The 48,341-nt window shown below is 70.9% G+C and carries 44 protein-coding genes, 1 tRNA gene and 3 pseudogenes; 22 read left to right on the top strand and 26 right to left on the bottom strand.

Annotated features, from left to right (window positions below):
• Nucleotides 1–96: 96 nt before the first annotated feature.
• Together ACIF9R_RS09595 and ACIF9R_RS09590 are read left to right on the top strand one after the other, a co-directional pair.
• Nucleotides 97–901: pseudogene (locus tag ACIF9R_RS09595) on the top strand (protein spdB); the annotation flags it as partial.
• A 355-nt stretch (nucleotides 902–1,256) separates the two neighbouring features.
• On the top strand, nucleotides 1,257–1,805 hold the full coding sequence (locus ACIF9R_RS09590; RefSeq protein WP_399976623.1) for a site-specific integrase: 549 nt from the start codon (nucleotides 1,257–1,259) through the stop codon (nucleotides 1,803–1,805).
• Between the two features lie 51 nt (nucleotides 1,806–1,856).
• Here ACIF9R_RS09590 and ACIF9R_RS09585 read toward each other — a convergent pair whose 3' ends face one another.
• Nucleotides 1,857–2,597 (bottom strand): Type 1 glutamine amidotransferase-like domain-containing protein, encoded by a 741-nt coding sequence (locus ACIF9R_RS09585; protein ID WP_399976620.1) that lies wholly within the window; start codon nucleotides 2,595–2,597, stop codon nucleotides 1,857–1,859.
• A gap of 59 nt (nucleotides 2,598–2,656) precedes the next feature.
• On the opposite strand from ACIF9R_RS09585, the pseudogene ACIF9R_RS09580 reads away from it, so the two are divergent.
• The 4 genes and pseudogenes from ACIF9R_RS09580 to ACIF9R_RS09565 all read left to right on the top strand — a co-directional run.
• A pseudogene (locus ACIF9R_RS09580) lies at nucleotides 2,657–3,112 on the top strand (diguanylate cyclase domain-containing protein); the annotation flags it as partial.
• Between the two features lie 57 nt (nucleotides 3,113–3,169).
• Nucleotides 3,170–3,736: pseudogene (locus ACIF9R_RS09575) on the top strand (tyrosine-type recombinase/integrase); the annotation flags it as partial.
• A 311-nt stretch (nucleotides 3,737–4,047) separates the two neighbouring features.
• Nucleotides 4,048–5,688, top strand: coding sequence for a penicillin-binding transpeptidase domain-containing protein (locus ACIF9R_RS09570; RefSeq protein ID WP_399976617.1), 1,641 nt, complete (start codon nucleotides 4,048–4,050; stop codon nucleotides 5,686–5,688).
• Between the two features lie 126 nt (nucleotides 5,689–5,814).
• On the top strand, nucleotides 5,815–7,479 hold the full coding sequence (locus tag ACIF9R_RS09565) for a penicillin-binding transpeptidase domain-containing protein (protein ID WP_399976615.1): 1,665 nt from the start codon (nucleotides 5,815–5,817) through the stop codon (nucleotides 7,477–7,479).
• Nucleotides 7,480–7,671: 192 nt separating this feature from the next.
• Here the strand turns inward: ACIF9R_RS09565 and ACIF9R_RS09560 are convergent, their stop codons facing one another.
• Nucleotides 7,672–8,034 carry an SsgA family sporulation/cell division regulator gene (locus tag ACIF9R_RS09560; protein ID WP_399976612.1) on the bottom strand — a complete coding sequence of 121 codons (363 nt, stop codon included), beginning with the start codon at nucleotides 8,032–8,034 and terminating at the stop codon, nucleotides 7,672–7,674.
• Nucleotides 8,035–8,235: 201 nt separating this feature from the next.
• On the opposite strand from ACIF9R_RS09560, the gene ACIF9R_RS09555 reads away from it, so the two are divergent.
• Nucleotides 8,236–9,294 carry an energy-coupling factor ABC transporter permease gene (locus ACIF9R_RS09555; RefSeq protein ID WP_399976610.1) on the top strand — a complete coding sequence of 353 codons (1,059 nt, stop codon included), beginning with the start codon at nucleotides 8,236–8,238 and terminating at the stop codon, nucleotides 9,292–9,294.
• A 1-nt stretch (nucleotide 9,295) separates the two neighbouring features.
• The gene (gene cbiQ, locus ACIF9R_RS09550; protein ID WP_399976607.1) at nucleotides 9,296–10,048 is read left to right on the top strand and encodes a cobalt ECF transporter T component CbiQ; all 753 of its coding nucleotides are present in this window, start codon (nucleotides 9,296–9,298) and stop codon (nucleotides 10,046–10,048) included.
• On the opposite strand, the gene ACIF9R_RS09545 is transcribed toward cbiQ, so the two are convergent.
• On the bottom strand, nucleotides 9,940–11,298 hold the full coding sequence (locus ACIF9R_RS09545) for an RNA-guided endonuclease InsQ/TnpB family protein (protein ID WP_399976604.1): 1,359 nt from the start codon (nucleotides 11,296–11,298) through the stop codon (nucleotides 9,940–9,942). The two genes, cbiQ and ACIF9R_RS09545, sit on opposite strands and share 109 nt — an antisense overlap.
• 163 nt (nucleotides 11,299–11,461) lie before the next feature.
• Here ACIF9R_RS09545 and ACIF9R_RS09540 point away from each other — a divergent pair, with 163 nt between their 5' ends.
• Together ACIF9R_RS09540 and ACIF9R_RS09535 are read left to right on the top strand one after the other, a co-directional pair.
• A complete protein-coding gene (locus ACIF9R_RS09540; RefSeq protein WP_399976601.1) occupies nucleotides 11,462–12,232 on the top strand; it encodes an energy-coupling factor ABC transporter ATP-binding protein in 771 nt (256 codons plus the stop codon).
• Between the two features lie 96 nt (nucleotides 12,233–12,328).
• The gene (locus ACIF9R_RS09535) at nucleotides 12,329–13,492 is read left to right on the top strand and encodes a serine hydrolase domain-containing protein (RefSeq protein WP_399976684.1); all 1,164 of its coding nucleotides are present in this window, start codon (nucleotides 12,329–12,331) and stop codon (nucleotides 13,490–13,492) included.
• Between the two features lie 189 nt (nucleotides 13,493–13,681).
• On the opposite strand, the gene ACIF9R_RS09530 is transcribed toward ACIF9R_RS09535, so the two are convergent.
• Entirely contained in the window at nucleotides 13,682–13,957 is a 276-nt protein-coding gene (locus ACIF9R_RS09530; protein WP_399976598.1) for a DUF1876 domain-containing protein, read from the bottom strand.
• A 429-nt stretch (nucleotides 13,958–14,386) separates the two neighbouring features.
• Here ACIF9R_RS09530 and ACIF9R_RS09525 point away from each other — a divergent pair, with 429 nt between their 5' ends.
• Together ACIF9R_RS09525 and ACIF9R_RS09520 are read left to right on the top strand one after the other, a co-directional pair.
• Entirely contained in the window at nucleotides 14,387–15,031 is a 645-nt protein-coding gene (locus ACIF9R_RS09525; protein WP_399976596.1) for a hypothetical protein, read from the top strand.
• Nucleotides 15,032–15,318: 287 nt separating this feature from the next.
• The gene (locus ACIF9R_RS09520) at nucleotides 15,319–15,558 is read left to right on the top strand and encodes a hypothetical protein (RefSeq protein ID WP_399976593.1); all 240 of its coding nucleotides are present in this window, start codon (nucleotides 15,319–15,321) and stop codon (nucleotides 15,556–15,558) included.
• A 235-nt stretch (nucleotides 15,559–15,793) separates the two neighbouring features.
• Here ACIF9R_RS09520 and ACIF9R_RS09515 read toward each other — a convergent pair whose 3' ends face one another.
• On the bottom strand, nucleotides 15,794–18,007 hold the full coding sequence (locus ACIF9R_RS09515) for an MMPL family transporter (protein WP_399976590.1): 2,214 nt from the start codon (nucleotides 18,005–18,007) through the stop codon (nucleotides 15,794–15,796).
• A 133-nt stretch (nucleotides 18,008–18,140) separates the two neighbouring features.
• On the bottom strand, nucleotides 18,141–18,743 hold the full coding sequence (locus ACIF9R_RS09510; RefSeq protein ID WP_399976587.1) for a TetR/AcrR family transcriptional regulator: 603 nt from the start codon (nucleotides 18,741–18,743) through the stop codon (nucleotides 18,141–18,143).
• A 174-nt stretch (nucleotides 18,744–18,917) separates the two neighbouring features.
• On the opposite strand from ACIF9R_RS09510, the gene ACIF9R_RS09505 reads away from it, so the two are divergent.
• Nucleotides 18,918–22,235 (top strand): S41 family peptidase, encoded by a 3,318-nt coding sequence (locus ACIF9R_RS09505; RefSeq protein WP_399976584.1) that lies wholly within the window; start codon nucleotides 18,918–18,920, stop codon nucleotides 22,233–22,235.
• A gap of 180 nt (nucleotides 22,236–22,415) precedes the next feature.
• Here ACIF9R_RS09505 and ACIF9R_RS09500 read toward each other — a convergent pair whose 3' ends face one another.
• The 4 genes from ACIF9R_RS09500 to ACIF9R_RS09485 all read right to left on the bottom strand — a co-directional run bounded on the left by ACIF9R_RS09500 (nucleotide 22,416) and on the right by ACIF9R_RS09485 (nucleotide 26,005).
• On the bottom strand, nucleotides 22,416–22,595 hold the full coding sequence (locus ACIF9R_RS09500) for a hypothetical protein (protein ID WP_399976581.1): 180 nt from the start codon (nucleotides 22,593–22,595) through the stop codon (nucleotides 22,416–22,418).
• A 76-nt stretch (nucleotides 22,596–22,671) separates the two neighbouring features.
• A complete protein-coding gene (locus tag ACIF9R_RS09495; RefSeq protein ID WP_399976579.1) occupies nucleotides 22,672–23,556 on the bottom strand; it encodes an SDR family oxidoreductase in 885 nt (294 codons plus the stop codon).
• Nucleotides 23,553–24,491: an alpha/beta fold hydrolase gene (locus tag ACIF9R_RS09490; protein ID WP_399976576.1), complete on the bottom strand. Its 939-nt coding sequence runs from the start codon at nucleotides 24,489–24,491 to the stop codon at nucleotides 23,553–23,555. Before ACIF9R_RS09490 ends, ACIF9R_RS09495 begins: the two co-directional genes overlap by 4 nt.
• Nucleotides 24,488–26,005 (bottom strand): flavin-containing monooxygenase, encoded by a 1,518-nt coding sequence (locus ACIF9R_RS09485; RefSeq protein ID WP_399976573.1) that lies wholly within the window; start codon nucleotides 26,003–26,005, stop codon nucleotides 24,488–24,490. The genes ACIF9R_RS09490 and ACIF9R_RS09485 overlap by 4 nt, the downstream gene beginning before the upstream one ends.
• Nucleotides 26,006–26,181: 176 nt before the next feature.
• Between ACIF9R_RS09485 and ACIF9R_RS09480 the strand changes: the two genes are divergently transcribed.
• A complete protein-coding gene (locus ACIF9R_RS09480) occupies nucleotides 26,182–26,802 on the top strand; it encodes a MerR family transcriptional regulator (RefSeq protein WP_399976682.1) in 621 nt (206 codons plus the stop codon).
• A 141-nt stretch (nucleotides 26,803–26,943) separates the two neighbouring features.
• Here ACIF9R_RS09480 and ACIF9R_RS09475 read toward each other — a convergent pair whose 3' ends face one another.
• A complete protein-coding gene (locus tag ACIF9R_RS09475) occupies nucleotides 26,944–27,756 on the bottom strand; it encodes an exodeoxyribonuclease III (protein WP_399976570.1) in 813 nt (270 codons plus the stop codon).
• A 50-nt stretch (nucleotides 27,757–27,806) separates the two neighbouring features.
• On the opposite strand from ACIF9R_RS09475, the gene ACIF9R_RS09470 reads away from it, so the two are divergent.
• Complete coding sequence (locus ACIF9R_RS09470) at nucleotides 27,807–28,283, top strand: GNAT family N-acetyltransferase (RefSeq protein ID WP_399976567.1); 477 nt, start codon at nucleotides 27,807–27,809, stop codon at nucleotides 28,281–28,283.
• 160 nt (nucleotides 28,284–28,443) lie between these two features.
• Nucleotides 28,444–29,067, top strand: a complete 624-nt coding sequence (locus tag ACIF9R_RS09465) for a DUF6461 domain-containing protein (protein WP_399976564.1) — start codon at nucleotides 28,444–28,446, stop codon at nucleotides 29,065–29,067.
• Between the two features lie 315 nt (nucleotides 29,068–29,382).
• Here the strand turns inward: ACIF9R_RS09465 and ACIF9R_RS09460 are convergent, their stop codons facing one another.
• The 7 genes from ACIF9R_RS09460 to ACIF9R_RS09430 all read right to left on the bottom strand — a co-directional run bounded on the left by ACIF9R_RS09460 (nucleotide 29,383) and on the right by ACIF9R_RS09430 (nucleotide 33,409).
• A complete protein-coding gene (locus ACIF9R_RS09460) occupies nucleotides 29,383–30,156 on the bottom strand; it encodes a L,D-transpeptidase family protein (RefSeq protein WP_399976561.1) in 774 nt (257 codons plus the stop codon).
• Between the two features lie 56 nt (nucleotides 30,157–30,212).
• Complete coding sequence (locus ACIF9R_RS09455) at nucleotides 30,213–31,019, bottom strand: hypothetical protein (protein WP_399976558.1); 807 nt, start codon at nucleotides 31,017–31,019, stop codon at nucleotides 30,213–30,215.
• Entirely contained in the window at nucleotides 31,019–31,522 is a 504-nt protein-coding gene (locus ACIF9R_RS09450; RefSeq protein WP_399976555.1) for a SigE family RNA polymerase sigma factor, read from the bottom strand. Before ACIF9R_RS09450 ends, ACIF9R_RS09455 begins: the two co-directional genes overlap by 1 nt.
• Nucleotides 31,523–31,945: 423 nt before the next feature.
• On the bottom strand, nucleotides 31,946–32,269 hold the full coding sequence (locus ACIF9R_RS09445) for a hypothetical protein (protein ID WP_399976552.1): 324 nt from the start codon (nucleotides 32,267–32,269) through the stop codon (nucleotides 31,946–31,948).
• A complete protein-coding gene (locus ACIF9R_RS09440; RefSeq protein ID WP_399976550.1) occupies nucleotides 32,266–32,613 on the bottom strand; it encodes a DUF6247 family protein in 348 nt (115 codons plus the stop codon). Before ACIF9R_RS09440 ends, ACIF9R_RS09445 begins: the two co-directional genes overlap by 4 nt.
• A 125-nt stretch (nucleotides 32,614–32,738) precedes the next feature.
• On the bottom strand, nucleotides 32,739–33,074 hold the full coding sequence (locus tag ACIF9R_RS09435) for a hypothetical protein (protein ID WP_399976547.1): 336 nt from the start codon (nucleotides 33,072–33,074) through the stop codon (nucleotides 32,739–32,741).
• A complete protein-coding gene (locus tag ACIF9R_RS09430; RefSeq protein ID WP_399976544.1) occupies nucleotides 33,074–33,409 on the bottom strand; it encodes a hypothetical protein in 336 nt (111 codons plus the stop codon). Before ACIF9R_RS09430 ends, ACIF9R_RS09435 begins: the two co-directional genes overlap by 1 nt.
• Before the next feature lie 162 nt (nucleotides 33,410–33,571).
• Here ACIF9R_RS09430 and ACIF9R_RS09425 point away from each other — a divergent pair, with 162 nt between their 5' ends.
• Complete coding sequence (locus ACIF9R_RS09425; protein ID WP_399976541.1) at nucleotides 33,572–33,868, top strand: GntR family transcriptional regulator; 297 nt, start codon at nucleotides 33,572–33,574, stop codon at nucleotides 33,866–33,868.
• Nucleotides 33,869–34,186: 318 nt separating this feature from the next.
• On the opposite strand, the gene ACIF9R_RS09420 is transcribed toward ACIF9R_RS09425, so the two are convergent.
• From ACIF9R_RS09420 to galU, 7 genes are all read right to left on the bottom strand, one after another.
• Nucleotides 34,187–34,260, bottom strand: a tRNA-Ala gene (locus tag ACIF9R_RS09420).
• A gap of 70 nt (nucleotides 34,261–34,330) precedes the next feature.
• Entirely contained in the window at nucleotides 34,331–35,560 is a 1,230-nt protein-coding gene (gene glpR / locus ACIF9R_RS09415) for a gephyrin-like molybdotransferase receptor GlpR (protein WP_399976538.1), read from the bottom strand.
• A 172-nt stretch (nucleotides 35,561–35,732) separates the two neighbouring features.
• Nucleotides 35,733–36,440 (bottom strand): GNAT family N-acetyltransferase, encoded by a 708-nt coding sequence (locus ACIF9R_RS09410; protein ID WP_399976680.1) that lies wholly within the window; start codon nucleotides 36,438–36,440, stop codon nucleotides 35,733–35,735.
• Nucleotides 36,437–36,979: a molybdenum cofactor biosynthesis protein B gene (locus ACIF9R_RS09405; protein ID WP_399976535.1), complete on the bottom strand. Its 543-nt coding sequence runs from the start codon at nucleotides 36,977–36,979 to the stop codon at nucleotides 36,437–36,439. Before ACIF9R_RS09405 ends, ACIF9R_RS09410 begins: the two co-directional genes overlap by 4 nt.
• On the bottom strand, nucleotides 36,976–37,524 hold the full coding sequence (moaC, locus tag ACIF9R_RS09400; protein ID WP_399976532.1) for a cyclic pyranopterin monophosphate synthase MoaC: 549 nt from the start codon (nucleotides 37,522–37,524) through the stop codon (nucleotides 36,976–36,978). The genes ACIF9R_RS09405 and moaC overlap by 4 nt, the downstream gene beginning before the upstream one ends.
• Nucleotides 37,525–37,612: 88 nt before the next feature.
• A complete protein-coding gene (gene glp / locus ACIF9R_RS09395) occupies nucleotides 37,613–38,935 on the bottom strand; it encodes a gephyrin-like molybdotransferase Glp (RefSeq protein WP_399976530.1) in 1,323 nt (440 codons plus the stop codon).
• Complete coding sequence (gene galU, locus ACIF9R_RS09390; RefSeq protein WP_399976528.1) at nucleotides 38,932–39,843, bottom strand: UTP--glucose-1-phosphate uridylyltransferase GalU; 912 nt, start codon at nucleotides 39,841–39,843, stop codon at nucleotides 38,932–38,934. Before galU ends, glp begins: the two co-directional genes overlap by 4 nt.
• Before the next feature lie 92 nt (nucleotides 39,844–39,935).
• Here galU and ACIF9R_RS09385 point away from each other — a divergent pair, with 92 nt between their 5' ends.
• Nucleotides 39,936–40,583, top strand: coding sequence for a 5-formyltetrahydrofolate cyclo-ligase (locus ACIF9R_RS09385; RefSeq protein WP_399976526.1), 648 nt, complete (start codon nucleotides 39,936–39,938; stop codon nucleotides 40,581–40,583).
• A gap of 123 nt (nucleotides 40,584–40,706) precedes the next feature.
• On the opposite strand, the gene ACIF9R_RS09380 is transcribed toward ACIF9R_RS09385, so the two are convergent.
• Nucleotides 40,707–43,502: a penicillin acylase family protein gene (locus ACIF9R_RS09380; protein ID WP_399976523.1), complete on the bottom strand. Its 2,796-nt coding sequence runs from the start codon at nucleotides 43,500–43,502 to the stop codon at nucleotides 40,707–40,709.
• Nucleotides 43,503–43,757: 255 nt separating this feature from the next.
• Here ACIF9R_RS09380 and ACIF9R_RS09375 point away from each other — a divergent pair, with 255 nt between their 5' ends.
• The 4 genes from ACIF9R_RS09375 (at nucleotide 43,758) to ACIF9R_RS09360 (ending at nucleotide 48,149) form a co-directional block, all read left to right on the top strand.
• On the top strand, nucleotides 43,758–45,293 hold the full coding sequence (locus ACIF9R_RS09375; RefSeq protein ID WP_399976520.1) for a potassium/proton antiporter: 1,536 nt from the start codon (nucleotides 43,758–43,760) through the stop codon (nucleotides 45,291–45,293).
• Between the two features lie 236 nt (nucleotides 45,294–45,529).
• Entirely contained in the window at nucleotides 45,530–46,816 is a 1,287-nt protein-coding gene (locus ACIF9R_RS09370; protein WP_399976517.1) for an MFS transporter, read from the top strand.
• Nucleotides 46,817–46,883: 67 nt separating this feature from the next.
• Nucleotides 46,884–47,228 (top strand): FmdB family zinc ribbon protein, encoded by a 345-nt coding sequence (locus ACIF9R_RS09365; protein WP_399976514.1) that lies wholly within the window; start codon nucleotides 46,884–46,886, stop codon nucleotides 47,226–47,228.
• Between the two features lie 78 nt (nucleotides 47,229–47,306).
• Nucleotides 47,307–48,149 (top strand): S-methyl-5'-thioadenosine phosphorylase, encoded by an 843-nt coding sequence (locus ACIF9R_RS09360; protein ID WP_399976512.1) that lies wholly within the window; start codon nucleotides 47,307–47,309, stop codon nucleotides 48,147–48,149.
• The last annotated feature ends 192 nt before the right edge of the window (nucleotides 48,150–48,341 follow it).

The following is a 48,341-nucleotide window of genomic DNA, read 5'->3' as shown; positions in this document are numbered from 1 at the left end:
CGCCAGCCAGGCAGCAGCCGAACAAGTGAACCTGAAACCACGTCAATCCACCCTGACCTGCTAGTCAGCCACTCCCGCGCAGCGGGGGAACCTCAGGTCGTGATGTGGCTGGGGACGGCCGTGCCGTGGCCGGTCGCCATGGTCGTGGGTCTCGGGATCGACGGGGGATGGCTGGCCACCCTCGCCTACGAACGCCGATTGGCCGCCCAGGGCGACCACAACCGGGCCGTGACCGCCGTCGGCTGGTCCTTCGGCATCCTCGCCGCCGGTGTCCTGGTCGCCCACGCGCTGACCGCGGAGCACTCCGCCGGCGCGTGGCTGGCCGTGGCATGGCTGCCGATCGCGGCCAAAGCGCTGTGGCTCGTGCACGGCCTGTGGGAGCGCACCGCGCTGACCCCCCGTCGCTCTCGATGCGATCCGCGGGATTCAGCAGGAAGCGCGCGACGAGGCGGCCGTGGCCCGCGCCCGGCTGCGGGCAGAGGCCGCGACCGAGGAGACGCGGCTGACGGCCGTGACCGAGGCCGGTGCGCGCGTCGCACGCGTCCAGGCCAAGACCGCCGCCACCCTCGCCGGGGCGTGGTCGACGCTGGAGACGGCGCGCCAGGGTGACGGTACGAACCGTGCCCTGACGTGCGTCACAGAGCGCGTCACGCCCGCGTCACAGCCGATGTGGAAGCTGCCCGTCTGGGGTCCCAGTGAGCCGGTGCCCGCCATCGAGGCGGTCCCGTCGCTGAGCAATCCGGAGCTGGACGCCATCGTGGCCGACATCCTTCACACCGAGGGTGCGGAGATGACGTACCGCGAGCTGTCGGCCCGCTTCCGAGGCCGGGGACACAGCGCCGGGGAAACCCGGCTGCGTGCCTCCTTCGGGCGCGTGATCCGGAAGGGGACCGCGGCGTGAACACCCCGGCCCTGATCCTGATAGCCGCCTTATCGGCTGTGTGGGGCGTCCACACGGTATGGCTGTCGCGTCGTCTGCGGAGCGCTCGCCGGGACCCGCTCACCGGGTTGTGGACGCGGGAGGCGTTCACCCGCCGGGCCCGCCGCCTGCTGCGCGACCGGCAGGCGGTGGTGGTGCTGGCAGATGTGGACCATGTTGACCGGACTACCGCAGGCCAAGTCGGTGTGTCGGGGGACGCGGTGGGACGGCGACCGGTACGAGACATACAGCCAATTGGAGGAGAGGTTGTATGTCTTTGTCCCCTGACGTCCACCGCGATCTGCGGGCGATTCGGCTTCCACGGTGGGGCCGCGTCGTGCCGACTGGCGACGTGATCCCGTACATGGTCCTGGACCAGCACGGCCAGCCGGTGGAGCCGGTCCGTCGGTTCCTGCGCGACTTCCTGGCCCGCGGTCATTCCGCGGGCAGTGTTCGCAGCTACGCCTTTGACCTGCACCGATGGTGGCGCTTCCTCCAGGCCATCGACGTGCCCTGGGACAAGGTGACGTCCGCCGGGGTCCGCGACTTCGTGCTGTGGATGGGACAGGCGGAGAAACAGCGGCGCTCGCCGAGGACGAAGTCCGCGGCGACGGCGGGCCAGGTCAACGCGGTGACGCGGAAGCAGTATCTGGGAGACCGCTACAGTGCGCGGACGATCCGGCACAACACCGCGGTGCTGCGGTGCTTCTACGAGTTCGTCATCGACGCGGGTGACGGCCCGCTGGTCAACCCGGTCAGGCGTGACCGAAGCCGGGGCAGCGGAGTGCAGCAGTGGCTGCCGGCCATGGCTGCGCTGGACCAGACCCGGGCCCAGAGCAAGACCCGGGTCACTGACCTAGGTCTTCCCCAGATCAGACAACCTTGAAAACCACGCGAGGTACGTCGCAGCCACCGGCGGGGCCGCTCTCTCACCATTTCACGCGGGCGGAGTGGGCTGTTGTGCCGCGATGAGCAGGCGACACTGCAGAGCTCGTTCCTGGACTCCGCTACCCCCGTCTGGCTCTACCCGATACAAACAGGCCTGAGGCGTGCGAGTCACCGCGTCCGTCAACAGACCGTCCGTGAAGAGGGCACCGACGCCGTCCTCCACTGCCCAGCCGGCCGGTAGTGCGCGGGTTGCCACGGCTGCCTGATAGGACGATCGACGACCCGGCTCACTGTCGTAGTGCGGGCAGACCGAGCCGGGCAGCAGGCCCAACCCGTCAGAGAGGTGAGTCAGGGGCCCGAAAGAGTCGGTATGCGATCCCTCGGCCCAGCAGTTGGCACCAGCGCTGATGCCGCACAGCAAGGTCCCGCGGCCGAAGGCCTCGCGCAGCAGTCTGTCCACGCCGTGCGTGCGCCAGACCGCCAGCATGTTCGCGGTGTTGCCCCCACCCACATAGACGACGTCTTGAGAAAGCAGGAACGTGCGCAGGGCGTCGTCATCGAGATCCCGCCGAAACAGCTGCAAGACACTGGGCTCGCAGGAACGCGACTGGTACGCCTCGAAGAACTGCTCGATGTAGGCGGGGGCGTCGCCACTGGCCGTCGGAACGAAGCACACCTTGGGCCGATGAGCCTGCACCTGACCAAGCACCCAGTCATCCAGCAGACCATCGTCGTCGGTGGAGAAGCCGCCTCCAAGGAGAGCCAAACGACGTTCCGGAATGACAGCCACGAGGGTGCCTCCTCAGATCAAGATTCAGACGCGCACGATGCCCTGAACCGTGCCAAGCCATCGGCTATGTCCGCAATCGAATAGTCCCTCTGGCTGCTCGAGGCCCTGTCCATCCAGGGCAGGCCAAGGCCAACCGCAGACGGCGAACGGCGGCAATCAGGCCAGCCCGCGACCTACTCCTAGTCCGGAAAAACCGTTTCAAGCAGGTCAACGACACCCACGGCCACGCCGCAGGCGACGTCCTTCTTGCCGCCACGGCCGCCCGGCTCGCCCACGCGGTGGGCCGCTCCGGTGTGGCCGGCGGGTTGGGCGGGGATGAGTTCGCCGCCGTCCTGGTCGACCGGGACGGCACGGCCGCCGACCAGCTGGCCGTCCTGGGCCGCGTCCTGGCCCGCCCCATCGAGACCGCATCCGAGGTACACACCAGCGTCTCGCTGGGCTGGGTACGCCGCGCCGACAACCCCGACGAGGACCTGTCGGCGCTGCTGCGGCGCGCGGATGAGGCCATGTATGCGGTCAAGCGGACCCCCGCGGCGGTCCGTCGGGCCGCTCTGGGCCGCCTGCTCGCCTCCGAGGGCGGATGGCTGGCCGTGGGCCATCAACTCAAGCGAATCCGGGGCAAGTATGTCTTCGCCCTACCCAAGGGCGGCAAGGTCCGGGACGTGCCGCTTCCCAAGGCTGTGGCCTCCGTGCTCCGGGAACACTCGAAGCGATGCGAGCCGATCGACGTGACGCTTCCCTGGCGTACGCCGGACGGCCCTCTCGTGACCAAGCGGCTCATCTTCAGTGGAGTCGAGGGCAACCACGTGCGCGTGAGCGTCTTCAACGATCACCACTGGAAGCCCGCCCTGGCCGCCGCCGGCATCATCCCCGAGGCGAAGCCGGGCGAGCGCTACGCGTCGGCGCGCGAGCACGGGATGCACGCACTCAGGCACTTCTACGCGTCCGTGCTGCTGGACGCCGGCGAGAACATCCGGGCCCTGAGCCAGTACCTCGGGCACAGCGACCCGGGGTTCACGCTCCGGACCTACACGCACCTCATGCCGAGCAGCGAGGGGCGTACGCGGAAGGCTGTCGACAGCCTGTATCTGGCGTCGAACCCTCAAGATCACGGCCCAGGGACGGCCCAAGCCGCCTGATCCGGCCCCGACCAGAGGCAAAAGCCCTGGTCGGGTCCCTACGGGGCCGGATCCCGCGAACTTCATCTACTTCTGGCCCACCCTCACCGGCCAGCCCATCCCCATCGACGACTGGCGGGCACGGATGTGGCTGGATACGTGGGTCTAGGGGCGGGGTGTCGGCCGGATTTCGGTGGTTGCGGTCTCCGTTGGGACAACAAACGGAAACAGACGTCCCGGTCGTCACGTCCGCCGCATAGAGTGCTCACGGCGCCGGGCTTTCTGAACACGTTCAGAAAACGTGGGGGTCCGGCGGGTGAGGGGATCGCCCGATGGGCAAGGGGGTCAAGGCCGCCGTCATAGGCGGTGTGTTCGCGGTGATGGTGGGAGGTGCCGGGTACGGGGCCTACAACATCGTGTCGGCCGTGAACGGTGACGGGGGCGGCGGGTCGTCGGAGACGAAGAAGTCGGGGCCGCCGGACGAGGACGAGGTCAGGAAGACGACCGAGGCGTTCTTCGAGGCCTGGGAGAAGGGGCAGGCGGAGCAGGCGGCGTCGTACACGAACAACGCTCAGGAGGCCGGAGGGCTGCTGGGGGCGTACGGCGGGGAGGCGCACATCGGCGATGTCGAGATCACGCCCGGTACGGCCACCGGCACCACCGTCCCCTTCACCGTGAAGGGGACCGTCGCCTACGGGGGGAAGTCGAAGCCGCTGAGCTACCGGAGCACGCTCACGGTCGTCCGCGGGGAGACCACCGGGCGGGCGCTGGTCGACTGGAAGCCGTCCGTCGTGCACCCGGATCTGCGGGAGGGCGACACCCTGGTCACCGGGGAGGCCGCGCAGCCACCCATCGAGGCCGTGGACCGCGACGGCACGGTGCTGACGAAGGAGAAGTACCCCTCCCTCGGCCCGATCCTGGACACCCTGCGTCAGAAGTACGGCGCGCGGGCGGGCGGCACCCCCGGCGTCGAGCTGATGGTCAGGCACACCGAGCAGGCTTCGGGCGAGGCCGCCGCGGACACCTCGCTGCTGACCCTGGCCGAGGGGGAGCCCGGCAAGCTGCGCACCACCCTCAGCGCCGGGGTGCAGGCGGCGGCCGAGCAGGCGGTGAAGGGGTTCGCCGAGTCGTCGGTGGTGGCCGTGAAGCCGAGCACCGGTGAGGTGCTGGCGGTGGCCAACCATCGTGCGGACGGGTTCAACGCGGCCTTCCAGGGCCAGGTCGCCCCCGGTTCCACCATGAAGATCGTCACCGCCGCCATGCTCATCGACAACGGCGTGACCTCGATGAACGGTCCGGCGCCCTGTCCGCCGAGCGCGGTGTGGAAGAGCCAGACCTTCAAGAACCTCACCGGCATGGAGCCGAACGAGGGTGCCACCCTCGCCAACAGCTTCCTGCGCTCCTGCAACACGGCCTTCGTCAAGCTCATCGACGAGAAGCCGCTCACCACGGACTCCCTCACCCAGGAGGCGCAGGAGCGGTTCGGGCTCGGCCGGGACGACTGGAAGACGGGTATCGCCTCCTTCGACGGCAGCGTGCCCGCCGTGAGCGGCCCGGACCAGGCGGCGAACGCCATCGGGCAGGGCCAGGTGCAGATGAACCCGCTGAACATGGCCTCGGTGACGGCCACCGCCATCACCGGCACCTTCCGCCAGCCGTATCTCGTCTCCCCCGACCTCGACGACCGGCAGCTGGCGCAGGCCAAGGGCCTGCCGGCGGACACCGCCGCCCAGCTGAAGGAGATGATGCGGCTCACCGCCACCCAGGGCACCGGGCAGAAGGCCATGGCCGGCCTCGGCGGCGACATCGGGGCGAAGACCGGGTCGGCGGAGGTGGACGGCAACGACACCTCGGACAGCTGGTTCACCGGTTTCCGCAACGACGTCGCGGCGGCGGCCATGGCCCAGCAGGGCGGCCACGGCGGCGACGCGGCCGGCCCGATTGTCGCAGCCGTGCTACGAGCGGGCGGCTGATCGCGTCACAGAGTTGACGGGACTCTAGGGTGGTGGCCGTCGTGGGCGTAGAGGGAAGCGCCCTGAGGGCCATGAGCGCCACGCGGGTCACGGGGAGCCCGGCGGGCAGCGGAGGAACGGGAACCAGTGGGCAACAGAGGGCACGCGGCCGGTGGGCGGCGGAAGACGAGGCCCGCCGTGATCGGCGCGGTGATCGCCGTGGTCGTCGTCGGTGGTGGGGTCGGCGCCTACGCGCTGATCGGGGGCGGTGACGAGGACGGCACCCGCGCGAACGCCGCGCAGGCGGAGGTGAAGACCGGGCCGCTGTCCGCCGCCGAGGTCACCGCCGCCGCCGAGCGCTTCCTCACCGCCTGGGAGGCCGGCCAGGTGTCCGAGGCCGCCGCCGCCACGGACGACCCGGAGGCCGCCACCGCCCTACTCACCGCCTACGCCAAGGAGGCCGGGGTCAAGAACGTCACGCTCACCCCGGGCACCGCCACCGGCGGCGAGGTCCCGTTCTCCCTGAAGGGCACGGTGTCGTACGAGGACACGGCGAAGCCGCTGGCGTACGACAGCGCGCTGACCGTCGTCCGCCGGGCCGGGGACGGTGAACCGCGGGTCGGCTGGCGCCCCGAGGTCGTGCATCCCGACCTCAGGGACGGCGACCGGCTCGTCACCGGTGAGGCGGGCACCCCGCCGGTGAAGGCGGTGGACCGGGACGGCGGTGAGCTGACCACCGAGAAGTACCCGTCGCTGGGGTCGGTGCTGGACGGTCTGCGGGAGAAGTACGGGAAGAAGGCGGGCGGCGAGGCCGGCGTCGAGCTGCGGATCGTGCGCGGCGAGGCGTCGGAGCGGGCGAAGCTGTCCGACAGGACGGTGCTGGAGCTGAGCGAGGGCACGCCGGGCACGGTGCGGACCACACTGAACCCGTCCCTGCAGGCCGCTGCCGAGGCGGAGGTGGCGAAGCGGAAGCGGGCGTCGGTGGTGGTGCTGCGTCCGTCGACCGGCGAGATACTCGCGGTGGCGAACTCCTCGCACGGTTTCAACACCGCGTTCCAGGGTTCGCTGGCCCCGGGTTCCACGATGAAGGTGATCACCGCCTCGATGCTGATCGAGAAGGGCCTCGCCTCGATGGACGAGAAGCATCCGTGCCCGAAGTACTTCCGCTACGGCGGCTGGAAGTTCCAGAACCTCGACAAGTTCCAGATCAAGGACGGCACGTTCCGGGCGAGTTTCGCCCGCTCCTGCAACACGGCCTTCATCAGCCAGGCACCCGAACTGAAGAACGACGACCTGACCCGGCACGCCCAGGAGGTGTTCGGGCTCGGGATGAACGACTGGCAGGTCGGTGTGCCGACCTTCGACGGCGCGATACCGGTGCAGAAGGACGCCCCGATGGGGGCCTCCCTGATAGGCCAGGGCGGGGTGCGGATGAACCCGCTGAACATGGCGTCGGTGTCGGCGACGGTCAAGGCGGGCGTCTTCCACCAGCCGTATCTCGTCCCGCCGGAGGTCGACGGGCGCAAGCTGGCGACGGCCGCCCGCACCCTGTCGCCCGGCACACTGGCTCAGTTGCGGGAGCTGATGTCGTACACGGCCACCTCCGGCACGGCGGCGGAGGCGATGGCCGGCGTCGGCGGTGACCGGGGCGCGAAGACCGGGTCGGCCGAGGTCGACGGCCAGAAGAAGCCCAACGGCTGGTTCACGGCGTACCGGGGTGACCTTGCGGCCGCCGGTGTGGTGCAGGAGGGCGGCCACGGCGGTTCGACGGCCGGACCGATCGTGGCGGCGCTGCTGAAGAGCGGCGGCTGAGCGGGAGCCCCAGCGGAGGCTGAGCGGGAGCCCGACCGGCGGCTGAGCGGAAGCCCCAGCGGAGGCTGGGCGGAAGCCGAACGCCGCGCCGACGACAGCCGGAACGGTCAGCGCGGCACCCGGCGTACGCACCCATCAGCGCGGCCCGTCAGTACGCACCCCTCAGCGCGCCACCGGCCGGTCACGCATCCGTCAGTGCGGCACCGGCTCCGCGGCGGAGACGTAGGTACGGCGCAGGAACCGGGTCAGGGTCCTGGTCTCGAACTCCACCACCGAGACGCTCCGCGGGGTGTGGAACTCCACCACGGTCTGCACCCGGCCGCACGGCCACACCCGTATCCCGCCGCTGGTCACGGGGGCACGCAGGCCATGCTCCAGGAGATCCCGCCGCACGGCCCACTCGCGGGGCACGGCGCCGGGCAGCCCGAACCGTACGCACAGGGGGTCGTCCTCGGGGTCGTACCGCAGCACCACGGGGACGGTCCCGCGGTCCTCCAGGCGGGGTTCCGCATCCGTGACGATACGGACTCGCGCGTACTGCTCGACTACGGACATCGGTGGGCCCCTTACGCTGCGTCGCTCTGCATCGAAGGCGTGAATGCCGCGTGCAAGTCGTATACCCACCCCCCGCTCCATCGTGCACCCGATCCGGAATCCGCGCTTCCGAGCGGCGAACGTCACATATGAGGTCGGGGCGAAGTGAAACGAACGTCTCGCTCTTGCAAAGCATTCGCAACTAGCTGCATCATCGAATGCGTGCATGCACCTGACGGATTCATCAACGCCCCCGTGTCCGCCGTGGCCGCGGTCGTCGCCGGGGGCGCCATCGCCGTGAGCCTGCGCGGCGCGCGCCGGGAACTCGACGAGCGCGCCGCCCCCCTGGCCGGGCTGGTGGCGGCCTTCATCTTCGCCGTGCAGATGCTGAACTTCCCCGTCGCGGCGGGCACCAGCGGCCATCTGCTCGGCGGCGCCCTCGCCGCGATCCTCGTCGGCCCGTACACCGGGGTCCTGTGTGTCTCCGTCGTCCTGCTGATGCAGGCCGTCCTCTTCGCCGACGGCGGACTCACCGCGCTCGGTGTGAACATCACCACCATGGCGATCACCACGGCCCTGGTCGCGTACCCGCTCTTCCGCGGTCTGGTGAAGGTGCTGCCGCGCACCCGCCGCTCGGTGACCGCCGCGTCCTTCGTCGCCGCGCTGCTCTCCGTCCCCGCCTCCGCCGTCGCCTTCACCCTGCTCTACGCGGTCGGCGGCACCACCGACGTCTCGATCGGCAAGGTCGCCACCGCCATGGTGGGCGTGCATCTCGTGATCGGCCTGGGCGAGGCAGTGATCACCGCCCTGACCGTCGGCGCGGTCGTCGCGGTCCGCCCGGACCTGGTGCACGGGGCGCGCGGGCTGCGCCGGAAGCTCCGGCTGCGGGTGGGCGGCGAACTGGTCGACGCCCCGGACACCACCGAGCCGGAGCCGGCCGCCGCCCGCTCCCGGAAGGGGGTCTGGATCGGCGGACTGGTCACCTCGCTGATCCTCGCCGGTTTCGTCAGCTTCTACGCCTCCGCGAACCCCGACGGCCTGGAGAAGGTCGCCACCGACCACGGCATCGACGAGAAGGCCCGGGAGCACGCCAACGCCGACTCCCCGCTGGCCGACTACGGTGTCGAGGACGTCGACGACGAGCGTCTGTCCGGCGGCCTGGCGGGCGTGATCGGCGTCGGCGTGACGGTCGTGGCGGGCACCGGCGTCTTCTGGGTGGTCCGCAGGCGCGGTACGGACCAGAAGACCGACGCCGCCTCACCCACCACCACGAGCGTCTGACATGGGAGCGGGCCACGCGCACCGGCTCTACCGGCACGGGCACTCCCCCGTGCACGCCCTGCCGCCGCACACCAAACTCGCCGCGGTCCTCGCCTTCGTGGTCGTCGTCGTGTCGACCCCGCGCGAGGCGATATGGGCGTTCGCGGCGTACGCCGGACTGCTCGCCCTCGTCGCGTACGCCGCCCGCGTTCCAGCCGCCTTCCTGCTCAAACGGCTGCTGATCGAGGTCCCGTTCGTCGCCTTCGCCGTGCTGCTGCCGTTCGTCGCGGAGGGCAAGCGGATCGACGTCCTCGGTGCGTCGCTGAGCGTGAGCGGACTGTGGGGCGCCTGGAACGTGCTGGCCAAGGGCACCCTCGGCGTCGCCGCCTCGGTCCTGCTCGCCTCCACCACCGAACTGCGCGAGCTGCTGCTCGGTCTGCAGCGGCTGAGGCTCCCGCCACTGCTGGTGCAGATCGCCTCCTTCATGATCCGCTACGGCGATGTCGTCACCGACGAGATGCGGCGCATGCGGATCGCCCGCGAGTCCCGCGGTTTCGAGGCACGCGGGGTGCGGCACTGGGGCGTCCTCGCCAAGTCGGCCGGCGCGCTGTTCATCCGCTCCTACGAACGCGGGGAGCGGGTCCATCTGGCCATGGTGAGCCGCGGCTACTCCGGTTCCATGCCGGTGATCGACGAGGTGACCGCGTCCCGCGCCCAGTGGTCGTACGCCTTCGCCCTCCCCTCGGCCGCCCTCGTCATCCGTGTGCTGGGGTGACTCCACCCACCGCTGAAGCGGCGGGCTTCCTGCGTCGGTGGCTCAGCACCGTCGCAGAGGACCAGCCCGGCCCTGCTGAGCACATTGAGCGCGCCTACGTGGTCGGCGTTCGCGAGGAAGCCGCACGCGGTGCACTCGAACTTTGCCTGGGTGACGCGGTTCTCCTTGGCGATGTGCCCGCACTCGGGGCAGGTACGGGAGGTGTTGCGGGCGTCCACCGGGATCACGCGGCGAGCGGCACTCTCAGCCTTCTGCGCCAGGATTCCGAAGAACAGTCCCCAACCCGCGTCGAGGATGCTGCGGTTGAGCCCGGCCTTCGCGGCGGCCCCGTTCGGCAGGAAACCGCCGGGAGTCCCGGGATCGGGCCTGACTGTCGGCCTCTTGGTCATCCCGGCAGTGTTCAGCTTCTCGTGGACGATCACGTCATGCCCGGCGAGGAGCGTCTTTGCGGCCTTGTGGTGGTGGTCGAGCCGCTGCCTGCGAATCTTCGCGTGGATCGCGGCGACCTTCCGGGCCGCCGCGCGGTGGCGCTTGGTGCGCTGCCGGGTCCGCCTGGGGAACGTCGCAAGGTGCTGCTGGGCGGCGGCCAGCTCCTGCGCCATCACCTGGAGGAACCGCGGGTTCTCCACGTGCTCACCGTCGGACGTGGTGAAAAAGTGCCTCACGCCCATGTCGATACCGACGATGCCTCCCGTCGCGGGCAGCGGCTCAGCGGGCACGTCGTCGCAGGCCAGGATCACGTACCAACGGTTCCCTTCACGCTTCACCGAGACCGTTTTGACCCGGCCGCGCACGGGCCGGTGCCGGTGCACGCGGACATGCCCGACACCCTGCAGCCGCACCCGGGTCCGCCCATCGTGCGGGGTGGAGTCCCAGCGGCAGCCGTCCCCGTCCTTCGGAAAGGTCACCGTGTCGAAGTGCCCGACACCCCTGAACCGGGGGTAGCCCGGCGTGAGACCGGCCCTCACCCGGCGGAAGAACGCGGCGAACGCCCTGTCCAGACGGCGCAGCGTGGCCTGCTGGGAGGAGAACGACCAGCGGCCCTGCCGCTCCGGATCGAACGCCCGGATCTCCTTCAGCTGCGCGGACTGACCGCCGTAACGAACGGTGGTCTTCGAGACGTGCCGGTAGGCCTCCCGGCGCTCCTGCAACGCGCCGTTGTACAGCGAGCAGTGGTCCCGCAGTATCTCGGCAAGCGCCTGCTCCTGGCGCACCGTGGGCCGGAGAAGAAACCTGTAGGCACGCATCATCCCGGATCATCCCCCTGTCGCAATCGCACGGTCACAGCCAGTGCAGACAACCTAGCGGGCCCCACTGACAACCATGCGGATCCGTACAGAAAGACGAGGTCAGAGAAGTGAGAGAAGCCATTCCCCACCCCGCTGAAGCGGGGCGTCCCCCGGCTAGGTTCTGATGGATGCTGTGACTACCGCTTCCCTGGAGGTCTCCGGCCTCGCCTTCGCCTATCCCGACGGCCACCAGGCCCTGTTCGGCGTGGACTTCTCGATCGCGCGCGGCGAGCGGGTCGCGCTGCTCGGCCCGAACGGCGCCGGCAAGACGACCCTGGTCCTGCATCTCAACGGCATCCTGACCGGCGGTGCGGGCACGGTGACGGTGGCCGGCCTCGAGGTCGGCAAGCGGCACATGGCGGAGATCCGGCGCCGGGTCGGCATCGTCTTCCAGGACCCCGACGACCAGCTCTTCATGCCGACGGTGCGCGAGGACGTGGCGTTCGGTCCGGCGGCTGCCGGGCTCAGGGGGCCCGAGCTGGAGGAGCGCGTGGACCGCGCGCTGGGACTGGTCGGCATGGCGGAGTTCAAGGACCGCCCGCCGCACCACCTCTCCTTCGGGCAGCGGCGCCGGGTGGCCGTGGCGACCGTCCTGGCGATGGAGCCGGAGATCCTGGTGCTGGACGAGCCGTCCTCCAACCTGGACCCCGCCTCCCGCCGCGAACTCGCCGACATCCTGCGCTCCTTGGACGTCACCGTGCTGATGGTCACGCACGACCTGCCGTACGCGCTCGAACTGTGCCCGCGCTCCCTGATCCTCAGCGACGGGGTGATCGCGGCGGACGGCACCACGGCGGACCTGCTCGCCGACGACGCGCTGATGCGCGCCCACCGTCTGGAGCTGCCCTACGGCTTCGACCCGCTCTCGGTGCCGGCCGCGCCCGGCCGTTCATAACGATCGCGTCCCGGCGCCCGCACACAGGAATCGCAGGCGGGCAGGCACCGTTGCACCGGTGTCACAGGTGAGCGGAAGGATCAACGGGACGTGGGCGTGGACGTGCACGGCACAGTGGCCGAGGGGTTCGAGCCGGTCCGGGAGGCGTTCGCGCGGAACTTCGACCGGCTCGGCGAGCGGGGTGGGGCCGTCGCCGTGTACCGGGACGGGCGCAGGGTCGTCGACCTGTGGGCCGGGGCGAAGGACGTCGACGGCGGCGCCGCGCCCTGGCGGCGGAACACCGCCCAGGTCGTGCGCTCGGCGACCAAGGGGGTGGCCGCCGCCGTACTCCTGCTGCTGCACCAGCGCGGTGAACTGGACCTGGACGCGCCGGTCGCCGCGTACTGGCCGGAGTTCAAGGCGCACGACAAGGAACGGCTGCTGGTCCGGCACGTCCTGAGCCACCGCGCCGGCCTGCCGGTCCTCGACCACCCGCTCACCCTCGCGGAGGCCGCCGACCCGCGCCGGGCCGCCGAGGCCCTCGCCGCCCAGGCCCCCGCTTGGGAGCCGGGCAGGGACCACGGCTACCACGCGCTGACCTACGGCTGGCTGCTCGACGAACTGGTGCGCCGCCTCACCGGCCGGGGATCCGGCGAGTGGATCGCGTCGGAGATCGCCGGCCCGCTGGGGCTCGACCTGTGGGTCGGACTGCCGGACGCGCAGGCGCACCGCGTCGGCACGGTGGGGCGGATCGAGGGGCCCGAGCCGTCCGGCGCGCTCCGCGCCCGCCCCAAGCGCTCGGTCAGCGACGCCTACGCGGACCGGTCCTCCCTGACCCGGCGCGCCTTCGCCGCGATCAGCCCGTACCCCGACCAGAACGACCCGGCCTTCCACGCGGCGGCCCTGCCCGCCGCGGGCGGGATCGCGACGGCGGACGGACTGGCCCGCTTCTACGCCTCACTCATCGGCCAGGTCGACGGCATCCGCCTCTTCGACCCGGCCACCGTCGAGCGCGCCCGCGCCGAGGAGTCGGCGGGCCCCGACCGTGTCCTGGTCGTCGGCACCCGCTTCGGGCTCGGCTACATGTTGCACGGCAGCGCCTGCCCGTTCCTGGCCCCGGGGTCCTTCGGCCACCCCGGCCGCGGCGGCTCCCTCGGCTTCGCCGACCCGGAGTCAGGCATCGCCTTCGGCTATGTCACCAACGGCTTCCGCAGAACGGTGACGGCGGACCCCAGGGCCCAGGCACTGATACGGGCGGTACGGCAGACCCTGCCGGCCTAGGGGTTTCCGGCTTTCCGGCGGATCGGGCCGGGGACGGTGGGGTCCGGCACGCTCCTCCACGGCGTTGTCGTCGGTCGCGACGCTCTGCGTCGCCACCTTCCTCCGCCGTGCGACGGAACGCACCGGCCCCCACTCGGCCCAGCAGGACCGATCCCGTCGGTTGCTTCCGGCCTGATCCGCCGGACATCCCTAGACGTGGATCGGATGCGAGGTCCGCCCCGACGCGTCGTCGATCTCGTCGTGCGCCTTGGTCAGCATCTTCATGGCGAGTTCGTTCAGCGCCCGCGCCCCGGCGATCTCCTCACCGACCCGGGGCTGATTCGGGTCGGTGTAGTGCCGGTTTGCGCGCCCGTGCGCCCGTACCTCGCTTCCGTCGGGCAGCCGGACCAGCGCGGCCGCGCGGGTCTGCTGGTCGTCCTCCATGAACTCCAGCTCCACATGCCATCCCACTGCGGTGTGCATCATGACGATCACCTCCGAGATCCTCCCTTCCAGGGTGCCCCTCCCCATGGCCGGATGCACGTGCCCGCACGGCGCGGGAGGAGACACGAGGACGCCTTCGCTCGCCGCCACGGCAGTCCCGGGTGAGGAGTTTTTGGGGGGAATTTGAGGTTCCTGCAGAAAAGAACGGGCCAATGCTTCTGAGATTCCACCTCACTGCACGAACACATACAGGCAACAGACACCCCTTACGTCGCGTAATGCCCCTTTCTTCCCTTCGTCGCTTTTCAGCCAGTGATCAAGGAGGCGCTACCAGCGGTGTCGATCTTCCGGATACCGTCTCCCCGGCCCCGCCGACCACGGGGCTCGCATGCTCCGACTCTCACGCTCCCGCTTCGCCGGGAATTCCGATCACACAAGGAGCACAGCAATCAACCAGGGAGACACGAAACCATGAACCCGACCGTTTTCCGGGTCAGCACTGCGGCTGCGCTCATTGCCTTCGCACTCGGCGTCAGCGCTCCTCTCGCCTCCGCCGCGAAGACGTCGGACGAAACCCCGGTCGAGCAACCGGACATCGGCACCGTTCCTCCGCAGGAAGCGCTGGAAGAAGACCGTCCTCTCGCCGATGAGCCGGAAGAGACTGCCCTGCCCGACAGAGAGCCGCTGAGCCTTCAGTGCACACCGGGATGGGCCTTCAAGGTCACCAAGAACAAGAAGAACACCATGTCGGTGAAGTACCACACGTTCGTCGAAAACAAGCTGCCCTACGCCGTCGACTTCAAGTTCACTTCGAAGAAGTCGGGGACAACCGAAGTGGGTGCTTCGGTCACCGTGAGCGGCGAAATAAAGGTCCGCATTCTGGGTTCGATCAAGGTTGAAGTGAATGGAAGCGTGAAAAAGAGCTGGACCTCGGAACTCGGCATCGAGACGTACGGAAAGGTCAGGGCGAAGAGCACCGTCTACGGCGATTACGGTATCCGCAAGGAGAATGTATACGGGTACAAGTACCACCGCGGCAGCGCCTGCCAGAAGAGCAACAAGCAGTACATGACGGCCTGGGCCCCGTACAAGGAGGGCTGGGTCACGTATTCCTGACGCCCCAGCCCGATCCGATCCCGGCCATCAGGGCCAGGGCATCTCGACCGACTCTTCTCCCGGAGGCCCCTGTGCGCCGCTCTCCCTCTGCCGCTGCCGCTGTGGTGCTGTTCTTCCTAGGTGGGTGCACCGGCTCCACCGATACGGATCCTCCCGCACGAGCGAACGAGGCGCCGTCCGCAGAGCCCGCCGCTCCACGAACCGGTGCTCCGCAGCCACCGGAATTGGAGGTCCCGCCGACGGCGCAGGTACTCGTACCCGAGACCTCTGGTACCGGCAATGAGGAGTTGCCCGAGTTCACACCCTCCGAGCAGGCGTACACCGTGTATGCCGGCTGCTCCGGCAAGGGCGAGGTGGCCATCGTCGACCGGGCAGGCGACGGGAAACGTCATCCCGTTGCTTGCGACGGCGCACGCACCGTGGGCGTCATCCACACGCCGAAGGAGCCCCAACGCCTGGCGATCCGGGTGACCGGGGGGACCGCCACCTGGAAGATCTCCATCGTCTCGGGCAGCCAGCAGTTGTGAGGCCCCGGGCGTGCTCCGGGTACACGGCGCACGGGGCGTCACCCGAAGCGGTCGGCCGACACCGACTCCGTGTCGGCGATTGCCGCGTCATCTCCACGATCGACAACGGGGAGCAGACGGTCGGGTGCGTCCACTCCGAACACCGCTCCACGGTGGCCGACACCTGAGGAAGCCGGTGAGGGCGCCCCGTCCCCACGGTGCCCTCACCGGCTGGTTTCTGTGTCGTCCGGGGCCGTCAGACCCGTACGAGTTCCTTGTCCTCGTCCTGCGCGGCGTCCCGGGCGCTCAGTGCCTCGCCCTCGACGTCCACATTGGGCAGGGCGCGGTCCAGCCACCTCGGCAGCCACCAGGCCCTGTCACCGAGGAGGGCCAGGACGGCGGGGACGATCGCCATGCGGACGACGAACGCGTCGAAGAGGACGGCGACCGCGAGGCCGAAGCCGATCATCTTGACCATCGAGTCGCTGGAGCCGATGAAGCCGGCGAACACCGCCATCATGATCACCGCGGCGGCGGTCACCACCCGGGCGCTGTACCGGAAGCCGGTCACCACGGCCTGGCGCGGATTCTCGCCGTGGACGTACGCCTCCCGGATCCGGGTCACGAGGAACACCTCGTAGTCCATGGCCAGTCCGAAGACCACGCCGACCATGAAGATCGGCATCATCGACATGATCGGGCCGGTCTCCTCGACGCCCATCAGGCCGGCCAGCCAGCCCCACTGGTACACCGCGACGACCGCGCCGAGGGCCGCCAGCACGGAGAGCAGGAAGCCGAGGGCCGCCTTCAGCGGGACCAGGATCGAGCGGAACACCACGATCAGCAGCAGAAAGGCCAGGCCGACCACCAGGACCAGATACGGCACCAGCGCGTCGTTGAGCTTCTGCGAGACGTCGATGTTCATGGCCGTGGCGCCGGTGACCAGGACGTCGGCCCCGGTGTCGGCCGCGATGCCGGCACCCGTGTCACGGATGTCGTGCACCAGGTCCTCGGTGGTCACCGAGGAGGGCTTGGAGTCGGGGATCACGGTGATCGTCGCCGTGTCACCGGCCTTGTTGGGCCGCGCGGGGTCGACGTCCACGACGTTGTCGAGGCTCTTGATGTCGTCCCCGGTCCGGTCGAAGACCGCCTGCGGGTCACCGGCGCCCTTCGCGTCGACGACGACCACCAGCGGCCCGTTGAAGCCGGGCCCGAAGCCGTCGGAGAGCAGGTCGTAGGCGCGGCGCTGGGTCGTGGACGTCGGCTGGGAGCCGTCGTCGGGCAGGCCCAGTTCGAGAGAGGTCGCCGGGACGGCCGCGGCACCCAGGCCGACCACGCCGAGCAGGAGTACGGCCAGGGGCCGGCGTACGACGAAACTCGCCCAGCGGGTACCCATGTTGGGGCGCTCCGCCTTCTTCCCGCCGGTGTCACGGCCGCCGCCGAGCAGCTTGCTCTTCTCGCCGGCGGGGCGGACCCGGCGGCCCGCGTAGCCGAGCAGGGCGGGGATCAGGGTGAGGGCGATCAGGACCGCGACGGCGACCGTGCCGGCGGCGGCGATGCCCATCTTGGTCAGCATCGGGATGTTGACGACGGACAGTCCGACCAGGGCGATCACGACGGTCAGACCGGCGAAGACCACCGCGGAGCCGGCGGTGCCGACGGCCCGGCCGGCCGCCTCCTCGCGCGCGCGGCCCTCGGCGAGTTCGGCCCGGTAGCGGGAGACGACGAAGAGCGCGTAGTCGATGCCGACCGCGAGGCCGATCATCGAGGCCAGGATGGAGGTCGTGGAGCCGAGGTCGAGCGTACTGGCCAGCGCGGTGATGCTCGCGACGCCGATGCCGACGCCGACGATCGCGGTGAGCAGCGGCAGTCCGGCGGCGAGCAGGGAGCCGAGGGTGATGACCAGGACGACCGCGGCGATGCCGATGCCGATGATCTCGGCGGTACCGGTCTCCGGGACGGCCTGGAGCGCGTCACCGCCGATCTCGACGGTCAGCCCGGCCTCGCGGGCGTCCTCGGCGGCGGCCTCCAGGGCCTCGCGGGAGGACTCCTCCAGCTCCATGCCGGAGACCTTGTAGGTCACCGAGGCGTAGGCGACGCTGCCGTTGTCGCTGACGCCGCCGCCCTCGTAGGGGTCACTGACGCCGGCGACCTCGGAGCCGCCGCCGAGGACGTCGACGGTGTCCCGGACGACCGCCTTGTGGCCGGCGTCGGTCATCTTCTCGCCGTCCGGCGCCTTGAAGACGACGCGTGCGGTCGCCCCGTCGGCGCTGGAGCCGGGGAAGCGCTCCTCCAGCAGGTCGAAGGCCTTCTGGGCCTCGGTGCCCGGGATGGAGAAGGAGGAGTTGCCGGCCACCGGGGCGCCGGCCGCGCCGGCTCCGGCGAGCGCCAGCAGCGCCACCCAGAAGAGGGCTACGAAGTGCCGTCGCCTGAAGGCGAACCGGCCGAGTCGATAGAGGAAAGTGGCCACGAGGGCGTACTCCCGGTCAGGTCGTGGTTGTTTCTGGGCAGGTGTGATCAGCCCGACGACGTGAGCGGTGACGTCAGATGGTGGCTGAGTTGTGCTGTGCAGGGGTGTGGTGTGGTGCCTGACCCGGGGACGGTCAGTCTGCGGGCACGCCGAGGGCGGGGAGCACCACGGCGTCGATGTACGAGAGGAGGAATTCCTGCGTGGGCGGCAAATCGTCGATCAGCGTCCGCGTGGCGAACGCGCCCACGAGCATGTGCACCATGTAGTTCAGAGCGGGGTTGTCGGGGCGGACCTCACCCCGGTCGATCGCGCGCTGGATCACCCGCCCGAACTCTTCCACCTCCGGTTCGACCAGCAGATCCTTGAACGCCTGGCGGAGATCGTCGTTCAGCTGTACCGCCATGGCGAGCGCGCGCATCAGGGCGGCGTTCTCCTCGATGACGCAGTCGTCCTCACGCCCGATGATGGCGTGCAGGTCGCCGCGCAGGGACCCGGTGTCGATGTCGGCGATGCCGCCCGGCTTCTCGCTGCGCATCGCTCTCACCACCAGCTCGGCCTTGCCGCCCCACTGGCGGTAGAGCGTGGCCTTGCTGGACCGGGTGCGGGCGGCCACGGCGTCCATGGTGAGGGCGTCGTAGCCGACCTCACGGAGCAGTTCGAGCACCGCCCGGTACAGCTCGGCCTCGCGCTCGGGGGTGATCCGGCTGCTGCGACGTACCGTCGCGACTTCACTCATGCCGCCCACCCTTCCGCTCGACTCCGACCCTGTCAAAGAAAACGAAACCGTTTCGTACAGAGAGAACGTACCCCACCCTCTATCGAAACGAAACGGTTTCGTTCGTGTCCTGCGTCACGGTTGTCGGTTCGGCATAAGTTGCTGCGCTCCGCCCCCGGGAAAAGCATGGGGAGGGTGACCTATCTGCGTCTGCCGCACCTCAAGGACGACCTGCTGTGCTTCGTGGCCGAGGACGACCTCTGGCTGGCCCCGCTCGACGCCCCCGGCCGTGCCTGGCGGCTCACGGTCGACCGCACCAAACTCGGCCACCCCCGTTTCTCCCCCGACGGCCGGCACATCGCGTACACGAGCTGGCGCAGTCTCGATCCGGAGGTGCACCTCGTCCCGGTGGACGGCGGACCGGGCCGGCGCCTCACCTACTGGGGCAGTTCCGACACCCGGGTCTGCGGCTGGGCACCCCCCGACGACGACGGCCACGCCGAGATCCTCGCCGTCGCCTCGCACGGCGAGCCCTTCTCGTACTTCACCTGGGCCTACAAGCTCGCCTGCGACGGCAGCCCCGGACGCAAACTGCCCTGGGGCCCGGTCTCCGACATCCAGGTCGCCGACATCGCCGGGGAACGCAAGTCACTGCTGCTCACCGGCACCCCACCGCACGAACCGGCCTCCTGGAAGCGCTACCGGGGCGGCGCCACCGGCAGGCTGTGGCTGCACGGGCACCAGCTGCTCGACGGGCTCGACGGCCATCTGCACTCCCCGCTGTTCGTCGGCGGCCGGATCGCCTTCCTCTCCGACCACGAGGGCATCGGCAACCTCTACTCGTGCGCGTACGACGGCTCCGACCTGCGCCGCCACACCGACCACGACGCCTTCTACGCCCGGCACGCCTCCAGTGACGGCACCCGGGTCGTCTACCAGTGCGCCGGCGACCTGTGGATCGTGGACGACCTGGCCGCCGACTCGGTCCCGCGCCGGCTCGACGTGACGCTGAACGGTCCGCGGGCCGGGCGCCGCTCCTACCAGGTACCGGCCGCGCGGCACCTGGACGGTGTCTCGGTCGACGAGACCGGCCGGGCGAGTGCCGTCGTCGTCCGCGGCAGCCTGTACTGGCTCACCCACCGCGACGGTCCCGCCCGCACCCTCACCGACACCCCGGGCGTACGGGTCAGGCTGCCGGAGATGCTCCGCGCCGGGGACCAGGTGGCCTACGTGACGGACGCCGAGGGCGAGGACGCCGTCGAGATCGCCTCGCTCCCCCGGGCCACCGGCCAGCGCGCGCCCCGCCGGCTCGCCGCCGGGAAGCTGGGCCGGGTGCTGGAGATGGTGGCCGACCCGGAGGGGCGGCGGCTGGCCGTCGCCGCGCACGACGGACGGCTGCTGCTGATCGGCACCGACGAGGAGGGCGGGGATGAGGAGAACGGAGACAAGGAGAGCGGGGACGAGGAGAGCGGGGACGAGGAGAGCCGAGGAGAGGTCACCGAGCTGATCCACTCCGGCAACGGGCCGGTGCGTGACCTCGCCTTCTCCCCCGACGGGGCGTGGCTGGCCTGGTCCCACCCCGTCATCGGGCGGTCGCTGCGGCAGATCAAACTCGCCCGGATCAAGGACCGGCTGGTCCTCGACGTCACAGGCGGCCGCTTCGAGGACGAGAACCCCGTCTTCACCCGGGACGGCCGCTATCTCGCCTTCCTGTCCTGGCGCGGCTTCGACCCGGTGTACGACGTGCACACCGGTGATCTGTCCTTCCCGCTGGGCTGCCGCCCCTATCTGGTGCCGCTGTCCTCGGCGACCCCCTCCCCGTTCGCCCTGAATCCCGAGGGCCGCCCGGCCGCCGGGGGCCTGGACCCGGTCGACCGCGAGGACGCCGAGGAGAGCGGCGACGGCGGCAGCACGGTGACCGTCGAGGCGGAGGGCCTGGAGAGCAGGGTCACCCCCTTCCCGGTGGCCGCCTCCAAGTACTCGGGGCTGTACCCGGTCGCGGGCTGCGGTCTGGTGTGGCTGCGCTGGCCGATCTCCGGCGCTCTCGGCGAGACCTTCGTCAACCCCGACGACACCAGCGGCCGGCCCGCGCTGGAACACTTCGACATCGGCAAGGCGAAGAAGTCCGAACTCGTCGCGGACCTCGACTTCTTCGCGGTCAGCGGCGACGGCACCCGGCTGGTCGTGGTGGACGAGGGCGAACTGCGCGCGGTGCCCGCCACCGAGCCCGGCGACAGCGACTCCACGGTGTGGATCGACGCCCGCCGCATCCTGCACGAGGCCGACCCCTCGGCCGAGTGGCGCCAGGCGTACGCGGAGGCCGGGCGGCTGATCCGTGCCTACTTCTGGGAACCGGACATGTGCGGCATCGACTGGGACGCGATCCTGGAGCAGTATCGCCCGCTGGTCGAACGGGTCTCCTCCCCCGACGAGTTCGCGGATCTGCTGCGCGAGGTCCTCGGTGAACTCGGCACCTCCCACGCCTATGTCACCGCCGCCCGCCGCAACGAGGGCCCTCCGCACTACCAGCGCCGCCAGGGCCTGCTCGGCGCCAACCTCACCCCGCGCGAGGCCGGCTGGACGGTCAAGCGGATCCTGCCCGGCGACTCCTCCGACTCCCGGGCCCGTTCCCCCCTGGCCGGCACCGGTGTCCGCGAGGGCGCGGTCCTCACCCATGTCGACGGCCGCCCGGTGGACCCCGTCACGGGTCCCTACCCGCTGCTGGCGGGCGCGGGCGGTACGACGGTCGAGCTGACGTTCGTTCCCGACGGGGGCGAGGGCCCGCCCCGGCGGGTCGCCGTCGTCCCGCTCATCGACGAGACACCGCTGCGCTACCAGGACTGGGTGGCCAAACGCCGCGCGGTGGTCCGGGAGTTGAGCGGCGGACGCTGCGGCTATCTGCACATCCCCGACATGGGCGGCTCGGGCTGGGCCCAGTTCAACCGTGATGTGCGGATGGAGATGTCCCGGCCCGCGCTCATCGTGGACGTGCGCGGCAACGCCGGCGGCCACATCAGCGAACTCGTCGTGGAGAAGCTGACCCGCACCATCATCGGCTGGGACCTCACCCGCAACGCCCAGCCGGTCTCGTACGCCTCCAACGCCCCGCGCGGGCCGGTGGTGGCACTGGCGGACGAGGCGACCAGCTCCGACGGCGACATGATCACCGCCGCGTTCAAACTGCTGGACCTGGGCCCCGTGGTGGGCCAGCGCACCTGGGGCGGCGTGGTCGGCATGACCGGACGGCACCGGCTCGGGGACGGCACGGTCATCACGGTGCCGATGAACGCCGCCTGGTTCGACGCGTACGGCTGGTCCGTGGAGAACAAGGGCGTGGAACCCGACCTGGAGGCGCTGCGCACCCCGCTGGACTGGGCCGAGGGCCGGTACGCGGTGCTCGACGACGCGGTACGGCTCGCCCTGGAACTGCTGGAGGCCCGGCCCCCGGCCACTCCCCCGACCTACCGCGACGTTCCGGACCGCTCCCGGCCGAAGCTGCCGCCCAGAACCTGAGGGGACGGGGCAGGGGACGGGGCAAGGGGACGGGGCAGGGACGGGGCGCCGCGCGAGCGGGTCGGGCCGGACATGAGAAGGGGTGCCCCCTTCGCCAGGGGCACCCCTTCTGCCTGCGCTTCAGTGCGTCCGCTCAACGCGGCACAGCGCTTGGGTCGTTCAGCGCGTCAGGGCTCGACGTCAGACGTCGTAGTCCTGGTCGAAGCGCTCCTCGGACTCGCGCTGACGGCGCTGCTCGTCCATGTCCTCGTCGCGCCGGCGGCCACGGTTCTGCAGCTGCTCCTTGCCCTGCTGGGCACGCTGCCTGGCCTGCTGCTGGAACTGCTCGGACTTCTCCTGGAACTGGTCCTTCATACCCATGTGGGTTCACTCCCGTTGTGGGGTGGGGGAACTTGCCCGTTCAGATTCACACGGGCCCTCACCCTGCGCATGTCGATCAGTCACGGACCGTAGCGCGGTGCTGCTCATCGGCGTTTCCACCGGCCCCGACCAGGCCCGTCCGGACGGTGCCGAGCCGGTCGCCGAACCGCCGGATCTCCCGCTGCCCCACGGTCCCGATGACCGCGGGAAGGTAGCCGCGCACGCCCTGCATCCCGCGCAGCCACCACTGTCCGTACACATGGGCCGACCGCCGCTCGATCCCGGCCACCAGCCGGTCCACCGCGGGGCCCAGCGGGTAGGTCTTGTTGGACGGCCACGGCAGCCGCTGCCGCAACTCCCGCATCACGTCGTCCTGGTCGGCGCCGCGCACCATGTCGGTGTCGGTCCACGACAGGTACCCGACGCCCACCTTCACGCCCCGGTGGGCGACTTCGGCGCGCAGGCTGTGCGCGTACGCCTCCACACCGGACTTGGAGGCGCAGTACGCGGTCATCATCGGCGCCGGTGTGATCGCGGCGAGCGAGGCTATCTGGAGCAGATAGCCGCGGCTCTCGGTGAGCAGCGGCAGGAACGCCCGCGCGGTGACCGCCGATCCGATGAGGTTCACCTCGATCACCCGGCGCCAGGACTCCGGGTCGGAGTCGGCGAACGGACCGCCCGTCGCCACACCGGCGTTGGCGACCACGATGTCGGCCCGGCCGAACCGCTCCCGGACCTCCTCGGCGACCCGGGCCATCGCCTCGTGGTCGGTGACGTCCGCGTACCAGTGGGCACTGTCACTGTGCAGCCGCGCGGAGACGTCCCCCAGCGCGTCCGGCTCCAGTCCGACCAGCGCCACCCTCACCCCGCGCGCGGAGAGCTTGCGGGCCAGCAACTCCCCCACGCCGCGCGCCGCTCCGGTGACGACGGCGACCCTGCCGTCGAGACTGACCCTGCTCATGCGCTCTCCTCGGCGGATACGACCTGCTGGTGGGCTGTCACATGGGCGGCGACGAGTGCCCGGATCCTCTCGGTGACCGGGCCGGGCGCCTCGATGGGCGTCATGTGGCCGACGCCCGGCAGTTCGGTGACGCCGAGACACTGCGGCAGCGCGGCGGCGAGCGTCCGGGCGTGCACGGGCGGGGTGAGCCGGTCCGCCGTCCCGATGACGATCTCGGCGGGAACGCGCACCTCCCGTACCCCGTGGTCGAGATCGAGCTCACCGAGTACCCGCGACCAGGCGTGACGCACCGCGCGCGGGCAGGCGTGCACGATACGGGCGCAGGCCTCGACCATCCCCGGGGCCGAAGCGGGCCCCATCGTCGCGTACTTGAGGAGCCGGCGGGCGAGCGGGGTGACCGGCCCGAGCGGAAGACGGGAGCAGAGGATGCGCCGGGTCAGCGAGGTCCGCACCCGGCCCGCCTTCATCGGCAGCACCGTCGACTCGTCGACCAGCCGTGAACTGCCCGTGCTGCACAGCAGTACGGCGGCGGCATGGGCGGCGAAGGCGGGCCGGCCGGACGCGGCCATGACGGTCATCCCGCCCATGGAGTGCCCGGCGATCACCGCCCGCTCGCCGGATGCGAGGGTGGCGGTGAGGACGGCCTCGAGGTCGTCGGCGAGCGCGTCGGTGGTGCACGCCGGGCTCGCGGGCGTCCGCCCATGGCCGCGCTGGTCGTAGGCGATGACCCGGTGATCGGTGGAGAGTTCACGGATCTGCGCGGCCCAGAAGGCGGTCGAGCAGGTCCAGCCGTGGGCGAGCACGACCGCGGGCGCCCGCTCCGGCCCGTGCACCTCGACGTGCAGCCGGGTGCCGTCGGCGGAGAGGGCGGTCAGTTCGCGGGCGGCGACGGGTGGGGTGTACGGCCCGGAGGCGACGTGGGCGAGGCGGCTCATGCGGTCACCCCGGTGTTCTCCCGGGTGGTGTCCCGTCCGGCGGCGACATGACGCACCACGGCGTACTCGGAGAGGTCGACGCGCCGCGTCTCCCGCCGGAACTCACTCGTCGTCCCGGGCCAGACGGTGGTGTTGCGTCCGCTCTCGTCGAGGTACCAGCTGGTGCAGCCGCCGGTGTTCCACACCGTGCGCTTCATGCGCTCCTGCACCCGGTGGTTCCAGGCGCGGACGGCGCCGGGGCGGGCGTCGAGGGCGACCCTGCCACCGAGGACGTTCAACTGGCGCATGTAGTCGGCCAGATAGTTCAGCTGGGACTCGATCATGAGGATCATGGAGGAGTTCCCCAGGCCGGTGTTGGGCCCGATGATCGTCATCCAGTTGGGGAACCCGGCGGCGGTCGCGCCGCGTAGGGACTGCATCCCGCCCGCCCAGGACTCGGCGAGGGTCCTGCCCTCCGCGCCGACGACCCGCTCGGCGATGGGCATGTCGGTGACATGGAACCCGGTGCCGAACACGATCGCGTCGACCTCGGCCTCGGTCCCGTCGGCGCCGACGACGGTCGAACCGCGCACCTCGCTCAGCCCGCTCGCGACCAGATCCACGTTGGGCCGCGCGAGTGCCGGATAGTACGTGCTCGACAGCAGGATCCGCTTGCAGCCGATGCGGTAGTCCGGGGTGAGCCTGGCGCGCAGGGCCGGGTCCTTGATCGCGCGGGCCATGTTGCGCTTGGCCAGCTGCTCGACGATGCCGAGCTCCCCCGGGTGCTTGGTGAACGCCTGGACCTGCAACTCCCTGACGCCCCAGAGCAGTCCGCGGCGCAGTTTGGTGGTGACGGGCAGGGTGCGGTGCAGTGCGCGCTCGGCGGCGCTGATGGGCCGGTCCATGCGGGGCAGGACCCAGGCCGGCGTGCGCTGGAAGAGGGTCAGCCGCTCCACGAGCGGCTGGATGGAGGGCACGATCTGGATCGCGGACGCGCCGGTGCCGACCATGGCGACCCGCTTGCCGCGCAGGTCGTAGTCGTGGTCCCACCGGGCGGAGTGGAACACCTTGCCGGGGAAGGTGTCGAGCCCGGGGATGTCCGGCAGTTTGGGCTCGGACAACGGGCCGGTGGCGGAGACGACCACGTCCGCGCTGAGGTTCCCGCCGCTGGTCTCGATCTCCCACCGCAGCCGCTCGCCGTCCCACGCCATCCGCTTCACCTCCGAGCCGAAGCGGATGTGCGGGCGCAGGCCGAAGACGTCGGTGACGTGCTCGAGATAGGCGCGGATGTGCTGCTGTCCGGAGAAGGAGCGCGGCCAGTCGGGATTGGGCGCGAAGGAGAACGAGTACAGGTGCGACGGCACGTCGCACGCGCAGCCGGGATAGCTGTTGTCGCGCCAGGTACCGCCGACACTGTCCGCCCGTTCCAGGACGACGAAGTCGGTGATCCCCTCCCGCCGCAGCCGCACGGCGGCCCCGAGCCCACCGAAGCCCGACCCGACCACCGCCACCCGTACATGCTCGTGCTCGGCCATCCTCAAGCCTCCACGCGTCACTCAGAACCATGCCAGTGAACACTGGCGCAATGGGGAGACTAGAGCAGCACCGTACCGATGGGTAGGGGGCGTGCAAGGAAACCTACCGGCGGTACGCCTAGGCTTCAGATGTGGCAGAAGACCGCGAGGGACCGACGGAGCGGCGCGAGTACCGCATGGAGGAGCTGGCCGAGCTGGCCGGCATCACCGTGCGCACCCTGCGCTTCTACCGCGAGCGCAAGCTGATCCCGCCGCCCCGCCGTGAGGGCCGTATCGCCTGGTACGACGACCGTCACCTGGCCCGTCTGCGCACGATCACGGCGCTGCTGGAACGCGGCCACACCCTGAACGGCATAGCCGAGCTGGCCGAGGCCTTCGACCACGGCCGTGACGTCGGCGAGCTCCTCGGCATGGACGCCCCCACCGAGGAGACCCCGGTCCGTCTCACCCCCGAGGAACTCGCCGACCACTTCTCCGGCGAGGTCACTCCGGAGAACCTGGCCGCCGCGCTGAACCTCGGCTATGTCGGCGTCGACGGCGAGGAGATCGTCCACATCAGCCGCCGTCTGCTGGACGTCTCCTCGGCACTGGTCCGCGAGGGCATCCCGCTCGCGGAAGTCCTCCGCACCGGCGCCGCGGTCCGCACCCACGCCGACACCCTGGCCGACCTCTTCGCCGACCTGATCCTCCGCCACGCCCCGGAGGAGGCCGTGCACCGCCTGCGCCCCCTGGCCCGCAGCGTGGTCGACGCGGAACTCTCCCTGGCACTGGACCGGCGGCTGCGCAAGCGGGAGTAGGGGCCGCGCCGGTCCGGTGCCGGCCCCGCGCAGCCGACAGCTCCGGCACGGCGAGGCGGGCCGCCCGCCCGGAAGGCGGGATGCCTCAACCAGCCGCCCGCCCGGAAGGCGCCCCGACCGGACGCCTCGCCTGGGTACCCGTCAACCGGCCGCCTGCTCGAAGACGACCGTCACCGGTGCGTGGTCCGACCACCGCTCGGCATGCGTCGCCGCCCGCTCGACGTAGGCCTTCACCGCCCGTCCCGCGAGCCCCGGCGTCGCCACGGCGAGGTCGATCCGCCACCCGGTGTCGTTGTCGAACGCCCGCCCCCGGTACGACCACCAGGAGTACGGCCCCTCCGCATCCGGATGCAGCGCCCGCACCACATCGACGTACCCGCCGTCGCTCAGGTCCAGCACCCGGGACAGCCACTCCCGCTCCTCCGGCAGGAACCCGGAGTTCTTGGTGTTCCCCCGCCAGTTCTTGAGGTCGGCCTTCTCATGGGCGATGTTCCAGTCCCCGCAGACGACCACCTCGCGCCCCTCGGCGGCGGCCCGCTCCCGCAGCCCTTTCAGATGGGCGAGGAACTCCCCCATGAACCGCACCTTCTCCTCCTGCCGCTCGGTCCCGACCTCCCCCGACGGCAGATACAGCGAGGCGACGGTCACCCCGGGCAGATCCACTTCCACATACCGCCCGCTGCCGTCGAACTCCGCCGACCCGAACCCCACCCGCACCCGGTCCGGCTCACGCCGGCTGTACAGGGACACCCCCGCCCGCCCCTTGGCGGCAGCGGGCGCGTGCACGACATGCCACCCCTCGGGCTCCCGCACCTGCTCCGGCAACTGCTGCGGCTCCGCCCGCACCTCCTGCAGGCACACCACATCGGCGGAGGTCCCGGCCAGCCACTCCACGAAGCCCTTCTTGGCGGCGGCCCGCAGTCCATTGACATTGACGGAGGTCACAGTAAGCACCAGGGCACGATACGACACCCCACGTCCGGGCATGTTTTACGGTATTCGGCATGGATATCCGCCGGGTCCCCTACGACCACCCCGACGCCGTGAAGCTGGACGCCGAAGTCCAGGCCGAGTACCACGTCCGCTACGGCGACGGCGGCGACTCCACCCCCATGCACCCGGCGGACTTCACACCCCCGAACGGCATCTACCTGATCGCGTACGACGAGGCCGGTGTCCCCGTGGCCTCCGGCGGCTGGCGCGTCCAGAACGCCAACGGCGAGGGCAACCGCGACGGCGACGCCGAGCTGAAGCGCATGTACGTAATCGAGCAGATGCGCGGCCGGGGCCTCGCCCGCCGCATCCTGGCCGCCCTGGAGGAGGACGCCCGCGCGGCCGGCCGCGTCCGCATGGTCCTGGAAACAGGCACCGCGCAGCCGGAGGCCATCGCCCTCTACACCTCCAGCGGCTACGACCCCTGCGACAAGTTCGGCTACTACCGCTTCCACGACGACAGCCGCTGCTACGCGAAGGCCCTCTGAGCCCGGCAACGGGTCTGACACGGGACCCGATGAACGCCGGGCCGCTCTACGTTCGGTCGGCCGAAGGGATCGCCAAGAAGATCGAGTCAGGCCTGCCGGATGCATTTCCCGTTCCGTCGACGGTGCACGCATCCTTCGGTTGTCAGTGGCAGGGACCAGGATGGGCAGCATGATGAAAACCGGGGCGGATTACGCATGGTTCCAGAACGACTACCCAGACCTCGCCGAGGCGTACTGCTTCACTCTGGTCAGGGGTCTGTCTCCGGCGGAGGTGGTGTCTCGGCTCGGAGGGCACCCAGAGGCGCCTTTGCGCGGTATGGCGGCACTGGTTGATGCGGCCTTCGCCCGCTTCGGCTTCACGGCGGCTCACCGTCAGTTGGTCGGCATGACGGCGGTGGGCACTTGGACTCTGCTGGTCGAACCCAACGGCTTTTTGGGAGTCACCGAAGAACGGGCGCTACCGGCCTCCGCGGGGACGAGCTGGATATCCCACTTCGTCAACGTCAACGCCGTCGGTACATTTCTCTGGGCGGAGGACCAGGTGCTACGGCTCTGCTTCGACCCCCTGTTCCCGGAGGAACGGTGGGGCACCGCTCCGGATGAGCTCCTGGACGTGCTGCACCGAGTCGGCTTCCATTTCGGCGAGGAGACACCCGAGACAGACCTGTCCTCACTTGCGGCGTTCGCGCTGGCAGAGCACCTGACCGGCGTCGCCATCACCCCGGAGCTGCTCGAGGAGACCACGTTCACCTGCGCCACGGTGCGGATCCGGGGGAGTGCGTAGTCGACGGCGGATCTGCCGATCCAGGAGAGACGCCAAGCAGGCGAGGCGGCGACCGTGCACGAGTCCGCCGGGGGGCCGGCCGGTGGTGCGATGCCGTCGGCCGCGTCGGCCGACCAGTTCGTCCCGATGCCGGCCGACCGTGCCTGTGCCACGGCCCCGCCACCAACCGACCAACTTCCCGCGATCTGCGGGAAGTCTGCCATCAGCCCCACACCGAGGGACTCCACGGTCCGCTCAAGGGCGAGGAGGTCGACATCGGGGCGAGCCCGACAGCGTCCCGTTCGGTTCCAGGGCCCTTCCGCATTCTCTCCACGTTCACCGCGCCAGCGCCGCCCGATCCCCCATCACCACGACCGGTGCGCTCTCCCTGTCCAGCCACCGAAGGAGCTCCCGCATCCGCGGCTTCGGCAGCGTCACACAGCCCTGGGTGGGGGAGCCGTGGTCCACGTGGAACCAGATGCCGCCGCCGCGGTCCGTGCCGAGCGGGCGGGTCCAGTCGAGGGGGGTCGTGCCGGGCTTGCGGTTGTAGTTGATGGCGACGACGTAGTCGAAGGCGTCGCCCAGCGGCTCGCCCTCGACGTTGGTGCCGCGGGCGACGAAGGCCGGGCCCGTGTCATAGGGGAGTTCCGTACCGGGGTCGGGTTCGTGGCCGCCGGCGTCGGTGAGGCCGAAGACGCCGATGGGCGTGCGGCGATCGCCCTGGACGTGGTGGTCGGTCCATCCCTTGAAGCCGTTGTGCGTGGGCCAAGCCTCGCTGACCGGCGTCCAGCCCTCGCCCTCGCGTATGTAGCGCTGGGCGGTACCGGTGCCTTCGTCGGGGCCGTCGCCCGTGACGACGACGGCTTGGCGGGCCGAGGCGGGTATCTCCGCGCGCGTGGCGGGGCCGAGGCCCGGTATCCCGCCCGTCTGCGGGGTCTCCTGGCTGGTCTGGGGGCTGAGGGCCGCATGCGCCCCGGACTGACCGCTCTGTGTCCGTACGTCGGGCGGGTCACCTGCGGTGGGCTCACCTCCGCTGCAGGCGGACAGGAGGAGGCCGGTGAGGAGCAGCGCGGATCCTGTGGTGAACCGGCGGGAAGCGTGCAGGTGCATGAGGGCTCTCAGACTGAGGGGAGTTGAGGAGGAGAAGGCGAGAGGCGGCGCGCGGGTCAGTCCCGCGCGGCCGGAGGGCCGGCCGACGTGGACGGAGGGCCGGCCGACGTGGACGGAGGGCCGGCCGACGTGGGCGGCCGAGTCGCATACTTGTCGAAGCGGAGGTCCTCGAGCATCCGGCGCACCAGCTCCGCCTGCCGCTCCACCACCTCGGGCCCGCCGCCCACACACACCGTCGCGTCGATCACCGCGTCCTGCCCCGGCACCTTGATCAGGCCCAGGTGCCGGTGCGTGGCACCGAGGTCCCGGCACAGCTCGTCAAGCTGCGTGCCGTCCAGCCCCGACGTTCGCTGCAGGTGTAGGACAAGGAGCGAACCACCGGACGCCGACAGCCGGTCGAGCGGCGGACAGATCTCGTACCGGTGGTGTGCGCACTCCAGGCTGCCGTCGACCGGCTGCGAGGCGGCAAAGGCCACCGCCTGCCGCTTGGCCGTGGGCGCCTCGGGCACCGCGAGTCCGTACCAGCCGGGCGGCAGGTCGAGGGTGAGCCCGGCGAGTTCGGCATGGACCAGGCGCTCACGGGACGGTGAGGCCGCCGGCGGTACGAGCTCGGACCCGGGGCCCGCCTCCTGGCCAGGCCGTAGCGCGCCCCCGAGCACGGTGGCGCCCGCGAGCACGGCCGTGACCGCCGCGCAGGCCGCCGCCACCGTGACCGTACGCCGGCGGCGGCGTCGCAGGACCCGTTCCCGTACCCGGCGCATCCGTGAGTCCGGGGCGGGCAGACGGGGCACGGCCCGCTCCAGAAGCTCGCGCAGGGCCCACTCGTCGTACAGCGCCGCCTCGCGCTCGTCATCCGCGGTCATCACGCACGCTCCACCTGCTCGGGCAGCACAGCCCGCAGCGTGCGCAGGGCCTTGGACGCCTGGCTCTTGACGGTGCCCGGCGCGCAGCCGAGCACCGCCGCGGTCTCCTCGACGCTGAGGTCCTCGAAGTAACGCAGCACGACCACCGCCCGCTGCCGCACCGGCAGCGCCCGTACGGCCACGGCGAGGGACTGCTCCAGCTCCACACCCTCGTACGGGTCGAAGGAGGTTGCGTGGTCAGGGAGTTCACCGTGCGGCACCTCGCCGCGCCAGCGCCGCCGCCACCAGGACGCATGCGTATGTACCAGGGCTTTTCGGATATACGCCTCGGGGTGATCGTCCGCGATCCTCGGCCACTTGGGCCATACGCGGGCGAGCACCGTCTGCAGCAGGTCCTCGGCGAGATGCGCGTCGCTGGTCAGGAGCCAGGCGACCCGGAGCAGGCGGGGGCCCCGGGCGTTCACGAACGCCTCGAAGTCCTCGCTGCCCTGCCCCCCGCGCATCGCCGTCCCGCCGTTCCTCTCGGTCTCTCACACTGGGACAACCTGTTGGGCTCCTGATCAGGTTGCCTGGCGCCACCGTCAGCGGGCTGTCCGTACAGCAGCGAGAAGCGGCTGGTGCGGGTGACGGACGGCAGCATCGATACCGCCGCCTGACGGCGGCCTCGGTGCCCGCCGGGGCTTGGGGACGGCCTCGGTCCACACCCGTCGGTCGAGTGCACCGGCGAGCTGGACGGCGACGCCGGCGCTCAAGCGGCCCTGGGTCCCACAGCGTCTTCCCTGGCCGCCACCCGGCCCGGCTCCGTCCGGCGGGGCATAGCGATCCCCCACACCGATCCCCCACGCCCGCACACATCCCTTCCATCCCGCCAGCTCGACGGGGCGGGGGAGGGATGGTGCACGGGGACCTGGGAGGTTGTCAGCGGATCATTGCCAGAAGATCTCTTCCACGATGATCTGCGGATCCTCTGTGCGCGGGACGAAGGTGTAGATCATCCAGCCCCTGTGGTGGTCGAAGTGCAGGATGTGCGGCCCTTTCGGGTCGGTGGATCGGACCGGTTCGACGTACATCGATGTCGGGAGATCACTGTCGGCGTCGATCCCCCGGAAAAACGGGTCCTTGGCCGTGACCAGTTCGGCACGCGCCTCATCGACCATCCTCCGGGCCTGCTCGGGCAGCCTGTCACGGTCTGCCAGAGCGTCGAGCCGCCAGTCCATCTGCCAGGGCGGCCCCGTGAGCGCATCGGTCACCGGCCGGGCTCCAGGTCCCGCGCCCTGTGGCGAATCATCGAGGCTTCCTCGAGAAGTACCTTGGCCTCCGCGAGGTCGGTGGACTCCGTCGCCCTGTGGTGGAGATCAGCCATGTGGGCATCGAGCTCCGGGTCACGGGCGATCGCGTACTCGCCCCACCAACGGGTCATGAACGCGGGCAGCGGTCCGATGTCATAGGTGTCGGCGATCGCCCGCTTCCAGTGCTCGTCGAAGTCGGGCAGGAGCTGGGGGGTGTGCCGGGCGATGGCGGCACGCAGCGCCTTCGGGTTCCGCTCGGGCATGGGCGGAACGGTCGGCGTGGGTTCTGCGGCGTGTGCGGTCATGACCGGGGGCACTCCTTCGTTCTCCGTCGGCGCACCGTTCCTACGACGATAGCCTGCCCCGATGGCCTGGGTGAGCCGGTCGGCGCCGGAGCGCCGGGGCCGGGCGGGGCTTACGGCACGTGGGTTCACGCGGGCGCTCCCGGGGTGCGGTCGCCGGTGTCGTCATGGTCGGCATCGTCGGACGGCGGCAGGCGTCGCCCGCGGGACTCCGCGATACGCAGGGCGTCTGCGAGGCACTCGGTGAGGCGGATGGCGCCGTACCGTACCTCGACGTGCGGGGACATCGGGTCCTCCAGCACACGCCGGGCGCGTTCGAGCACGTCCAGGCCGTCGGCAAGCTGCTGGGCCTCCATCTCATCGGCCAGCCGCGAGACGTAACCGTCCTCGCCGTTGGCGAGGAAGCAGGGTTTTCCGTCCGGCGAAGACCAAGGCAGCAGCCGGAGCGAGGGGTACGGCTCCATCAGGCGGCCACCTTTCCCGCGCCGGTGGGGAGTTGGTCGAGGTCGATCCCGAAGTCGGTGGCGAGGACGAGGGTGACCCTGCGGCGGCGCCGCTGACGTGCGCGTTCCTGTTCGTGGGCGGTGAGGTAGGGGCGGACGAGCCGGGAGTCGGCGCCGTCGAGGGGGAGGTGCAGGCAGTACGGGGAGCGGTGGAGGGGGAGGCAGGGGGAGTCGGTGGTGGGGGTGGGGGCGGCGGTGAGGTGCGCGAGGCGGAGGTCACCGGCGCGGTGGGTTCCGGTACCGGGACTGAAGAGAAGGCCCAGCCAATGGGCGAGGCGGCGGATAAGGTCGGGCATGTCGACGCTCCTTCGTAGCGTTGGCCACGCCCCGGGAGGTCTCACCACCTCGCCGGGGTCTCTTGTTCGCCACCTTGCATCAGGATGCGTTAGGTAGCAATAGGAAGCATACGGTTGCACCCATACGTGGTGGGCCGCTTTTACTCGCTTTAGCGTGCAGCCATGGCTGATGAGCGCGAGTGGAGACCCGACCCGGCGAGTCACGTCTACGTGTACCTACAGGTCGTGCACCACATCGCTGAGCAGATCCGCACCGGGCGGCTTCCCACGGGCGCGCGCCTCCCTGCTGAACGCGATCTCGCGGAGCAGTACGGCGTAGCCGTCAACACGATCCGTCGAGCCGTCCGTGACCTACGCGACCAGGGACTGGTCATCACCGTTCCCATCAAGGGAACGTTCGTACGCCCTGAAGCGCCCTCCGGCGACGCATCGGCACATGAAGACGACACCGCCGGCTGACCGTCACGGGGAAGTCCGCCTCGCGGATGCGGCCTCGGCCAGGAATCGGTCGTCCTGTCACGCCCCTTGGTCGTCCACCGCGGCCAGTGGACCGATACGACGAAGGACGCAGTCGTCCGAAAGGGCGTGCCCGGTAAGGCGATCCGCCGGCGCGGTACGTCGGGGTCGATGTGGCGGGCGGTGGGGCCCACGAAGGACAGGGCTTTCACCCCGAACAGGCTTGAACAGCCCCGGAAACGACGAAGATCCCGACCGATCGCGATGATCGGTCGGGACCTCGTCAACTGAACCTGAGCTACCCCAAGGACAGTTGCGCGGTGGACCTGTGGGGATTTGAACCCCAGACCCCCTCGATGCGAACGAGGTGCGCTACCAGACTGCGCCACAGGCCCTTGCAACGAGTGAAACCTTAGCATCCCGATCGGGGTGCTCGGAAATCCGTTGCCGGTGGAGCCGGGGGCGCTACTCGTTGGCCGCCTTCGGGCGGTCGCCGTCCTCGTACTGGTCGAAGAGGGGGGTGCGGCCGCGTTCGCGGGAGCGGCGGGCCGAGGCCGCGCGGCGGGCGTCGGTGCGGCCGTCGGCCGGGGCGGGATCCGGGTCCGCTTCCTCGGCCGGATCGGCGGCCGACTCGCCGGCCGGTACCGCGCTCGAGCGGGCCGAGCTCCAGGTGTCCGGTGCGCCGAGGTCCACGTCGCTGGTGGCGCGCGGGGCGACCGGCGCCGTCACGTACGTCGGCAGCGGTACCGGGACCGGGTCCCAGCTGTCGCCGCCCTGGTCGGGGCGGCGCTGCCGCTCGCGCTGCTGGTCGACCCACTCGGCGTGGTCGGTCTGCTCGACGAGCGCGCGCCGGTCCGCGGCGAGCGCGGTCAGGCCCGGGTCGACGACGACCCCGGCTTCCGGACCCTCCGGTTCGTCGGGGTCCGCGTGGTCGGCGGCCGGGCGGCGGCGCGGCTGGCGCTCCCGCTCGCGCAGCCGCTGCGCCGCGACCTCCGCCTGCCGGCGGTCCATCTGGTACGCGAACCTGCGGCGCTCCTGGGAGCGCAGGTACGCGATGTAGGCGCTCAGCAGCACGGCGGGTACACCGGGTGCCCAGAGGAAGGCGAGTCCGCCGACCGCCGCGACGACCGCGCCGAGGGTGAAGGCGACGAACAGCACCGTGGTGGTACGGCGGCGGCGGGCGAGCGCCTTGGTGCGCCGGGCGCGCGCGGCGGCGGCCTGCGCCGCCCGTTCCCGTCGGATGTCCGGTGCGCGGCGGGCGGCCGGGATGCCTGCCCGCGCGGAGGCGGGTTCGGGCGCCGCACCCCGCTGCGCCTGCCGTTCCGCGCGTTCGCCCGGGGGCCTGCCGGTCCGGTCGGCCGCCGTGGGTTCCGGCCGCTCCTCGGGGGGTGACGGTACGGGCACCTGGGTCTGCGGCCGGGTCCGGGACACGGCGAAGGCCCGGACGTCCACCGAGTCGGTGACCGCGTCCGGGTCGTGGACGCCCTGCTCCCCCTCGTCGGTGGAGCGCGCCCGCAGGTCCTTGGCGTACCGGCGCTCCATGCCCGCCCGTCCGGACAACAATCGGATGGCGGTGCTGAAGCGTTCCGTCGGACGGGCCTCGTTCAGCTCGTCCTGCCTACGGAGCCACATCGGCACCAAGTAGGCGGCCCAGGCCCCGACAATGACTGCGTAGATGAGGCCGCTGCTGCTCACGCCTCACACGGTAGAGGGGTTTGGACGGGGCCATCCGCCAATTGGGCCGGTGTGTCGCACGATCTGGCTGATATTTCGAACTTTTCTTGTGACCGGCTCGATCAGAGGGCCACTCGAACCAGGAATTCCGCAACCCGATGCGGTCATCTCCCGCATAAATTCGAACGTTTATTCAATTACCAGGTCCGTGCGGGATTCCGCGGTGACGCCGTTCGTGTCCGGGCAGCTCATGCCCGGACCCCTCCCGCAACTCATGCCCGGCCCCCTCCCGGGAGCGTGCCCGGTGCCACCGGGCGAGCAAACCGTCGGGGACTTCCTCCGCCGTGAGCGCGAAGACGAGATGGTCCCGCCAGGCACCGTCGATGTGCAGATACCGGGGCCGGAGCCCTTCCTCGCGGAATCCGAGTTTCTCCACGACCCTGCGGCTCGGCCCGTTCTCCGGGCGAATGCAGACCTCGACGCGGTGCAGTCCGACCGTGCGGAAACAGTGGTCCACGGCCATCGCCACGGCCGTCGGCACCACTCCGCGCCCGGCCACCGACTGGTCCACCCAGTAGCCGACATGGCCCGAGCACATCGAACCCCAGGTGATCCCGGCGACCGTCAACTGCCCTACGAGACGCCCCTGGTACTCGATGACGAACGGCAGCATCCGGCCGGCGCCCGCCTCCGAGCGCAGGTGGCGGACCATCTGACGGTAGGTCGGGCGGTGGGTGACCGGGCCGCTGGGCGTGGGCGGCGGGATGGTCGCCTCCCAGGGCCGCAGCCAGTCACGGTTGCGCCGGTTGACCTCGCGCCAGGCCTTCTGGTCGCGCTGCTTTATCGGCCGGAGGACGATGTCGCCGTCGACCAGCTCGACCGGCCAGTAGGGGCTGTTCAGCTCGCACCCCCGCCACTGGTGTCCGGCCGGGGGTGGTCCCCGCCGCGCAACTGGTCCACGGCGTGCTTCAGCAACGGCTCCAGGACGGCGAGCCCGTCCTTCACCCCGCCGCTGGACCCGGGCAGGTTGACGATCAGGGTGCCGCCCGCGACCCCGGCCAGGCCCCGCGAGAGGGCCGCCGTGGGCACCTTGTCGCGGCCGTACGCGCGGATGGCCTCCGCGATGCCGGGGACCTCGCGGTCGATCACCCCGCGGGTCGCCTCGGGGGTGCGGTCGGTGGGCGAGATGCCGGTGCCGCCGGTGGTGACGATGACGTCGTATCCGGCGGCGGCGCCCGCGCGCAGGGCCGCTTCCACCGGGTCGCCGTCGGAGACCACCTGGGGTCCGTCGACCGTGAAGCCGAAGCGCCGCAGCCCTTCCGCGATCAGCGGGCCGCCCTTGTCCTCGTAGACGCCGGCGGCGGCCCGGTTGGACGCGGTGACCACCAGCGCGGCATACGGAGCGGGCAGGGCGCCGCCCAGACTCGCGTCGAGTGTCATGTCCGGCTCCAGTCGCCCGACTTGCCGCCCGTCTTCTCCTCCACCCGTACGTCCGTGATGACCGCCTCCTTGTCGACCGCCTTGACCATGTCGATCACGGTGAGCGCGGCGACCGACACCGCGGTGAGCGCCTCCATCTCCACGCCCGTGCGGTCCGTCGTCTTCACGGTCGCCGCGATCTCCACGGCGTCGTCCGCGACCGACAGGTCCAGTTTCACACCGGACACCGACAACGGGTGGCACAGCGGGATGAGGTCGGGGGTGCGTTTGGCGCCCATGATGCCCGCGATGCGCGCGGTGGCCAGGGCGTCGCCCTTGGGAACGCCCTCGCCACGCAGCAGCTCGATCACGCGCGGGGCGACGAGAACGCGGCCGGTGGCCCGCGCGGTGCGCGCGGTGACGTCCTTGGCGGACACGTCGACCATACGGGCGGCGCCCGCCGCGTCGATGTGGGTCAGACGGGACTGCCCGGAGGGGTCCGAGGGGTCCGACGGGTTCGAGGGGTCGGAGGGTCCGGGGGGCGCCCCCCGGCTTGGCACGGTCATGATCGTGTGACGCTCCCGGTCCTGGCCCGTCGCGGTGTGCGGCGCACGGGCCTGCTGTGCGCGACACGGTACCGCCAACCGACCGGGTTCAGCCGAGCAGGACCACCTGGACCTCGGTGCCGGGCGCCACGGACTCGGTCTCCTCGGGGACGACGATCAGCGCGTTCGCCTGGGCGAGGGCGGCGACGAGGTGGGATCCGGCGCCGCCCACCGGCGTCACCGTGCCGTCGGCGTACCGGCCGCGCAGGAACTGGCGGCGGCCCCCCGGCGAGGTCAGTGCCCGGTCCGTGGTGAGCTTCGCGTGGGCTCTCGGCCGGTGGACGTCGGCCAGGCCCATCAGGGTGCGGATGGCGGGGCGGACGAACAGCTCGAAGGAGACGTAGGAGGAGACCGGGTTGCCGGGCAGGGCCAGCAGCGGGGTGTGGTCGGGGCCGATGGAGCCGAATCCCTGGGGTTTGCCCGGCTGCATGGCGAGCTTGCGGAAGTCGACGCCGCTGCCGGGCTCGTCCTCGTCCGCCGCGTACGACAGCGCCTCCTTGACGACGTCGTACGCCCCGACGCTCACGCCGCCGGTGGTGACCAGCAGGTCGGCACGGACCAGCTGGTCCTCGATGGTGTCCCGCAGGACCGTGGCGTCGTCGGCGACGGCTCCCACGCGGTAGGCGATCGCGCCGGCGTCCCGCGCGGCGGCGGTGAGGGCGAAGCTGTTGGAGTCGTAGATCTGGCCGGAGCGCAGTTCCTCGTCGGGCTGGACGAGTTCGCTGCCCGTGGAGAGCACCACCACACGCGGGCGCGGGCGCACCCGTACCGTGCCGCGGCCGATGGCGGCCAGCAGGGAGATCTGCGGCGGGCCGAGGACGGTGCCGGCCTCCAGGGCCCGGTCACCGGCCCTGACGTCGCTGCCCTTGGCGCGCACATGCGCGCGTGCCGCGGCCGGGCGATGGACGCAGACCTGTCCGGTGGCGCCCTCGGGGGCGAGGCTGCGGGCGCGCATCCCGGTGGCCGGGCCCTCACCGAGGCCGCCGTCGGTCCACTCCACGGGGACGACGGTCTCGGCGCCGGGCGGGAGCGGTGCGCCGGTCATGATGCGGGCGGCCTGGCCCGGGCCGACGTGCAGGAGGTCGGCCTGTCCGGCGGCGACGTCCCCGATCACCTCGAGGGCCGCCGGGTACTGCTCGCTCGCGCCCGCGATGTCCGCGACCCGTACCGCGTACCCGTCCATGGAGCTGTTGTCGAACGGGGGCAGGGACACGGGCACCGTGATGTCCTCGACCAGGACGCAGCCCTGGGCGTCGAGGAGGTGCAACTCGATGGGTTCGAGGGGCCGGACAGCGGCGAGGATGTCGTCCAGGTGCTCGTCCACCGACCAGAGGTGGTCCGGGCCTGCGGTGCGGGGCGCGGCGGTGCTCAACGTTGCTGCATCTCCTCGGTGACATAGCGCTGGAGCCAGGTCCGGAACTCCGGGCCCAGGTCCTCACGTTCGCACGCGAGACGAACAATGGCACGCAGGTAGTCGCCGCGGTCGCCGGTGTCATAGCGGCGGCCCTTGAAGACGACGCCGTGCACCGGGCCGCCGATCTTCTCGTCGGCGGCGAGCTGCTGGAGGGCGTCGGTGAGCTGGATCTCGCCGCCGCGGCCGGGCTCGGTCTCGCGCAGCACGCCGAAGACGGCCGGGTCCAGGACATAGCGGCCGATGATGGCGTAGTGGGACGGCGCGTCCTCGACGGCGGGCTTCTCGACCATGCCGCTGACCTTGACGACGTCGGAGTCCGTGGTGGTCTCGACGGCGGCGGAGCCGTAGAGGTGGATCTGCTCGGGGGCCACCTCCATGAGGGCGATGACACTGCCGCCGTACTGCTGCTGGACCTCGATCATGCGCTGGAGCAGGGGGTCGCGCGGGTCGATCAGGTCGTCACCGAGGAGGACGGCGAAGGGCTCGTCGCCGACGTGCGGGGCGGCGCACAGGACGGCGTGGCCGAGGCCTCTGGGGTCACCCTGGCGGACGTAGTGCATGGTGGCCAGGTCACTGGACTCCTGGACCTTGGCAAGGCGGCCGGCGTCGCCCTTCTTCTGAAGGGCGGATTCCAGTTCGTAGTTGCGGTCGAAGTGGTCCTCAAGGGGGCGCTTGTTGCGGCCCGTGACCATGAGGACGTCGTCGAGACCGGCGGAGACGGCCTCTTCGACCACGTACTGGATCGCCGGCTTGTCGACGACCGGCAGCATCTCCTTGGGCGTGGCCTTGGTGGCCGGCAGGAACCGGGTGCCGAGACCTGCTGCGGGGATGACAGCCTTGCTGATCCGCGGGTGTGACTGTGACATGCCGGACACCATATCCGGTGTCTTTGCAGGGAATCTGTGGCTCCGATTAATTACCACTCATATGAGCATATTAGAACGGTACGGGTACAGATTTGAGACACAACGATCGCGCGGACGAGTCTGACAAGCGGACACTGCGCCGCGAAGTCCTCCGCGTGAGGAGCGGGTTGACAGCGGATGACGTGCGGGTGTCCGCGGCCGCGCTGGCCCGGTGGGCACTCGCGCTGCCCGAACTGGCACACGCGCGCACCGTGGCGGCGTACGTCTCCGTGGGGAGCGAACCCGGCACCCTCGCGCTGCTGGACGCACTGCGCGCGCGGGGCGTACGGGTACTGCTGCCCGCGCTGCTGCCCGACAACGACCTCGACTGGGCCGCGTATGCCGGGGAGGGCTCCCTCGCTCCGGTGCGGCACGGCGGCCGCATGACCCTGCTCGAGCCGACCGGGGAACGCCTCGGACCGGACGCCGTGACGGAGGCGGACGCCGTACTGCTGCCCGGACTGGCCGTCGACGCGCGCGGGATGCGGCTGGGGCGCGGCGGGGGCTCGTACGACCGTGTCCTCGCCCGGCTGGACCGTGCGGGCGCGCGCCCGGCGCTGGTGGTGCTGCTGTACGGCTCCGAGGTCGTCGGTCACATCCCCGAGGAGCCGCACGACCGGCCGGTGCACGCGGTGGTGACCCCGTCGGGGGTACGGCGGTTCGGCCGCCCCGGCGACGGGACCGCCGACGAGACCCCCTGACACGCGCGTCGGTCCCCACGCGCGCACGCGTGGGGACCGAGATGCCATCGTCCTCCCCGCCGACGCGGGGGTGCCCCACGCGCGCACGCGTGGGGACCGATTCCGCTCGCCGGCCGGCCGGGATCAGGGCCTGAGCAGCAGCGTGTCGCTCGTGTTCTTCTCGACCGCCTTGCGCGAGAACGGCCATTCCAGCAGCTCGCCTGCGGCCCACTTGTCCGTCTGGTCGACGTAGTGCGCGCTGTAGGCGTGTCCGGAGGCGCCGGTGAGGTTGATCCACCGTGACTTGTCGAGATCGCCGAGGTTGACCACCATGCGCATGGACGGCACCCACACGACCTCGTAGCCACCGGCCGCGTTCCAGCCGGTCGCGTTGACCGTGGCCTCGCCGCCGCCGAGCTTCCACGGGCCGCGGTTGAGGACGTACTGCAGGAAGCCGGGGCCCTCGGTGCCGAGGGTCTGGTTCTCCAGGAACAGGCGGTGCAGCCGGCCCCAGCTCCAGGAGTCGATGTCCTTGCCGAGCTTGGCGGTCAGCTCCCAGCGGGCGTCGATCATGGCCCGCTTGAACAGGTCGTCACGGTTGCTCTCGGCGCCCGGACGGGTGCCCCGCTTGGGCGTCGTCCACCACTCGCTGTCCTCGTCGTCCTTCAGCGTGCGGACCACCTCGAACCAGCGGTCGCCGCCGTCCGGCTGCGCCTGGTCGGCGGCGCGCAGACCGCACTCGCGGACCTTGCCCGCCTCGTCGGCGGGCCCGGTGGTGTTGACCGGGTCGACCCACAGGCACTGGCCCTTGACCCGCAGCTCCTTGGGCAGCTTGTGGCCGAAGGCCAGCTTGAGGATGTTGCGCCACACCGCGTTGAAGTAGGCGGCGGCGGCCGAGTCGGCGTCCTGGGTGTAGTCCCAGCCCTCCAGCAGCTTCTGCGCCTCGCGCACGTCCTCGTCACCGGTGTCGATCCTCAGCAGGTCGGGCACCAGCAGCTTGGCGATGGAGCTGGAGTTGTCGAGCTGCATCTGCCGCATGTCGTCGGTGGAGATCTTGCCGCCGTCCTTGATCTTCGACTGGATCAGGTCGGTGATGCGCCGGCTGCGGGCGCCGTAGCCCCAGTCCGTGGTCAGGGTGTACGGGTAGTCCTTGCCGACGACGGCCTGGTTGGCCGTGACGATGTAGCCGCGCTCGGGATCGAACTCGTAGGGCAGCGCGTCCTGGTCGATCCAGCCGGTCCACCGGTAGTCGGCGTCCCAGCCGGGGGCGGGGAGGGAACCGTCGTGGTCCTCCGCGCGGGTGGGGATCTTTCCGGGCAGCGTGTAGCCGATGTGGCCCTCGGTGTCCGCGTAGACCAGGTTCTGCGACGGCACCTCGAAGAGCGTGGCCGCCTCGCGGAAGTCGTCCCAGTCCTTCGCGCGGTTGATCGCGAAGACGGAGTCCATGGTGCGGCCCGGGTCCAGGGCGGTCCAGCGCAGCGCGACGCCGTAGCCGTCGCCCCGGTCGGGGGCCGCGCTGTCGACGGTGGCCTTCTTGCCGGTCCTCACCAGCTCGTCGGAGCGGTCGGAGAGCAGCGGGCCGTTGTTGGTCTCGCGCACCACGATCTTCCGCGCGGAGCCGCCGGCGACCCTGATGATCTCTTCGCGCGTCTCGAACGGCACCACCTTGCCGTCGTACTGGTAACCGTCGCCGGTGATCTTCTCCAGGTACAGGTCGGTGACGTCGACGCCGGAGTTGGTCAGGCCCCAGGCGATGTCCTGGTTGTGGCCGATTATCACTCCGGGCATGCCCGCGAAGGTGTAGCCCGCGACGTCGTACCGGCACGTGTCGGAGACGCTGCGGCAGTGCAGGCCCATCTGGTACCAGACGGACGGCAGCGAGGCCGACAGGTGCGGGTCGTTGGCGAGCAGCGGCTGACCGGTGATGGTGTGGTCACCGGAGACGACCCAGGAGTTGGAGCCGATGCCGTCGCCGTTGACGCCGACGGCGGTGGGGAGGTCCTGCAGGATCTCCTGAAGGCCGGCCAGCTGGTTCTCCAGTGCGGAGCCCGTACCGTCGCCGGCCCCCGTACCGTCCCCTGTGCCCGTGCCGTCTCCGTCACCCTCACCCTCGCCGGACCCGGAGTCGGAGTCGGAGTCGCCCGTGGTCCCGCCCTGCTCGTACGCCCCGGTGAGCTCGTCGTACTGGCCCTCCTGGACCACCGGCTTGTTCCGGCCGTACGGATACGCCGGGTACAGGTCGGCGATCTGCTTCGGGCCGAGACGGCTGGTCATCAGCGCGCGGTCGATCTCGTCCTGCATGTTGCCGCGCAGGTCCCAGGCCATCGCCTTCAGCCAGGCCACGGAGTCGACCGGGGTCCACTCCCCCGGCATGTAGTCGTTCTCGAAGCCCAGGGCCGCGTACTCCAGGGAGATCTCCTTGCCGTCCTTCCCCGCCAGGTAGGCGTTGACGCCCTTGGCATACGCCTGGAGGTACTTCTTCGTGGCGGGGGAGAGCTTCTTGTCGTACTCCTCCTTGGCGACCCGCTCCCAGCCCAGGGTGCGCAGGAACTCGTCGGTGTCGACCTGGCTCTCGCCGAACATCTCCGACAGGCGCCCGGCGGTCATGTGCCGGCGCACGTCCATCTCGTAGAACCGGTCCTGCGCCTGGACATAGCCCTGCGCCATGAACAGGTCCTCGTCGGAGGAGGCGTAGATCTGCGGGATGCCATGACCGTCGCGCCGGACATCGACGGTCCCGGACAGGCCCTGGAGCGTGATCAAGCCCTTGGTCTGCGGGAAGGAGGCACGCACGGTGCTGACCGACCAGTACCCCCCGTAGGCGACACCGCCGATCAGGGCCAGCACCAGGACCAGCACGATCAGACGGGCTTTGCGCCCTTTTTTCCTGCCGGACTTGCCGGATTGCCGGCCCGTGGAGGCGGTGGTGTCGGTGGGCATCGCTGTCCTTGCTGTCCTAACGCGAGCGGCAGGTCGGGCTGCGCTTTTAACTGAGCGCTGGAGCAACGATAGGCGCAGGGCCCCGCGCCACTTGACGCGGAGTCGGGAACCAGCCCGGACGGACGTTCGATCATGCCCTGCTTCGCGTCAAGAAAGCGTCAAGAGTTAGGTAAGGTAACGAAGTAGTTTGCCGCAGCAGCGGTGGACCGCAGAGCGATGTACGTGAGCTCACGCGCGGATGCGCCTGAGCGGCGGATGCGCCTGAGCAAGGGAAGGAAACAGCCGCTGACCGTCCACCACCTCAACCAGCTCCTGCTCGTCAGCTCGGTCGTCCTGCTCGTGGCCGTGGTCGCGGTCCGGATCTCCTCGCGCAGCGGGCTCCCCAGCCTGCTCATCTATCTGGGCATCGGCATCGCCATCGGCCAGGACGGCATCGGCCACGTTTCGTACGACAATGCCGAGCTGACACAGGTCATCGGGTACGCGGCCCTGGTCGTGATCCTCGCCGAGGGCGGCCTTGGCACCAAGTGGAGCGAGGCGAAACCGGCGCTGCCGGCCGCCACCGCGCTCGCCCTGGTCGGCGTCGCGGTGAGCGTCGGGGTCACGGCGTCGGCGGCGCACTTCCTGGTCGGGCTGGAATGGCGGCAGGCGCTCATCATCGGCGCGGTGGTCTCCTCGACCGACGCGGCGGCCGTCTTCTCGGTGCTGCGGAAGATTCCCCTCCCCTCGCGGGTGACGGGCACCCTGGAGGCCGAGTCCGGCTTCAACGACGCCCCCGTCGTCCTTCTGGTCGCCTCCCTCTCCGCGGCCGGACCCGTCGAGCACTGGTACGTCCTGATCGGCGAGATCGCGCTGGAGCTGGTCATCGGCGCCGCCATCGGACTCGCGGTGGGCTGGCTGGGCGCCCTGGGGCTGCGGCACGTGGCACTGCCCGCCTCCGGCCTCTACCCGATCGCCGTCATGGCCATCGCCGTCGCCGCCTACGCGGTGGGCTCCACCGCCCACGGGAGTGGCTTCCTCGCCGTCTATCTCGCCTCGATGGTGCTGGGCAACGCCAAGCTGCCGCACTGGCCCGCCACCCGCGGGTTCGCCGAAGGGCTCGGCTGGATCGCCCAGATCGGCATGTTCGTGCTGCTCGGCCTGCTGGTCACCCCGCACGAACTCGGCGACGACATCGTGCCCGCGCTGCTCATCGGACTGGCACTGACCCTGGTGGCCCGGCCCCTGAGCGTCGTGGCGTGCCTGCTGCCGCTGCGGGTGCCCTGGCAGGAGCAGGCGCTGATGTCCTGGGCCGGGCTGCGCGGCGCCGTGCCGATCGTCCTGGCCACCATCCCGATGGTGCGGGGCGTCGAGGGCAGCGAGCGCATCTTCAACATCGTCTTCGTCCTGGTCGTCGTCTACACGCTCGTCCAGGGACCGACCCTGCCCTGGCTGGCCCGCCAACTGCGGCTGGGCGGGGACGCCGGCGCCGCCGATCTCGGTATCGAGTCGGCGCCCCTGGAACGGCTGCGCGGGCATCTGCTGTCCGTCGCCATCCCCGACGGGTCGCGGATGCACGGCGTGGAGGTCGGCGAGCTGCGGCTGCCCGCCGGGGCCGCCGTCACCCTCGTCGTGCGCGAGGGGGCGTCCTTCGTCCCGCTCCCCTCGACGATGCTGCGGCGCGGCGACGAACTGCTCGTCGTCGCCACGGACCCGGTACGGGACGCCGCCGAACGGCGCCTGCGCGCGGTCGGCCGGGGCGGCAAGCTCGCGGGCTGGCTGGGCACCGATGGATCGCAGGCGGAACGCTGACCGGGTGCCCCTTTTCACAGGCGCGCAAGCCCTTTGTTACGTGAGATCCCTGTAGTATACGAACGACCCAGATCGAACCAACTCTGCCTGACGCAGAGCTGGCGCGACCGTATGGCGGCCGGAACGCCCTGAGCTGTGGCGCCGGTACCTACCGCAGTCAGCGCAAGAGGACAGCTCTCGGCGGCTCCCCGCATCACCCGCGCGGAGCGCTACCAGGTGGCAGAAAGGCACGGGCCGTGGCATCCACGGTCACCACGTCGAAGGACCAGGCCACCTCCCGCCCGGGATACGGCCGACTGCTGCGCACACGCGGCGCGTGGACGTTCCTGCTCCCCGGCTTCGCGGCACGCCAGCCGTTCGCGATGCTCACCCTCTCCATCGTGCTGCTGGTGCAGCACACCACCGGCTCGTACGGGGCGGCCGGCGCCGTCGCCGCCGTCACCGGTGTCTCCATGGCGCTCTTCGCGCCCTACAGCGGCCGCCTCGCCGACCGCCACGGACAGCGCGCCGTCCTGGTGCCCGGTGTCCTGGTGCACACGGTGTCCGGCCTCACGCTCACCGCGCTGGCACTGACCGGCGCACCCCTGTGGGCCCTGTTCGCCGCCGCCGTGCCCACGGGCGCCTCGGTGCCCCAGGTGGGGCCCATGGTGCGCGCCCGCTGGGGCGTCAAACTCAAGGGCTCCCCGCTGATGCCCACCGCGGCGGCGTTCGAGTCCGTCACCGACGAGTTCACCTTCGTCGTCGGACCCCTGCTGGCCACAGCCCTGTGCACGGCCGTCGACCCGGCCGCCGGCCTGGTCACCGAGGCCGCCCTCACCCTCGTCGGCGGCCTGCTGTTCGCCGCGCAGAAGGGCACCCAGCCCGCGGTCGCCGCCGATGCGGGACGCGCGCGCGTGGAGCACGGTTCCGCGCTGCGGGTCCCCGGGGTGCGGGTGTTGATCGTGGCCTTCCTCGGCATCGGCTCCGTCTTCGGCGGTATGCAGGTGTCCCTGGCCGCGTTCAGCCAGTCGATCGGCAACCCCGGGATGAACGGCGTCCTCTACGGCGTCTTCGCCGCGGGAAACATGCTCGCCGGCATCGCCTGCGGCGCGATCGCCTGGAGGGCCGCCCCGCAGCGGCGTCTGGTCCTCGCCCACGCGGCGCTCGCGCTGGCCGCGTCCGCCCTGTGGACCACCCACTCGGCGCTGCTGCTGGCCGGGCTCGGCCTCCTCGTCGGCATGTGCATCGCGCCCGCCCTGATCACCGGCTACACGCTGGTGGAGGACCTGGTCCCGGCCGGGGCCCGCACCGAGGCCTTCACCTGGCTGACCGGCGCCGTCGCGCTGGGCCAGGCCGCGGCCGTCACGGCCGCCGGACAGCTGGAGGACCGGCTGTGGGACGGCGCCGGATTCCTGGTGCCGATGGCCGGTACGGCGCTGGCCCTGGCGACCCTGCTGGCACTGCGGTCACGGCTGCTGACCCACCCGCGCGGACGCACCGTCGCACGTGGCGTGGGTCACCGCGAGCCCGTCGCAGTGGACTGAACCCCGGGAATGCGTCACTATGGACCGTCGTTAGCACTCATCGAGTGAGAGTGCCAGGAGGAAGACAGTGCCGACCTACCAGTACCAGTGCACCGAGTGCGGCGAAGGCCTCGAGGCGGTGCAGAAGTTCACCGACGACGCGCTGACCGAGTGCCCCAGTTGCCAGGGCCGCCTCAAGAAGGTGTTCTCAGCGGTCGGCATCGTGTTCAAGGGCTCCGGCTTCTACCGGAACGACAGCCGCGGCTCCTCGTCGAGCAGTTCCCCGGCCGCGTCGAAGTCCTCCGGTTCCGCGTCCTCCTCCTCTTCCTCGTCGGACTCGGGCTCCGGCGCGAGTGCGACGTCCGGTTCGGGTTCGAGCTCGTCGTCCGGTTCGTCCGGTTCCGCCGGGTCCACCAGCACCACCGCCGCGTAGGACCGCATCCTTACGGGACCCTGTCGTTCTCCGACGACGGGGTCTTCGGCGTTTCCGGGTCCGGCTAGGGTGCGGGGCATGGCGAACATGGCGAAGGCCGAGATCGGCGTGATCGGCGGCTCCGGCTTCTACTCCTTCCTCGACGACGTGACCGAGGTCCAGGTGGACACCCCGTACGGGGCTCCCAGCGACTCCCTGTTCCTCGGCGACGTGGCGGGCCGGCGGGTCGCCTTCCTGCCCCGGCACGGACGCGGCCACCACCTGCCGCCGCACCGCATCAACTACCGCGCCAACCTGTGGGCGCTGAGGTCGGTCGGCGCGCGCCAGGTCCTCGGGCCGTGCGCGGTGGGAGGGCTGCGGCCCGAGTACGGGCCGGGCACGCTGCTGGTCCCGGACCAGCTCGTGGACCGTACGAAGTCCCGGATGAACACGTACTTCGACGGGCTGCCGCTCCCGGACGGCACCGTGCCGAACGTGGTCCATGTGTCCCTGGCCGACCCCTACTGTCCCACCGGGCGGGCGGCCGCGCTGAAGGCGGCGCGGGGCCGCGACTGGGAGCCGGTGGACGGCGGCACGCTGGCCGTGGTGGAGGGGCCGCGCTTCTCCACCCGCGCCGAATCCCTGTGGCACCGGGCGCAGGGCTGGTCGGTGGTGGGCATGACCGGCCACCCCGAGGCGGCGCTCGCCCGCGAGCTGGAGCTCTGCTACACGTCCCTCACCCTGGTCACCGACCTGGACGCCGGCGCCGAGACCGGTGAGGGCGTCTCCCACGACGAGGTGCTGCGGGTGTTCGCCGCCAACGTGGACCGGCTGCGGGGCGTGCTCTTCGACGCGGTGGCCGCGCTGCCGGCGACGGCGGAACGGGACTGTCCGTGCACGTCGGCGCTGGGCGGGATGGACCCGGGGTTCGCGCTGCCGTAGGGGTCGCGGCGCCGCGGGCCCGGTGGCTCTGGCCGACGGCGGGATGTCGGCTGCTGGTGGCCCCGGGCAGCGCGGAGGCGCGGGGCGGCACCTTCTCGAGCCCGACGTCCCGTTGCGACGGCGGGGCGTGCGGTTCGCGCCGATGGCGGCATTGCCGACTCGCGGCCGGGGCGGGGCGGGGTCCGGCTCGAC

Origin of the sequence: Streptomyces sp. NPDC086080, from assembly GCF_044540255.1 — a bacterium.
Classification (GTDB): domain Bacteria; phylum Actinomycetota; class Actinomycetes; order Streptomycetales; family Streptomycetaceae; genus Streptomyces.
The sequence above is the reverse complement of the archived record's forward strand: the minus strand, read 5'-3'. Positions and strand labels throughout refer to the sequence as shown.

Coding starts and splice junctions, on each gene's coding strand:
- ACIF9R_RS09465 (WP_399976564.1), top strand. CDS start 28,444: ATGGGCAGCATGATGAAAACCGGGGCGGATTACGCATGGTTCCAGAAC.
- ACIF9R_RS09425 (WP_399976541.1), top strand. CDS start 33,572: ATGGCTGATGAGCGCGAGTGGAGACCCGACCCGGCGAGTCACGTCTAC.
- ACIF9R_RS09530 (WP_399976598.1), bottom strand. CDS start 13,957: ATGATGCACACCGCAGTGGGATGGCATGTGGAGCTGGAGTTCATGGAG.
- ACIF9R_RS09545 (WP_399976604.1), bottom strand. CDS start 11,298: ATGATGCGTGCCTACAGGTTTCTTCTCCGGCCCACGGTGCGCCAGGAG.
- moaC (WP_399976532.1), bottom strand. CDS start 37,524: ATGACCGTGCCAAGCCGGGGGGCGCCCCCCGGACCCTCCGACCCCTCG.
- ACIF9R_RS09480 (WP_399976682.1), top strand. CDS start 26,182: ATGGAGGAGCTGGCCGAGCTGGCCGGCATCACCGTGCGCACCCTGCGC.
- ACIF9R_RS09525 (WP_399976596.1), top strand. CDS start 14,387: ATGAACCCGACCGTTTTCCGGGTCAGCACTGCGGCTGCGCTCATTGCC.
- cbiQ (WP_399976607.1), top strand. CDS start 9,296: ATGGGAGCGGGCCACGCGCACCGGCTCTACCGGCACGGGCACTCCCCC.
- ACIF9R_RS09540 (WP_399976601.1), top strand. CDS start 11,462: ATGGATGCTGTGACTACCGCTTCCCTGGAGGTCTCCGGCCTCGCCTTC.
- ACIF9R_RS09510 (WP_399976587.1), bottom strand. CDS start 18,743: ATGAGTGAAGTCGCGACGGTACGTCGCAGCAGCCGGATCACCCCCGAG.
- ACIF9R_RS09570 (WP_399976617.1), top strand. CDS start 4,048: ATGGGCAAGGGGGTCAAGGCCGCCGTCATAGGCGGTGTGTTCGCGGTG.
- galU (WP_399976528.1), bottom strand. CDS start 39,843: ATGTCACAGTCACACCCGCGGATCAGCAAGGCTGTCATCCCCGCAGCA.
- ACIF9R_RS09470 (WP_399976567.1), top strand. CDS start 27,807: ATGGATATCCGCCGGGTCCCCTACGACCACCCCGACGCCGTGAAGCTG.
- ACIF9R_RS09485 (WP_399976573.1), bottom strand. CDS start 26,005: ATGGCCGAGCACGAGCATGTACGGGTGGCGGTGGTCGGGTCGGGCTTC.
- ACIF9R_RS09380 (WP_399976523.1), bottom strand. CDS start 43,502: ATGCCCACCGACACCACCGCCTCCACGGGCCGGCAATCCGGCAAGTCC.
- ACIF9R_RS09455 (WP_399976558.1), bottom strand. CDS start 31,019: ATGACCGCGGATGACGAGCGCGAGGCGGCGCTGTACGACGAGTGGGCC.
- ACIF9R_RS09490 (WP_399976576.1), bottom strand. CDS start 24,491: ATGAGCCGCCTCGCCCACGTCGCCTCCGGGCCGTACACCCCACCCGTC.
- ACIF9R_RS09435 (WP_399976547.1), bottom strand. CDS start 33,074: ATGGAGCCGTACCCCTCGCTCCGGCTGCTGCCTTGGTCTTCGCCGGAC.
- ACIF9R_RS09450 (WP_399976555.1), bottom strand. CDS start 31,522: ATGCGCGGGGGGCAGGGCAGCGAGGACTTCGAGGCGTTCGTGAACGCC.
- ACIF9R_RS09560 (WP_399976612.1), bottom strand. CDS start 8,034: ATGTCCGTAGTCGAGCAGTACGCGCGAGTCCGTATCGTCACGGATGCG.
- ACIF9R_RS09500 (WP_399976581.1), bottom strand. CDS start 22,595: ATGGGTATGAAGGACCAGTTCCAGGAGAAGTCCGAGCAGTTCCAGCAG.
- ACIF9R_RS09375 (WP_399976520.1), top strand. CDS start 43,758: ATGCGCCTGAGCAAGGGAAGGAAACAGCCGCTGACCGTCCACCACCTC.
- ACIF9R_RS09460 (WP_399976561.1), bottom strand. CDS start 30,156: ATGCACCTGCACGCTTCCCGCCGGTTCACCACAGGATCCGCGCTGCTC.
- ACIF9R_RS09430 (WP_399976544.1), bottom strand. CDS start 33,409: ATGCCCGACCTTATCCGCCGCCTCGCCCATTGGCTGGGCCTTCTCTTC.
- ACIF9R_RS09495 (WP_399976579.1), bottom strand. CDS start 23,556: ATGAGCAGGGTCAGTCTCGACGGCAGGGTCGCCGTCGTCACCGGAGCG.
- ACIF9R_RS09405 (WP_399976535.1), bottom strand. CDS start 36,979: ATGACACTCGACGCGAGTCTGGGCGGCGCCCTGCCCGCTCCGTATGCC.
- ACIF9R_RS09440 (WP_399976550.1), bottom strand. CDS start 32,613: ATGACCGCACACGCCGCAGAACCCACGCCGACCGTTCCGCCCATGCCC.
- ACIF9R_RS09360 (WP_399976512.1), top strand. CDS start 47,307: ATGGCGAACATGGCGAAGGCCGAGATCGGCGTGATCGGCGGCTCCGGC.